The organism is Vibrio sp. R10-SF1-ISO8 (assembly GCF_059833805.1).
On record NZ_JCBDHL010000012.1, the window covers coordinates 1 to 57,671 of the forward strand.

48 protein-coding genes and 2 tRNA genes (1 of these 50 running past the window's edge) are annotated in these 57,671 nt (G+C 43.9%); 19 read left to right on the forward strand and 31 right to left on the reverse strand.

What is annotated here, in order from left to right; all coding sequences use genetic code 11:
* A partial coding sequence (locus tag AC6R00_RS09380; protein WP_500640197.1) for an SMI1/KNR4 family protein occupies window positions 1–263 on the reverse strand: 263 nt, incomplete at its 3' end.
* A 237-nt stretch (window positions 264–500) separates the two neighbouring features.
* Between AC6R00_RS09380 and AC6R00_RS09385 the strand changes: the two genes are divergently transcribed.
* Window positions 501–1,472 (forward strand): integron integrase, encoded by a 972-nt coding sequence (locus AC6R00_RS09385; RefSeq protein ID WP_500640198.1) that lies wholly within the window; start codon window positions 501–503, stop codon window positions 1,470–1,472.
* Window positions 1,473–1,755: 283 nt separating this feature from the next.
* Here the strand turns inward: AC6R00_RS09385 and AC6R00_RS09390 are convergent, their stop codons facing one another.
* Entirely contained in the window at window positions 1,756–2,949 is a 1,194-nt protein-coding gene (locus AC6R00_RS09390; RefSeq protein WP_500640199.1) for an acetate/propionate family kinase, read from the reverse strand.
* Between the two features lie 287 nt (window positions 2,950–3,236).
* Between AC6R00_RS09390 and AC6R00_RS09395 the strand changes: the two genes are divergently transcribed.
* Entirely contained in the window at window positions 3,237–4,844 is a 1,608-nt protein-coding gene (locus AC6R00_RS09395; RefSeq protein WP_500640200.1) for a putative bifunctional diguanylate cyclase/phosphodiesterase, read from the forward strand.
* A 67-nt stretch (window positions 4,845–4,911) separates the two neighbouring features.
* On the opposite strand, the gene AC6R00_RS09400 is transcribed toward AC6R00_RS09395, so the two are convergent.
* Complete coding sequence (locus AC6R00_RS09400) at window positions 4,912–6,915, reverse strand: TonB-dependent siderophore receptor (protein WP_500640201.1); 2,004 nt, start codon at window positions 6,913–6,915, stop codon at window positions 4,912–4,914.
* A gap of 116 nt (window positions 6,916–7,031) precedes the next feature.
* Here AC6R00_RS09400 and AC6R00_RS09405 point away from each other — a divergent pair, with 116 nt between their 5' ends.
* The 3 genes from AC6R00_RS09405 to cueR all read left to right on the forward strand — a co-directional run bounded on the left by AC6R00_RS09405 (window position 7,032) and on the right by cueR (window position 9,893).
* The gene (locus AC6R00_RS09405) at window positions 7,032–8,045 is read left to right on the forward strand and encodes an AraC family transcriptional regulator (RefSeq protein ID WP_500640202.1); all 1,014 of its coding nucleotides are present in this window, start codon (window positions 7,032–7,034) and stop codon (window positions 8,043–8,045) included.
* A gap of 225 nt (window positions 8,046–8,270) precedes the next feature.
* Complete coding sequence (locus AC6R00_RS09410) at window positions 8,271–9,341, forward strand: porin (RefSeq protein WP_500640203.1); 1,071 nt, start codon at window positions 8,271–8,273, stop codon at window positions 9,339–9,341.
* Between the two features lie 159 nt (window positions 9,342–9,500).
* Window positions 9,501–9,893 carry a Cu(I)-responsive transcriptional regulator gene (gene cueR / locus AC6R00_RS09415; RefSeq protein ID WP_500640204.1) on the forward strand — a complete coding sequence of 131 codons (393 nt, stop codon included), beginning with the start codon at window positions 9,501–9,503 and terminating at the stop codon, window positions 9,891–9,893.
* Between the two features lie 62 nt (window positions 9,894–9,955).
* On the opposite strand, the gene vctC is transcribed toward cueR, so the two are convergent.
* The 5 genes from vctC to AC6R00_RS09440 form a co-directional block, all read right to left on the reverse strand.
* A complete protein-coding gene (gene vctC / locus AC6R00_RS09420) occupies window positions 9,956–10,711 on the reverse strand; it encodes an iron chelate ABC transporter ATP-binding protein VctC (RefSeq protein ID WP_500640205.1) in 756 nt (251 codons plus the stop codon).
* Window positions 10,712–10,718: 7 nt separating this feature from the next.
* On the reverse strand, window positions 10,719–11,669 hold the full coding sequence (gene vctG, locus AC6R00_RS09425) for an iron chelate uptake ABC transporter permease subunit VctG (protein WP_500640206.1): 951 nt from the start codon (window positions 11,667–11,669) through the stop codon (window positions 10,719–10,721).
* Window positions 11,662–12,597, reverse strand: coding sequence for an iron chelate uptake ABC transporter permease subunit VctD (gene vctD / locus AC6R00_RS09430; RefSeq protein WP_500640207.1), 936 nt, complete (start codon window positions 12,595–12,597; stop codon window positions 11,662–11,664). The genes vctG and vctD overlap by 8 nt, the downstream gene beginning before the upstream one ends.
* 74 nt (window positions 12,598–12,671) lie before the next feature.
* Window positions 12,672–13,583 (reverse strand): siderophore ABC transporter substrate-binding protein, encoded by a 912-nt coding sequence (locus AC6R00_RS09435; protein ID WP_500640208.1) that lies wholly within the window; start codon window positions 13,581–13,583, stop codon window positions 12,672–12,674.
* A 166-nt stretch (window positions 13,584–13,749) separates the two neighbouring features.
* On the reverse strand, window positions 13,750–14,172 hold the full coding sequence (locus AC6R00_RS09440; protein ID WP_500640209.1) for an RNA-binding S4 domain-containing protein: 423 nt from the start codon (window positions 14,170–14,172) through the stop codon (window positions 13,750–13,752).
* Window positions 14,173–14,327: 155 nt separating this feature from the next.
* On the opposite strand from AC6R00_RS09440, the gene AC6R00_RS09445 reads away from it, so the two are divergent.
* Window positions 14,328–15,080, forward strand: coding sequence for a substrate-binding periplasmic protein (locus AC6R00_RS09445; protein ID WP_500640403.1), 753 nt, complete (start codon window positions 14,328–14,330; stop codon window positions 15,078–15,080).
* Window positions 15,081–15,226: 146 nt separating this feature from the next.
* Entirely contained in the window at window positions 15,227–15,862 is a 636-nt protein-coding gene (locus AC6R00_RS09450) for a response regulator (protein WP_500640404.1), read from the forward strand.
* Here the strand turns inward: AC6R00_RS09450 and AC6R00_RS09455 are convergent.
* On the reverse strand, window positions 15,843–16,733 hold the full coding sequence (locus AC6R00_RS09455; protein ID WP_500640210.1) for a LysR family transcriptional regulator: 891 nt from the start codon (window positions 16,731–16,733) through the stop codon (window positions 15,843–15,845). The genes AC6R00_RS09450 and AC6R00_RS09455 overlap by 20 nt on opposite strands.
* 380 nt (window positions 16,734–17,113) lie before the next feature.
* Between AC6R00_RS09455 and AC6R00_RS09460 the strand changes: the two genes are divergently transcribed.
* Window positions 17,114–18,889: an EAL domain-containing protein gene (locus tag AC6R00_RS09460; protein WP_500640211.1), complete on the forward strand. Its 1,776-nt coding sequence runs from the start codon at window positions 17,114–17,116 to the stop codon at window positions 18,887–18,889.
* A 247-nt stretch (window positions 18,890–19,136) separates the two neighbouring features.
* Window positions 19,137–20,291, forward strand: a complete 1,155-nt coding sequence (locus AC6R00_RS09465; RefSeq protein ID WP_500640212.1) for an insulinase family protein — start codon at window positions 19,137–19,139, stop codon at window positions 20,289–20,291.
* A 125-nt stretch (window positions 20,292–20,416) separates the two neighbouring features.
* Here the strand turns inward: AC6R00_RS09465 and yejF are convergent, their stop codons facing one another.
* From yejF to AC6R00_RS09490, 5 genes are all read right to left on the reverse strand, one after another.
* Window positions 20,417–22,009 (reverse strand): microcin C ABC transporter ATP-binding protein YejF, encoded by a 1,593-nt coding sequence (gene yejF, locus AC6R00_RS09470; protein ID WP_500640213.1) that lies wholly within the window; start codon window positions 22,007–22,009, stop codon window positions 20,417–20,419.
* Between the two features lie 2 nt (window positions 22,010–22,011).
* Entirely contained in the window at window positions 22,012–23,052 is a 1,041-nt protein-coding gene (locus AC6R00_RS09475; protein ID WP_500640214.1) for an ABC transporter permease, read from the reverse strand.
* On the reverse strand, window positions 23,052–24,140 hold the full coding sequence (locus tag AC6R00_RS09480) for a microcin C ABC transporter permease YejB (RefSeq protein ID WP_171383677.1): 1,089 nt from the start codon (window positions 24,138–24,140) through the stop codon (window positions 23,052–23,054). Before AC6R00_RS09480 ends, AC6R00_RS09475 begins: the two co-directional genes overlap by 1 nt.
* Window positions 24,141–24,151: 11 nt before the next feature.
* Window positions 24,152–25,972 (reverse strand): extracellular solute-binding protein, encoded by a 1,821-nt coding sequence (locus AC6R00_RS09485; RefSeq protein ID WP_500640215.1) that lies wholly within the window; start codon window positions 25,970–25,972, stop codon window positions 24,152–24,154.
* A 160-nt stretch (window positions 25,973–26,132) separates the two neighbouring features.
* Window positions 26,133–27,695 (reverse strand): methyl-accepting chemotaxis protein, encoded by a 1,563-nt coding sequence (locus AC6R00_RS09490; protein WP_500640216.1) that lies wholly within the window; start codon window positions 27,693–27,695, stop codon window positions 26,133–26,135.
* Window positions 27,696–28,180: 485 nt separating this feature from the next.
* Here AC6R00_RS09490 and AC6R00_RS09495 point away from each other — a divergent pair, with 485 nt between their 5' ends.
* On the forward strand, window positions 28,181–29,701 hold the full coding sequence (locus AC6R00_RS09495) for a sensor domain-containing diguanylate cyclase (RefSeq protein WP_500640217.1): 1,521 nt from the start codon (window positions 28,181–28,183) through the stop codon (window positions 29,699–29,701).
* Between the two features lie 51 nt (window positions 29,702–29,752).
* Here the strand turns inward: AC6R00_RS09495 and AC6R00_RS09500 are convergent, their stop codons facing one another.
* Window positions 29,753–30,022: a hypothetical protein gene (locus AC6R00_RS09500; protein WP_500640218.1), complete on the reverse strand. Its 270-nt coding sequence runs from the start codon at window positions 30,020–30,022 to the stop codon at window positions 29,753–29,755.
* Window positions 30,023–30,121: 99 nt separating this feature from the next.
* Here AC6R00_RS09500 and ylqF point away from each other — a divergent pair, with 99 nt between their 5' ends.
* The 5 genes from ylqF (at window position 30,122) to cqsA (ending at window position 36,421) form a co-directional block, all read left to right on the forward strand.
* Entirely contained in the window at window positions 30,122–31,057 is a 936-nt protein-coding gene (gene ylqF / locus AC6R00_RS09505) for a ribosome biogenesis GTPase YlqF (RefSeq protein WP_500640219.1), read from the forward strand.
* A gap of 82 nt (window positions 31,058–31,139) precedes the next feature.
* On the forward strand, window positions 31,140–32,120 hold the full coding sequence (locus tag AC6R00_RS09510) for a CobW family GTP-binding protein (protein ID WP_500640220.1): 981 nt from the start codon (window positions 31,140–31,142) through the stop codon (window positions 32,118–32,120).
* A 419-nt stretch (window positions 32,121–32,539) separates the two neighbouring features.
* Window positions 32,540–33,940 (forward strand): H(+)/Cl(-) exchange transporter ClcA, encoded by a 1,401-nt coding sequence (clcA, locus tag AC6R00_RS09515; RefSeq protein WP_500640221.1) that lies wholly within the window; start codon window positions 32,540–32,542, stop codon window positions 33,938–33,940.
* A 117-nt stretch (window positions 33,941–34,057) separates the two neighbouring features.
* Window positions 34,058–35,029, forward strand: coding sequence for a TDT family transporter (locus AC6R00_RS09520; RefSeq protein WP_500640222.1), 972 nt, complete (start codon window positions 34,058–34,060; stop codon window positions 35,027–35,029).
* Window positions 35,030–35,239: 210 nt separating this feature from the next.
* Entirely contained in the window at window positions 35,240–36,421 is a 1,182-nt protein-coding gene (gene cqsA / locus AC6R00_RS09525; protein WP_500640223.1) for an alpha-hydroxyketone-type quorum-sensing autoinducer synthase, read from the forward strand.
* A gap of 56 nt (window positions 36,422–36,477) precedes the next feature.
* Here the strand turns inward: cqsA and AC6R00_RS09530 are convergent, their stop codons facing one another.
* The 4 genes from AC6R00_RS09530 to AC6R00_RS09545 form a co-directional block, all read right to left on the reverse strand.
* Window positions 36,478–38,532: a hybrid sensor histidine kinase/response regulator gene (locus AC6R00_RS09530; RefSeq protein ID WP_500640224.1), complete on the reverse strand. Its 2,055-nt coding sequence runs from the start codon at window positions 38,530–38,532 to the stop codon at window positions 36,478–36,480.
* Between the two features lie 196 nt (window positions 38,533–38,728).
* Window positions 38,729–41,776, reverse strand: a complete 3,048-nt coding sequence (locus tag AC6R00_RS09535) for an AAA family ATPase (RefSeq protein ID WP_500640225.1) — start codon at window positions 41,774–41,776, stop codon at window positions 38,729–38,731.
* A gap of 8 nt (window positions 41,777–41,784) precedes the next feature.
* The gene (locus AC6R00_RS09540) at window positions 41,785–42,915 is read right to left on the reverse strand and encodes an exonuclease SbcCD subunit D (protein ID WP_500640226.1); all 1,131 of its coding nucleotides are present in this window, start codon (window positions 42,913–42,915) and stop codon (window positions 41,785–41,787) included.
* Window positions 42,916–43,307: 392 nt separating this feature from the next.
* Window positions 43,308–44,390: a ketoacyl-ACP synthase III gene (locus AC6R00_RS09545; protein ID WP_500640227.1), complete on the reverse strand. Its 1,083-nt coding sequence runs from the start codon at window positions 44,388–44,390 to the stop codon at window positions 43,308–43,310.
* A gap of 103 nt (window positions 44,391–44,493) precedes the next feature.
* On the opposite strand from AC6R00_RS09545, the gene trxC reads away from it, so the two are divergent.
* Complete coding sequence (gene trxC / locus AC6R00_RS09550) at window positions 44,494–44,928, forward strand: thioredoxin TrxC (protein ID WP_500640228.1); 435 nt, start codon at window positions 44,494–44,496, stop codon at window positions 44,926–44,928.
* A gap of 197 nt (window positions 44,929–45,125) precedes the next feature.
* Window positions 45,126–46,286, forward strand: coding sequence for an MFS transporter (locus AC6R00_RS09555; protein ID WP_500640229.1), 1,161 nt, complete (start codon window positions 45,126–45,128; stop codon window positions 46,284–46,286).
* Between the two features lie 21 nt (window positions 46,287–46,307).
* Here AC6R00_RS09555 and AC6R00_RS09560 read toward each other — a convergent pair whose 3' ends face one another.
* Together AC6R00_RS09560 and AC6R00_RS09565 are read right to left on the reverse strand one after the other, a co-directional pair.
* Window positions 46,308–46,703: a nitrous oxide-stimulated promoter family protein gene (locus AC6R00_RS09560; protein WP_004743129.1), complete on the reverse strand. Its 396-nt coding sequence runs from the start codon at window positions 46,701–46,703 to the stop codon at window positions 46,308–46,310.
* Between the two features lie 2 nt (window positions 46,704–46,705).
* Entirely contained in the window at window positions 46,706–47,224 is a 519-nt protein-coding gene (locus AC6R00_RS09565) for a GNAT family N-acetyltransferase (protein WP_500640230.1), read from the reverse strand.
* 110 nt (window positions 47,225–47,334) lie between these two features.
* On the opposite strand from AC6R00_RS09565, the gene AC6R00_RS09570 reads away from it, so the two are divergent.
* Together AC6R00_RS09570 and AC6R00_RS09575 are read left to right on the forward strand one after the other, a co-directional pair.
* Window positions 47,335–47,772 (forward strand): DUF4174 domain-containing protein, encoded by a 438-nt coding sequence (locus AC6R00_RS09570; RefSeq protein WP_500640231.1) that lies wholly within the window; start codon window positions 47,335–47,337, stop codon window positions 47,770–47,772.
* A 186-nt stretch (window positions 47,773–47,958) separates the two neighbouring features.
* Window positions 47,959–48,621 carry an outer membrane beta-barrel protein gene (locus AC6R00_RS09575; RefSeq protein ID WP_500640232.1) on the forward strand — a complete coding sequence of 221 codons (663 nt, stop codon included), beginning with the start codon at window positions 47,959–47,961 and terminating at the stop codon, window positions 48,619–48,621.
* A 116-nt stretch (window positions 48,622–48,737) separates the two neighbouring features.
* On the opposite strand, the gene AC6R00_RS09580 is transcribed toward AC6R00_RS09575, so the two are convergent.
* The 10 genes from AC6R00_RS09580 to cobA form a co-directional block, all read right to left on the reverse strand.
* Window positions 48,738–48,811, reverse strand: a tRNA-Cys gene (locus AC6R00_RS09580).
* A gap of 45 nt (window positions 48,812–48,856) precedes the next feature.
* Window positions 48,857–48,943: transfer RNA gene (locus AC6R00_RS09585), tRNA-Leu, on the reverse strand.
* Between the two features lie 182 nt (window positions 48,944–49,125).
* Window positions 49,126–49,455 carry a nitrite reductase small subunit NirD gene (gene nirD, locus AC6R00_RS09590; protein ID WP_500640233.1) on the reverse strand — a complete coding sequence of 110 codons (330 nt, stop codon included), beginning with the start codon at window positions 49,453–49,455 and terminating at the stop codon, window positions 49,126–49,128.
* On the reverse strand, window positions 49,455–51,938 hold the full coding sequence (nirB, locus tag AC6R00_RS09595) for a nitrite reductase large subunit NirB (RefSeq protein WP_500640234.1): 2,484 nt from the start codon (window positions 51,936–51,938) through the stop codon (window positions 49,455–49,457). Before nirB ends, nirD begins: the two co-directional genes overlap by 1 nt.
* A gap of 12 nt (window positions 51,939–51,950) precedes the next feature.
* A complete protein-coding gene (locus AC6R00_RS09600; RefSeq protein ID WP_500640235.1) occupies window positions 51,951–52,823 on the reverse strand; it encodes an ABC transporter ATP-binding protein in 873 nt (290 codons plus the stop codon).
* A 12-nt stretch (window positions 52,824–52,835) separates the two neighbouring features.
* Window positions 52,836–53,804, reverse strand: a complete 969-nt coding sequence (locus AC6R00_RS09605; protein WP_500640236.1) for an ABC transporter permease — start codon at window positions 53,802–53,804, stop codon at window positions 52,836–52,838.
* A 63-nt stretch (window positions 53,805–53,867) separates the two neighbouring features.
* Entirely contained in the window at window positions 53,868–55,241 is a 1,374-nt protein-coding gene (locus AC6R00_RS09610; RefSeq protein WP_500640237.1) for a CmpA/NrtA family ABC transporter substrate-binding protein, read from the reverse strand.
* Between the two features lie 267 nt (window positions 55,242–55,508).
* The gene (locus AC6R00_RS09615; protein ID WP_500640238.1) at window positions 55,509–56,090 is read right to left on the reverse strand and encodes an ANTAR domain-containing response regulator; all 582 of its coding nucleotides are present in this window, start codon (window positions 56,088–56,090) and stop codon (window positions 55,509–55,511) included.
* Window positions 56,091–56,321: 231 nt separating this feature from the next.
* Entirely contained in the window at window positions 56,322–57,272 is a 951-nt protein-coding gene (locus AC6R00_RS09620; RefSeq protein WP_500640239.1) for a glycosyl transferase family protein, read from the reverse strand.
* Window positions 57,269–57,671 carry the 3' end of a uroporphyrinogen-III C-methyltransferase gene (gene cobA / locus AC6R00_RS09625; protein ID WP_272787331.1) on the reverse strand. Its footprint extends 482 nt past the window's final position, so only the last 403 of its 885 coding nucleotides appear in the window; its start codon lies off the right edge, out of view; it ends in the stop codon at window positions 57,269–57,271. The genes AC6R00_RS09620 and cobA overlap by 4 nt, the downstream gene beginning before the upstream one ends.

Here is a 57,671-nt window from a genome sequence, read left to right on the forward strand (position 1 = left end):
ATTGAAAGTGATGAAATAACATTTGTACGACTTTCTAGTGGGTCAAGAGTTAATAATTCACCAAACCCAATACCCCAAGATGAACCTTTGACGTCAATAGACAAACTTCCATTCCTAGGTTGCCCGCCATGGTAATACTTAACACACTCAACATAATCTTGAGGCAAGTTGAACTGAACTATTATTGAAACGCTTTCGATTAATTCGTCTCTCAAAGGCTGGTGGTCTTCTTCGAAGATCAACCATTCATTTTCATTACCCAAGTGTTAATCCTCCTTTAGGGGTATAACAGTTCTTAGCCAGAACCATTCTGCTATTAACTACCGAACAATTCTGTATTTCCTGATATTAAACTACAACCATATCTCAAATAACTGAAAACTAACAGTTACTTATCTTCATAGTTGCGCAAGTAAACACGCAAAAGCAAGAATATCTATATACAGCCTGCCTTACTCTGCCAAAATAAAAATATTGTATAAATAAACAGGTATTTAACTATGAAAAGATCGCCGTTCTTGGCGTACATCCGTGACTATATGCTAGGTAGGAACTATGCCCTTCGCACCGTTGAGGCGTATGTTTACTGGATCCACCAATATATAATCTTTCATGGTAAACAACACCCAAAAGAACTGGGCACTCAAGACGTAGAAAACTTCTTGAGCCACTTGGTATCGCAAAAGGGCATCGCGCAAAAAACACAGAGCCTAGCACTCAACGCGTTGGTGTTTCTCCATAAAGAAATCATCCACCAGCCCGTCGAACCCGACATGCAATTTAGACGATCCGATAAATCTCGCAAATTGCCTACTGTGCTCACTCAAGCGGAAGTAAGAAGGCTATTTTCTCAATGCTCGCCCAAATACAAACTCCCTCTCCAGCTTATGTATGGTTCGGGGTTAAGATTAATGGAGTGCGTCCGCCTTAGAGTGCAAGATATCGATTATCAGTATAAATCGATAAGGATTTGGCAAGGCAAAGGAGGGAAAAATCGAGTCGTAACGTTAGCGCCTGAGTTATTTGAAGACCTAAAGCAACAACAGCAAATTTCGTTGCGCTATTATCAGCAAGACATTAACAACAAAGAATTTTCAGGAAGCTACTTATCTGAATCACTCGCTAGAAAGTACCCCAATGCCGAAATGAGTTTTAACTGGCAATACCTTTTCCCATCTGAGCGTTTGTCCCCTGACCCGCGTAACGACAAAAAACGCAGACATCATATTCACCATACATCTCTACAAAAGCACATAAAAGTCGCATCGAAACAAGCCGAAATTGGCAAAGATATCTCTTGCCATACCTTAAGACATTCGTTTGCTACTCACCTACTAGAAAGTGGAGCGGACATTAGAACAGTCCAAGAACAGCTAGGCCACTCAGATGTGAAAACAACGCAAATTTATACTCACATCCTTGATAGAGGTGCGAACGGAGTTAAAAGCCCTCTATCAAGTATTTTCGACTAATTTGAATATAAAAAGTTAATATGGAGTTTGCGTTACACTCCCATTCCAACAACACTATTCTATCCATGATTACACTTTTGGTAACTTAGATTGGTACAGCTAAGCTTACATTGTAAAGTTTGCTTAGGGGTTGCAGCGAGTGATACGAAGGCAAACTTCAGTTCGTTGATGGCCTCAGCTTCTTAAAAAGCGCCAATATTCAGTTTATTAATACATTAAAATGACTTTGATAAAAAACAAAAAGCGAGCACTAGGCTCGCTTTTTAAGTCATGTTTCGTTCGCTTAAAGCAGTTCAACCGACTGCTGTGCGATGACAAACTCTTCGTTAGTTGGGATAACCATCGCGACTGCGCCAAGCAATTCTGATGTCGCGATAACGCCTGCGTTACCAAAACGAGCCTTTTCATTGCCTTTTTCGTTTTCAACAAAACCGAGCAGCTTAAGGTTGTTTAGAATTTCGCGGCGAATGTCTAACGAGTTTTCACCAATACCGCCGGTGAAGATAACCGCATCTAGGCTGCTTAAAGGAATCATGTAAGACCCGATGTATTTCGCAACGCGGTAGGTAAATACTTCGAATGCTAGCTTCGCACCTTCATGGCCTTCAGCCATGGCTTCTAGGATACCGCGAGCATCAGATGTTAGGCCAGAAACACCTAAGAAACCTGATTTCTTGTTTAGAGTTTCAAAGACTTTCTCAGTCGTCCAACCTTTCTTGATTAGGAACTCGATAACACCTGGGTCTAAATCACCCGAACGAGTACCCATCATTAGACCCGCAAGTGGTGTAAAGCCCATTGAAGTATCAACAGATTCGCCGTTTGCAATAGCACAAACAGAAGCACCGTTACCAAGGTGAACAGAGATGAAGTTAGACTCTTCAACAGGTTTGTCTAGCATCTTCGCCGCTTCACGGCTAACGAAGTAATGACTAGTGCCGTGGAAACCGTATCGGCGGATACCATATTCTTTATACAGCTCGTTAGAAATTGCACCAGTGAACGCCTTCTGAGGCATAGTTTGGTGGAACGCAGTGTCGAATACAGCAAATTGAGGAAGGCTTGGGAAAGCTTGCATAGAAGCTTTAATTCCTTTTGCGCCTGCTGGGTTGTGGAGCGGCGCCAGATCAGACAGATTCTCAATTTCTGTAAGTACTTCGTCATTAATACGAACTGTAGAAGTAAACTTCTCCCCGCCATGTACGATACGGTGGCCCACGGCAACTAAATCTTTTGTGAAACCAAGAGTATCCATTAACGCAACGATTCGGTTAATAGCGTGCTGGTGGTGGTTATCAGGCGCATCAATCGCCTCTTCAGTTTTTTCGCCGTTGTACTTCCAGCTAATGACTGCCTCTGGCAAGCCAAAGCATTCGCCTAAGCCACTGACAATTGCGTCACCAGACTTAGAGTCAATTACAGCAAATTTTAATGAAGAGCTACCAGAGTTAATGACCAGCACAAACGAGTTCGACATGGATTTGTTCCTGTTTCAGACTGTGAGATTGAAGCGTTACGCTTCTATATTGTTGTTGTGCACATTATTCAATATTTTTTGAATCTTTCAACTTTTATTGGTCTTTTTAAACAAATCAAACAAACTTTTGTTGATCTATCGCAATAGTGGATTTATTTCACACTAAAAAATTAATGTTAATTTTATTACTAACAAGAACACACTACACTTTAGTTACGCCCGAGCTTATGCAATCTGTGTGAGCGAGGTACACGCATCACTTAGTAACCATTCGACGAGAGGTAGTTTTGTATACGCTAGCAATCAGTTTGGTGCTTATTGGCCTCTGCCTGCTTTTGGCGGGTTTGAAAACTGCAACAAAGATCTGTAAGCAGACAAAACATGCCGGTTGGCGCTGGCTTTACTGCTTGATTGTCAGCTTTGTCATTGGCTATTCCTTTGTGCTGATGTCGTTAGTCGCAGAACAAACAATCAGCCCGATTTTGCTCGGGTTGAGCGCTATACTTTTCTGCGGCAGTATTTTCGTTTACACCGTCGTTTCCTATAGCTTCACCACGATAGTTCAACTTAAAACATTAGTCAGACAAGAAAAGTACAACGCTCTGCATGATCCTCTAACCAATTTGCCTAATCGTAAACACTGTATTGAAACAATAGAGCTTTTAATTGAGAACGATAAACCTTTTGACCTTATGCTTCTGGATGTAGTGAATTTCAAGCAAGTCAACGATGGCATGGGACATTTCTGCGGTGATCAACTTCTGGTACAAATAGGACAACGTATTAGTTCACTACTAGAGAAAGGGGATTTTGTAGCGCGAATAGGTGGTGACGAGTTCATCGTTATCACCCCGCTTCGTCCAGAGTTAGACATAAAACATGCAGCAAAGAGAATTAACCAGGAGCTTCATCTCCCCTTCTCCGTTGATGGTTTTGAACTCACCTCCAGCGCAAGCATAGGAATTAGTCAGTTTCCTATGCATGGTTCTGATGCTGAGCAAATGATCAATGCATCAGACATTGCTATGTACTGGGCAAAAAAAGCAGGAAGACCTTTTGCGATATACGATGACAGCATGAGCCAAGGAGCAAGACGAAAACTCGAAATCTCTAGAAACATCGATAAGGCCCTAGAAGACAACGAATTTCAAATTTACTATCAACCTATCGTATGCAGCGTACATGGCGTTGTTAGTGGATACGAAGCACTTATTCGCTGGATTACTAAAGATGGGACAACCATTAGCCCGATAGATTTCATACCCATCGCCGAACACAGCAATAAAATTACTTCAATTACTTCTTGGGTACTCGATCAAGTTACTCAGGATATCAAAACATTCGAAGCACAGGGCATACGCTACCCTATACACGTCAACCTTTCAGCTAAGGACTTAATGGGCTCCAAACTTGAAGCAAAACTGCTAGATCTGATCGAGGGCAACAACAACGTTACCAGTTCAATCGTTTTAGAAATCACTGAAAGCACTGCCATCAATCGGCTGAGAAGCCCCGAAAAGCTCTTAGAGAACATCCGAAAGCTCGGTTTTAAGATCAGTCTAGATGATTTTGGGACCGGCTATTCATCGCTTTCGCTTTTAAGGGACTTACCGGTTGATCAAATTAAAATTGACCGTTCTTTTTTATACAAACTTGAAAAAAACGAGCGAAACAGTTCGATCGTAGAGAACGCCATTTCACTCGCTCATGGTCTAGGTTACTCCGTAGTAGCAGAAGGCGTTGAAAATGAAACTGTGCTTGGCATTCTCAAGAGTCAAGGATGTGACTACATACAGGGTTTTTATTATAGCCCTCCATTAGAGATCCATAACGCAATCAATTGGACTCTGTCACATAACCCACCAATTATTTCAGAGCTTGCCAAAGTAAACTAAAAAAGCTGCCCCGAAGGACAGCAAATTGTTCAAAGTTCAAATGGATCAAATAAAGCCAAAAGTTAAGTTAGAACTGGTATGCCGCTGACAGCTTGAAGTTACGGCCAGGCTCATAATCATCCGCGATAATGCCACGAGCATCGCCCGTTTTAGAGGCATGCGATACATAAGCTTCATCAAAGATGTTGTCTATTCCGAACGTAACCGATAGGTCTTCGATATTGGAAGGAATCCACTGAGCATAAAGATTATGGACGTCATAACCTTCCTTCACCGCTTTGCCTTCGAGGACATTGTCTTCTTCTAAAACGACAATCGACGTCCAACCAAATAACACGTCAATCGAATCAGCATGATAATCTAGCGTTAGCGCAATGCTGTCACCAATGTCGATACTTCTGTCATTGGCATCAAGTACCGGACCACCGTTAGTTACATCTTTGTTATCTGAGCGAGAGTATGACAGTTTCGAGTTAAAGGCTTGATATCCATACGTTGCGCTTAACTCAAAACCGGTAAACTCGACGTCCCCTTTGTTATAGATTAAATACCCTTTAGTCGAGCTTTGGTAAGCTTCGGCGATGTAATCGTCAATTTGGGCCTTAAATACGGTTAAATTGGCTCCAAAGAAATGGTCGCTCACTTGCTTGTTAAAGCGAACACCTGCCTGCGTGTTTTGACCCGTTTCGGCTTTAATATCACTCGCTAGATGTGTCGTTGGTTGGTATTTGATAAAGGTTTCAAGCAGCTCTGGGCCTTTGAACAAGCTTCTAGTACTCGCAAATAGAGTCCAGTCATTGGTAACATCCCACTCTGTCGCGAGAGACCACGTAACATCATCAAAGTTCGATGTACCCGTTGTCGCTTTTCGCTTGTAATCATCGTAGCGAACACCCGCAGTCACTGACCAAAAGTCAGTAATGTACATTTGGTTTTCAGCGAAGAAAGCACTATTGATTGCAGATTCGTCGGCGAACACAACGCCGCCATAAATACTCTTACTGGTTTTGTCTATATAATCCAAACCGTAAGTGGCCGTATTATCAAAACGACCAATCTGGTAATCACTTTGAAATTTCGCATTCGCACCCAGGTTTTTATTTTCAGCACTGTTTACTGACAAACGGTCGCCCGGCCAACGGCTAGTCACACCCGATTCATCACGAACAATTTCAGTTTGACTAGAATAAAGCGTGACCTTACCTTTATTAACTTCACCCTTTAGTTCGTAAGATAGAGTAATTGTGTCGCGATCGTAATCCGTTGGAATAGTTTCAGTGCCAGAACGCTCATTGTTTGCTGAGCCAGACCAGTCGGGGCGCGGACTGTAATCACCGCTATCACGATACAGATCGTAAGCAAGCTCAAATCGGTGAAGCCCTGAAGGCTCGTAACCTAGTTTGCCAAGAATGTTATAAGTGTCGCCTTTTACGCCAAAGGTCTCATTACCATTACCATCTTTGAAGTTATCTCTTGAAACCCAGTTTCCATACAGCATGGAATCAAACTTCTCACCCAATAGTCCATAAAATGTTGCCGACCCTTGGTGGCTTGCATTACTCGCGTAGCCCCCATAGACACGCGTACCAAACATTTCGTCTCCACGTAACAGATCTTTCGCGTCTTTGGTTTCAAAGTAGACCGAACCACCAAGACCATTTTGCGTCACTGAGTTGTTCCCCACTTGGATGTCGGCCGACTTAAGAATATCGGGGTTTAAAGTCAGATTACCAATGTGATGAAACATGTTGGCGTGTTGAGATGCGCCATCTAAGCGAATATCTAAGTCGGTTTCGCCAAGACCACGAATGTTGATTCGCTGGTTTACAGAGTGAGTCCCGCCCACATCCACGCCCGGCACATCACGAAGAAGATCCGACATGTGGTCAGCTTGTTTAAGCGACATGTCACTGGCACCGAGCGATTCCGAACTGCTCGATACTTTGGTTCCCCAAACGACAACATCTTCTAAATGAGTAACCTCCTGCGTTAAAGCGCTACTGCTCAGTGCCGAACATACAGCGAGAGTGATTAAAGAGAGGTTGTTGGGGCGATTGGTTACCCTATTCATGCGACTATCCCTAAATGTAAATGATAATAATTCGCACGTATGATATGGTTGTTAGCGAATAACTAAAAGATTAATAGCTTATGCAAAACTGCATAACGCTTATGAGGAACTGCCACATGCCAACTGCTGAACTCAATACGAACAGATTACGCAAAGTAGCCATTACTCAAAAAGTAGAAGAGTCAGAAAAACAGCTGATTATCGGTGAGACTAAACATGGTAAAGCGCCGTTGGTTCAAGGACAGTTTCTTTCGTACAACGTTGCTCAACGCGTCAATATGCATGGTTGTAGAAGTTTGGAGTTACAAGATTCTAATGTGGTTTCTATGGCGCCTTCCTCAGTGATCATAACGGTTCTTTTAGAAGGTAAACTTAGATTTAGCTACGACGACTTAGAGTTTAAGTTGGACTCTAGTCAATGTGGAAAAGTCACTTTGGTTAATCTCAATCAGCCGACTAACTTTCGTCGACAAATCACTAAAGATAATTGTGTGACTAAACTAAATATCATGATGAACCATGATTGGATTCATGCACGCACTAACGACCATTGTCAATTAAGCCAATTCACCGCCAATCACAAGAACTTCCTTCAATTTGATGTGACCCCAGAGATAGAAAGCTTGGTAACACGCGCGATTAACCTTTATCAAGCAAGTTCATTTGTTGAAAAAATCGCACTGGAATCAATCGCATTTCAGATTATGGAATCTGTTTTTGGCAGGTTAGACACTGAAGATTTTTGCACAAAAGAAACAAACAGAGCTACAGGTACTCCTTCATCGATTGAAGATATTGTCTGTTATATAGAATCGCATTTAGGCGATCCGCTATCTGTCGATCTCGTCGCCGAGCATTTCGCTATGAGTAGCTCTAATCTACAACGCAAATTTAAACAACAGCTTGGAGTGACTGTCAGCGGTTTTATTCGCAAGCGTCGTCTTGATGTGGCGAAACAGCATTTGGAACGTGGCTTAGTGACGATTACGGAAGCAGCCTACGAAGCAGGGTACAATCACCCCGCAAATTTCACCAACGCCTTCAAAAAAGAGTACGGCATCCCCCCCATTCTCATTGCGACCCAAAATGGCAATATCGCCCATATTCAATCAGCAAAACAAAGACATTAAACCTCAAACATTTACACAAGCTATAAGTAACAAGATGTACATATAAAAACTCCTAATGTAACAACTTATTACACTCACAAGTTATTGTTTTAAAATAACAAAAATATCATTTTAACATTTTATTTTGTTTTGTGACCATTTTGTGAACTTTCGATTTAAAGTCTGCTCATCGTATAAACACGAGCAATGAAAGCCTGATTAAGGCTTAATAATATGGACTTTATCATGAAAAAAACGATTCTAGCGGTTGCTATCGCATCTGTTTCTGCATCTTCTTTTGCTGTTGAGCTATACAACAATGACGGCACTACCTTTTCTATCGGCGGTCACGTTTCTGTAAACGTAAACGATTCTGAAAAAGGCGATGCTGACGTAGGTACTAACTCGCCACGTATCAATTTTAACGCGACTCAAGAGCTAGGCAACGGCTTTACCGCTGACGCTAAAGGCGAATGGGCACTGAACTACCTAAACGGTGGTGAAAATGCGTTTACAACTCGTCTGGGTTACGTTGGTCTTACACACGATTCTTACGGCCGCGCTGTAGTAGGTACTCAGTGGGCACCATACTATGACGTAGCAGGCGTTGCAGATATGCCAGTAGCGTTCGCGAACGACTTTATCTACGACAACCACGGTGCGCTAGGTACAGGTCGTGCGGATAAAATGGTGAGCTACCGCAACGGTTTCGATTTTGACCAAGCTGGCACGCTGTCTTTCGGTCTAGGTTGGCAAGGGACTAACGATGACTTGACTCGTAATGATAGTAACACTGTAACTGGTGGCTTCAAGTATGATGATCGTGTACAAGCAGCTCTAACTTATGCTATCGCGGGTGCTCAATTAGGTTACACCTACAACACGGGCGACTTTGTTGAAGGTACTTCTACGAATAAAGAGAAAGCAAAATCTCATCTAGTATCTGCTAAGTACGGTACTTACGGAAAAGGTATTTACGTAGCGGGTGTTTACGCATCAAATGAAAACATGAATAACAGCGGTACTACTCTACTTGAAGAGAGCACAGCTTATGAAGGTCTAGTATCTTACGCATTTGAAAACAGCCTAAACCTAATCATGAACTATGAGAAGGTTGAAGGTAAAGAATCGAAGTCTTCAGAAGAAGGCACTGCACGCGAAGAGCTAGCGCTTCAAGCTGAGTACAACTTCACGCCTAAGTTTATCGCATACACCGCTTACCAGTTCGATCTAAACGATTCGAACAATGCACTTGTTACTAATGCTAAAGACGCAGCAGATAACAAGTGGCTAATCGGTGCTCGTTACTACCTATAGGCTCTAGATAGCTGTCCAAACTGCTGACCAATTTCAGCACTGCCCGCCTCTAGTAGGTGGGCTTTTTTATGTGTAGCGCTTTAAACTTGATAACAAAAGTAGTAAAAAGATCGCATCTATTTGAGGTATTGCATTTCGACTCTGTTTTGAGGAATGGCTATGAACATTGGTGTTGTCTCCAAGCTGACTGGATTATCAAGTAAATCTATCCGTCTTTATGAAGATAAGGGATTGATTACTGCCCCACTGCGCAGTGAATCCGGTTATCGTGAATATTCGCAGCAACATGTCAATCAACTGAACCTCATCTCTCGAGCTAAAAATGCTGGTTTTTCTCTGGTCGAGTGTAAAGAGTTTGTCCATTTGGCATCTAATCCAAACCGTAAGAGCAGCGAAGTCAAAGCGAAGGCTAAAGAAAAACTCAAAGAGGTAGAGCTAAAGATTCGAGAGCTGAAAGAGATTGAAAAGCAGCTCAAAAGTTGGGTTTCAGCCTGCCCTGGTGATTCTGGCAGTGACTGCCCAATCATTGAAGACTTAACGAAGGAAGAGTAAACCCTCTCCCCCGTCTAGTAAAAGACCTCCGATTTGGAGGTCTTTCAGTTATGGATTGAGCCTTAATAATAAGTGCACATACGTTTACCATCCACTTCAATAATATTGAAAGGGGTCTCGTAAATGCTTTCTAAAATATCAGATTGAATCACTTCTTCAACGCTCCCCTGAGCCACTACCTTACCCTTCTTAAGAGCAATGATTTTGTCTGAATAACAGGCTGCGAAGTTAATATCGTGAATTACAACTACAACGGCTTTCTTCATCTCATGTGCCAGTCTTCCTACATTGCGCATGATCTGTAAAGAGTGTTTGATATCTAGGTTATTCAGTGGCTCGTCTAAAAACACGTAGTCTGTGTCTTGCGCCATGACCATGGCAATAAAAGACAGTTGTCTTTGACCACCACTGAGTTCATCGAGATACTTGTGTTGAATTGCCTCTAAATCAAGGTACTCAATCGCTTTATTGATCACAGTCTGATCTTCATCTGTTAGCTTGCCTTGCGAGTATGGAAAGCGGCCAAAAGCGATCATCTCTCTTACGGTAAAGCGCATGGTGATGTTGTTGGCTTGGCGCAAGACCGCTAGTCTTTTTGCTAACTCCTTGGTATCCCATTGACTAAGCTCTTTACAGTCAATCAGGACTTCCCCTTCATCCTTACTGACTAAGCGACTCGCCATAGAAAGTAAGGTACTTTTTCCTGCCCCATTAGGTCCAATAATCGAAGTGACCTTACCTTTATCGAACTCTGCGCTCGCGCTATCAACCACTTTGGTTTGACCAAACACCTTGGTCAGGCTTTTCATTGAAATCATAATAGACCTACACGATTTTGTTGCGCAGCAACATGGTTAAGAAGTAAATACCGCCAATAAAGTTGATCACGACACTGATCGTGGTCGAAAAGCCAAATAAATTTTCGACTATCCATTGTCCGCTCAATAGAGAGGCGACAGAAAGTAATGAAACACCCACCAGCAGAACTTGGTGCTGAAAAGACTTAAACAGCTCACGTGCTAGGTTGGTTACCAGTAGGCCAAAGAACATGATTGGACCAATCAAGGCAGTCGAAATCGCGATCAGTGCAGCGCTCAACACGAGGACTTGCAACGTCACCTTTTTAACATCAACACCAAGGCTTGTTGCGTTATCTTTATCTAACCAAAACACATCAAGAACTCGGTGTAATCGGTATAAGGCAACACTAATCGCCAGCAACAATGGCGCACAGTAGTAAACCAACTCAACCTTTACATTGTTAAAGCTGGCAAACATATTTGCTTGAACAGAAGCAAAATCATTTGGGTCCATCAGCATAACAAAAAATGACGAGATACTACCAAACAGCTGCCCGAGGATGACCCCAAGCAATAGCAATACCATTAAGTTCTGGCGCTCGCCTCTAAAGTAGAAGCTAAACAGCAATAGCGAGAAGCCTAGCATTACCACAACAGACAAACTGAAGTTGAAGTATGCGTTCAAGGCAAAGCTACTCATGCCACCAAAAATCACCACAACCAAAACTTGAGTAAACATATACAGGGAATCAAAACCCATAATGCTCGGTGTTAAGATACGGTTGTGAGTGATTGTCTGGAACACCAGTGCCGATTGACCAATCGCAATACCAGCGATAATCATAGCCAGCACTTTGGGGACTCGACGAGACAGAAAATATTGATAGTTGTCGGCATTCAAGCCAATACCAATAAACAGAAAGCAAAATACCAGTGCAATGATCGCTAGCCCGATAAGTTTGGTTCTATCAAGCATGCTTTTGCCCCTTAAGAATAAAGAAGATAAACACCGCTCCGCCAAGAATACTGATAATGGTAGAGATAGGGATTTCGTAAGGGAAAATAATCAATCGACCAGCTAAGTCACAACAAAGAACAATCAGTGCACCGAGAATGGCGGTTAAAGGAATGTTTTTACGCAAGTTGTCACCAAAGAAACGACTCACGAGGTTAGGAACAATCAAGCCTAAAAATGGCAGCATGCCCACGATCATCACGACCGTCGCAGACATCACAGACACCAGTAAAACGCCAATGACTAATACTTGCTGATAGTTCAAACCAAGGTTGGTCGCAAAGTCTTTACCTAGCCCTACTGCCGAGATCCTTGCAGCATACAAGTAACTGAAGATAGCCACAGGAATCGCGATGTAGAGCAACTCGTAGTCACCCTGTAACAAATTGGCGAAGTTTGCCACTGTCCAGCTAGAGAGGTTTTGCAACGCATCGTATTTGTAGGCGATGAATGTCGCTAATGAGTCGACGACGTTACCAAAAATAATTCCTACTAAAGGAACAAAGATAGCGTTTTTAAACTGGATGCGGTTAATGAACTGAACAAACAGCAGTGTACCTGCCATAGATACACCGAAAATTAGCCACAGTTGAGAACCATTGCCGAACAAAACTAAACTCAATACGTAACCTAACATGGCACATTCGATGGTGCCTGAAGTCGACGGAGACGCGAATCGGTTTTGGCTAATTTGCTGCATAATAAGACCAGCGATACTCAATCCTGCACCCGCCAGTAACACCGCAACGAGACGAGGGATTCTACTCGTCCAAAACAGATGCCAACTATTAGGATCGCCAGCCAACAAAGAAGCGAGATTTAGCTGCCCCACTCCCACAAACAGTGACGCGATACTCAAGATTATCAGCGCCAACAATAACTTTTTCACTTGCTTTTCTCTTTAGCACAAAAGCCTCAAGCACAAAAATGCTTGAGGCCGTTGTTTATAATTCTTCTGTTCTGTTAGTTGACCGCTGATGCTGACTTAACGTCTTCTATCATCTGTTCTGTCGCGCGCATACCTGCGATAGATAGATACCAAGCGTTGATGTCTAAGTAAGCCAGCTTCTTGTTTTGGTAAGCATCTGTTGCTTTAACCAGATCATTTTCGAAGTCGCGCTTAACCGTGCTACCTTTACCTTTATTGATCAGGATATCTTTGTCGATGACGAGTAAGGTTGATGGGTTCTTCTCACGAATGAACTCATAAGAGACAAGGTCACCATGACGGCTTTCTTTGATACCCTTAACGGTCTCTTTAAAACCAAAGTCTTTATAGATAGCAGAAAAACGCGATTGAGCACCAAAGGCAGTGATGTTACCACCAGCACTCATTACCGTTAGTGCGTCAACATCGTTTTTATCGTTGGACGCGCTGATTGCTTTGAATTCTTTGTCCAGTTGTTCAATCTTAGACTCAACAAATTCTTGTTTCTCAAACACTTCACCAAGATTACGCCATTGTTCTTGGGTACTCTGCCAATAACCTTTCTTTGAATCCGCAGCGAAAACGATCGTCGGAGCGATCTCTGTTAGCTCTTTGTATTTCGCAGCACCGCGCGAACCAACAATGATCAAGTCTGGTTTCTGGGTATAGATTGTTTCGAAGTCTGGTTCATGAAGGCTGCCCGCGGAAACGAATTTATAATCACGGTACTCAGCCAAATAATCAGGGAACATGCTGACCGTTGACACCGCTACAGGCTCAATACCGAACGCTTTTACTGTATCTAGCGCGCCTAGTCCGATCACGACAACGCGTTCTGGGCTAGATTCTAGTTTGGTTGTCCCTTGAGCGTGTTCAATTTCAACCATTTTTGCGTTAGCACCGAATGCTAATAATCCTGTGGCTAATGCCAGTGCAGACAACTTCATTGTTAGACTCCATAATTACAAATGCAATGCATTATCATTTAGATTCATAATTCTGTCATCAGCAATTTACGTTTTTTACACTTATCAAATTGATGTAAAGAATATTGGTGGCAAACTGAAAAGAAAAGGAGCGAGTTGGCTCCTTTCAACAATGGAAGAATAACTGCTAGAAGAAATCTATTGATGAGCGGCCATTGCCAGTTTTCTTTGCTGGCTTAGAGTCTTTGTTAGTCGATTGCGACGACTTATCTTTTGACGGCTTGCGACTTCTTGAACTCGCCTGCTTAGTAGGCTTTTCTTCCTTCTTAGGCTTAACTTCAGGCTCAGTCACGGGCGCATCACATACTACAACATAGTATTCTTGGTTGAACTCAAAAAAATCGCCATCATACAGCTTACGACGTTTACGAGTTTCCAGTTCGCCGTTAACGGCAACATAGCCTTCAGCAATCAGGTGCTTTGCTTCACCACCACCTCCAACAAGGTTGGCTATTTTGAATACCTTATACAACTCTATTGGCTGCGATGAGACTTCGATACCAATCGCTTCGATTTCGATCTCTTCACCTTGTTCGTAATCTTGGTCCATACGATGCCTTTTGGTCTTTCTAAAGAAAAAACAGAGTCTAATCTCAATATCTCTATAAATAAACTAAAGTTAGTAATAAGTATAAGATACAAATAAGGTTCAACGTCGTGAAATGGTCTTTGCTACCGTTACTGTTTCTACTAAGTAGTGCCTGTATGGCTTATCACCCTCCCACTAACGTCGTTATCTACGGTGATGACGCTTACCCCCCATACAGCTACATAGAAAATGGGGAAGCAAAAGGCATTTACACTGAAATACTGCAGGCGGTGTTTGAAGAAATGCCCAAGTACCGTATCAAAATTACCTTGGTACCATGGAAGCGGGGCCTTAAACTACTTGAGGTCGGAGAGGGGTTTGCACTTTACCCTCCCTACTTCTACACAGATAAACGCCCTTACATATTCCCCTACTCGATCCCCATCTTAAACGAAGAAGTCGTGGTTTACTGCCAACCAGACAGCGTAGCAAATCGAAAGCTAAAGAGTTGGCCCGCTGATTACCTTGGGCTAACCATCGGTATCAATGAAGCGTTTGCGCTTGGAGGAACAGAATTTTGGGAAGCCGTTAAGCAAGGAAAAATCCTATTAAAAGAAGCCAAGGGCAATCGAGCCAACATACTAAACTTGTATAAAAACCGAATTGACTGCTACATCAATGATCGGCTCTCTATTCTATGGGAAATCAAGCTGCTTACTGAGGAGGGAGTTGTTAAACCTAACTGGGAGTTGACGTTGGGCACTTCGATTAGCGGTGAGCAAGGCTACTTAGGGTTTACCAAGACATCCCCTGACAAGTACCCCTACAAGTCACACTTTGTTGAGCGGTTTAACCAGACTTTAAAGCAACTTCAGAAAGACGGTACGGTTGACAAAATCATGTCCAAGTATCTACAAAATAACAATTAACTGACTTCTCTTACACTCACCTGACACACTTTCCACGTTGGAAAATTTGCTTTTCCGCCTTTTCCGTCGGGAATCCCTTACATTGCACACCTCACGCAAAGCATAGGGCTCATTAGTCCCAAATAAACCAATAAGAGAAAGTAGTGATGACCAAAAGCACCAATGTTCTAGTACTTGATAGCCAGCCAATCATGCGCGAAGCAATTTCTCAATTTGTCTATGACGGATTAGTAGATTCGCAAGTCTACCAAGCGTCAACAGCTGTATTTGGTATACAAGCATTAAAGACATACGACATCGACCTAGTACTGTTAGACGTCGAGCTAGAAGGCTCAGATGGATTCGAGTTTTTAAGGCGTGCTCGTGCCCATGGCTATACAGGCCAAGTGCTATTTATTTCCCATAACGACCACCCTATGTACTCAGACACAGCAAGAAAACTGGGCGCAAACGGGTATATTACCAAGCGTGAAGAGACCCCAGTGATTCGCGAGGCTATTATTCGTGTCGCTGGTGGTTACTCGGTGTTTAAACGAAAAGGTTTAGGAAAGAGCGAACGGTGTACTACGCTTTCAAACCGAGAAACGGTTGTATTCAATTACCTAGTAAAAGGCTACAGCAATAAGAAAATCTCAGAGATACTGTCATTAAGCTCAAAGACTATCAGCACCTATAAATCTCGAATTCTGGATAAATACAAGGTGGATTCAATCGTCGAATTGATGAACCTACAACAACACGTTTATGTTGATGTCTCTGAAACTAGAACAAGTGCTGCTTAAGTTTTTTTACTAGCAACCTATGTAAAGGATTATCATGGTTAGCAAGCTTATAATTAGCGACAATAGATAAAGGCTGTTCGAGTTGTAAACTCTCTGGTAACACAGTGACATTGTAGTCGGTACGTGCTTGCAAATGGCTCGTGGCTGGCAACAGTGTCGCACATTCAAAGTCACAAAGCATTTCGAACAGACAGGTCATATCATCAACAGTCGCCACCTTATTGACCTTTACACCATTAGACTCAAGTGAACGTTTAATGACTGCCTTTTTGTCCTGCCAACCTTTCATTTCCATTAATACATAAGGCATAGCCAGTTTTTCTTCCAAGGAGCGCTGTTGATACTTGTGCGAACAAACAATAGCCCCTTTGTACTTGCCTAAACGATGCTGGTATATGGTTTTAACTTGTTCATCGTTAAAGTATTGAACGCCAATATCAATGCTCTCATCGTGAATCTTTTCCACTGAAGAGTCTGACCAAGTCGTAAGTTGAACTTGCGCCTTAGGAAACGTGTCTAGCAAGTCTAAAAGCAACGTTTTGCCAATTAAGTATTGTGCCAAGCTGGGTAAAGCAATCACTATCGGCTTTTCATAAGTCATTGGGTCAAAATTGACGGGCTGCACTGCATCATCGATCAAATTGAGACCTTCCGTGATTTTAGGCAATAAGTTGAGAGTATATTCAGTGGGCTCAAATTCGAACGCACCTCGGACAAAGAGCTGATCACCAAGTTGCTCACGTAATTTAGCCAGATGCTTACTTACCGCACTTTCTGTCTTGCCTAACTCCTTAGCAACCGGTTTAAGTTGTCGATACTTCTTTAACAAAGGAAGCACCTTGAGCAAATTGAGATCCAACTGTGACTTCATAACAATCCCGAGAGTTTACTTTTCTGTTGCTGAATGCGCTTTACCTAAGCTAAGCAATTGTCCAACTAGGTGAATAAAGCATTATAATCATATGTTTACTAAAAAACATCTCACGTGGTTGTCAGAATACGCCGTTGTTTTCGTTCTCTGCTCACTAAAAAACCATACTGGAATTGTCAGTTTATCAAGCTAAATATCAACAACATTGGTTACTCTGTGAGCTACAGTTAATATTTTTTATGCAACTAATAAATAATGCGATTGATATGCTAGAGATCAAATCTTAATTGCTGTATTACTAACAGAATAAGTGATTAAACAAATAATAAATATCACATAACAAAGATAAACCACAGTGTTATCAGGTATATAGATTTTTAATGAATCATTCAATTGACAACGTCATGTCTCCACCAAAACTGTCCTTAGTATCAGGGGCAGAAGATGAACTTGTAGATAAAATTGAATCCGCAGTACTTGGTCTCACCGGTGCTGAACTTGATGATCTTATGGATAACCATTTCCGCCATATGATTGATGTCCTCAACGATGGCATCTTCTATATGTCGGGAAATGAATATGTTTGCTTCTACAACCCCTCTTTTTATTCTCGTTTTGGTATCGAACCTGGCCATACCGATCTAAAGAGCTGGACTGACCTTATTCACCCGCAAGACCAAATCGCATTCGAAGAGAAAGTTGATGAGCATATTCAACAAGATGGCGCTCGCGTTGTTACCCAATATCGGATTCGTTGTACCACTGGTCGATACATTTGGCTAGAAGGGACAGCAGTAACAAAGACGGTCAACGGTAAGAGATTCATGATTGGCTGCCACCGCGATATCTCTGATAGAAAATTGATGGAATCTTATGTTCAGCAAACATCGTTAACTGATGGTTCTTCTGGATTGGCTAACGAACAAAAGTTGGCGATGGATCTTGATAACCTTAAGGTGGTGAACGAAGAAACACATCACCTAATGTACATTCAACCTGGGGTCACACGTTCGTATCAATCACTTTATGGTGGTCAAATGATGCGTGATCTGCTTTCGCGCTTAACTAAAGTACTCGGTGACTTTCCCGAACAGTTCGTTGACATGTACCGTATCCAATCACACGATTTTGCCATCATTGTACGTGGTCAGTTGGACGAGTCGGCCCTCAACAAATTGGCTCGCCGTATAACCAAAGTCTACAAAGAAGCGATTAGAACGCTCGATTTCCTGTTTGCAAACGAAATCAGTATCGGTATCTACCCAAACATCACTGAAAATTGTGACACAGACGAAATTGTCCGTGTTGCTGCTCAAACTTGTCAGTTCGCCGCAGCTAATTCCGAGCACTCAGTTCGAATCTATGCTGGGAGTACTAAAACTCAAATAGATCGCCATTTCTATATTGATCAAGAGCTTGGCAATGCAATACGTGACGGTAATCTGTCGGTTAAGTTTCAGCCTATCGTTTGCTGCAAATCAGACAGAGTAGCAAGTTTTGAAAGCCTAGTTCGTTGGCGCAGCGATACAATTGGAGAGATATACCCTGACGAATTCATTTCTGTGGCGGAAAAGAAAGGCTTGATAAGCGAATTAGGCTACTTTGTTTTTGAGAAAGCGTGTCGCTTTATCAACAAGTATCAGCAAACCCACACCGAAGAGATCAAGGTTAATGTGAATGTTTCAGTCCTACAGTTACTTAGCCAGCAGTTTCCTGACAACGTTAAGAAAATTACCCAAGAGTTTGGTGTCAATGCCAATTCTATCGTTTTAGAGCTGACTGAAACCATTATATTAGATGACAACAAAGACGCTATCTCACAACTATTGCGTCTCAAACAGTTTGGCTTTCAGTTGTCTCTAGATGACTTCGGAGCAGGCTACAGCTCATTAAATAGCTTTTTCGATTTACCTCTTTCTCAAATTAAGATCGATAAATCGATCGCTTGGCGCTCATTAGAAAACCCAGTCACGTTTGAGTACCTCTCATTCATCACCAATTTGTGTAACGCCTACAATATCGATATTGTCATCGAAGGTATCGAGGATGCGGCAATGCAACGTGTCTTTACTGATATGGGGGCCGCCTACCTACAGGGTTATTGGTTCTCCAAGCCTCTATCTCTTGCCAGCGCTAGCCACTATACCAAGATATAGTCCCGTCTCACATTCGAGACTTATTCATCGAATTCATCATTCCATTTGACTAATTAACTTTAGTTGTAGAGAATTCACACAAATTTATAAACCAGTTCATATACCTCGCTAGAATTGCGGCTTAAGGTAACGGTGTTTTGTGAAGCTCAGCTTCTCAATCAAGGATAGATAAAGCGCTGATAACGAAAGTAAATTCGTTATTACTGGACAGGGAACTCATTGTTGTTTCTGCCTCTGGAGTAAAAAAGTGTCTTATTCAGTACGTAGCTTGATTGGTGCAGCACTCTCTGCAACGCTCATTTTTTCACCTGTAGTTTCAGCTTCATCTAACTCGGCCTTATGGTTCGAGCATACCGATATTCAAATGCCAACCAACACCATGGTTGCCGAATTGAACAACGGCTTGCGTTTTGTGGTTTTACCAACAACTCGCAGCTCGGATGAAGTCTCTCTGCGCGTAATGATTAGTTCAGGCTCAGCGCAACAGTCTAATGACGAAGATTCAACAGCAAAACTCGCGGCGCTTTCCTCTGTAGAGCAAAGTGATTGGCAAGCCACAACTAGCTTAGAGCAAACCGTATTTAGCTTAGATCTTGCCCATGCCGATGCTAAAACACTTGAAGCAAGCTTCGCGAACATCCAAAAAGGTTTGGTGACCAATACAAAGGGCAATGAGTTCAAGCAGGAATTCTATATTCCGCAAAATGTAACGGTCATTGTTACTGGTGGCATTAACACTAGACAGACAACCAAGCTAATCCAGCGCCAGTTCTCGGGATGGGCAAAAGGTAAGCAAGCTTTCACCTCTTCAGGCAATGGTATTGCATTAGACGCTTATCTTGAGCCAACCGAATTGAATGATAATGGCTTGTCATTAAGCACGCTTAAAACACTCCAAGATGAACAAGACAGTAAGCTGCAGCGTAAAGAGATCTTGTTAACAACGATAGCAAACAAGATGCTAGAACACCGCATTCAAAATGCTCTTGAGCAGCATCAATCTCAAGCGAAAGTATCTATCGATAACGAAGTTCTTTTCGATCACCGTCTGCTATCGCAAATTCGTATTACTGATATGTCAGCGGACGAGAAGTCTACAACAGAAAATGTAGTGAAATCTGAAATCGAGCGCGCTATTGCTGCTGGATTCACACAAGTTGAATATGAAATGGTCGTCAGTGAACTACGTAATCAACTTCAAAGTAAAACTCGCTTTGGTAATGACCACTATGCCGCGGACCAAGCCGACCGTTTGGTTGAAGCGATTAGCTTAGGGAACGTTTATACTGAGCCATCGTACGATCTAGATTTGCTAAACTTCCACGTTGCACACTTAAACGAGTACGATGTCAGTAAAGAGTTTGAGAAAACTTGGTCTGCTGACAACAGCATTACGCTATAAGCGCGTTTACACCAAGCAAAATAATACAAATAAAAACCAGTAGTGCCCCACTACTGGTTTTTTTATTGGGTGTAATTGTACCAATCAGAACAAGCAGCTGATCACCGATTTATCCCGGTTAGTATTTATAGGGAGGAAAGATTAACCAGATGTCGCGTGTAATGTTGCTTCGGATTACCAAACAGGGTTTGGGTCTCGCCTTGTTCGATGATCTCACCTTGCTTCATAACAATAGTGTAATGGCACAGCGAGCGAACTACGTTTAAATCATGACTGATAAACAAATAAGTGAGTTGGTACTTTTCTTGTAACGACTTTAGTAGCTCAAGTACTTGTGCCTGAACCGTCCTGTCTAAAGAAGAGGTTGGCTCGTCCAACAAGATAAATTCTGGTTTAAGGATTAGCGCCCGTGCTATAGCAATACGCTGCCTTTGACCGCCAGAAAACTCATTTGGGTAGCGATATCGCGTTTCTGGGTCTAAATCCACTTCAGCCATTACGTCACAAATTCGCTGGTCTATTTCATCTTCATTTAGCGTCTGATGTACCCTCAATCCTTCACCAATCACTTGTGCCACCGACATACGAGGATTCAACGCTGAGAATGGGTCTTGGAACACCACCTGCATCTTACTTCGATAAGGCAACATGCCCTTTCTATCTAAACCTTGAAGCTCGTTGTCTTGATAAGCAATAGAGCCTTCAGACTTAACCAACCGCAGTATTGCCATTCCCGTGGTCGATTTACCTGAACCACTCTCACCAACTAACCCTATCGAGTGGCCTTTCTTTAACTCAAAGTTCATGTTGGTAACGGCTTTAATATGCGACACCACTCGCTTAAAGATCCCACCAGTAATGGGGAACCAAACACGCAAGTTGCTGACATCTAGCAAAGGCGTAGCTTGCTCACTGATTTGAACTGGCAAGCCTCTGGGATCCGAGTTAATCAACTTTTGTGTGTATTCATGGACGGGGGAATTGAAAATCTGCTCGCAATTACCAGTTTCAACCAAACTACCGTTTTGCATAACAGACACACGATCAGCAATCCGTTTTACAATGCTCAGATCATGGGTGATAAACAACATTGCCATACCCATTTCTTGTTGCAACTGTTTGAGCAGGTCGAGTATCTGAGCCTGAACAGATACATCCAACGCTGTCGTCGGCTCGTCAGCAATCAACAATTCAGGCTCGTTAATCAACGCCATGGCGATCATTACTCGTTGCCTTTCTCCCCCTGACAGTTCATGCGGGTAAGCCATAACCTTATGTTCAGGGTTACGAATGCCCACCTTTCCTAACCACTCAACAGCAAGCTGTTCTGCCGCTTGTTGGCGCATCCCTCTATGGATTGCCAGTGTCTCAACCAATTGTTTACCGACCTTGTGCAGCGGGTTGAGCGAGACCATTGGCTCTTGAAAAATCATGCCGATTCTTCCCCCACGAATCCCTCTTAACTGCCGCTCTGAGCACTCAAGAATATTGATGCCATCAAAGGTAATATTGCCAGAAAGGTAGTGAGAAGAACCTTGGGGCAGTAACTTGAGAATAGAATTGGCCGTCACTGACTTGCCGGAGCCACTTTCACCAACCAAAGCGAGGGTCTCACCTTTTTTGATCGAGAGCGACACCTGGTTAGTCACTTGTTCGACTTGCTTCTTACGACCAAACCCAACAGATAATCCATTAATAGTAAGTACAGTTTCAGACATCGCTATCTTCCTTGATGGTGAGGGTCAAAGGCATCACGGACTGCTTCGCCGATAAACACCAGCAAAGTTAGCATCACGGAGAGAACAAGGAATGCTGAAAAACCAAGCCATGGCGCTTGTAAGTTGGCTTTACCTTGCGCGAGTAACTCACCCAATGAAGGCGAGCCCGCGGGTAAACCAAAACCTAAGAAGTCTAGGGAGGTTAGCGTTGTTACCGAACCTGAAAGGATAAAAGGCATCATAGTCAGAGACGCAACCATAGCATTGGGCAACATGTGACGCAGCATAATTCGCTTATCGGCCACACCCATCGCCTGCGCGGCACGAACATAATCAAAGTTACGACAGCGTAAGAACTCAGCGCGCACTATCCCGACTAAACTCATCCAGCTAAATGCCACCATAATCCCGAGTAGCCACCAGAAATTGGGCTCGACAAAACTGGATAATATGATGAGCAAGAACAGTGTCGGCATACCCGACCACACTTCGATAAAACGCTGACCAAATAAATCTAACCAGCCACCGTAATAACCTTGTGTTGCGCCGACTGCCACACCAATGGCACTCGAAACTATGGTTAAAACAAAGCCAAACAAGACCGAAATACGAAAGCCGTAAATGACCCGAGCCAATACGTCTCGGCCTTTGTCATCAGTCCCTAACCAATTGATATTGTCCGGAGGCGAAGGTACAGCGCCGCCAATATTAAAGTTGATAGTATCGTAACTAAATCGAATTAATGGCCAAACGATGTAACCCTTTTCTTCGATTAATTCGATCACATAAGGATCCGTATAGTCAGCCTCGGTTTCAAACTCACCGCCAAACTCAGTTTCAGCGTACTGGGTCGCAATCGGGAAATACCACTGGCTATCAAACTCCACCAGCAACGGCTTGTCATTGGCAATCAACTCAGCGAACAAGCTAACGATGAACAACAACCCAAAAATCCACATTGACCAAAAGCCACGCTTGTTGGCTTTAAACCTGAGCCAGCGCGCTTCATTAAGAGGATTAGTTCGCTTCTTTTTCAACAACATTAACGCGCCTCAAAATCAATTCGTGGATCCACCCAGGTATAGGTGAGGTCTGAAATTATGCTCAAGATCAGGCCGAGAAGCGTCATGATATAAAGTGAGCTGAACACGACAGGATAGTCGCGCTGTATGGTTGACTCAAAGCCGAGCAGGCCGATCCCCTCAAGGGAGAACATGACTTCAATTAGCATTGAGCCAGTGAAAAAGATGCTGATAAACGCCGCTGGAAAGCCTGCAATAATAATCAACATGGCATTGCGGAAAACGTGTTTATAGAGAATGTCTCGTTCATCAAGTCCTTTTGCTCGCGCGGTAACAACGTACTGCTTGTTGATCTCATCAAGGAAGGAGTTTTTCGTCAGCATACTTAATGTCGCAAAGCCGCCAATCACCATGGCAAGGATCGGCAAGGTTAAATGCCAGAAGTAGTCGATAATTTGTTGATACCAATTGAGCTGTTCAAAATTACTTGAAACCAAGCCACGCAGCGGGAACCAACTAAAGTAGTTACCACTGGCAAACACAATAATCAGGATGATGGCAAACAAGAAACCTGGAATCGCATAACCCACGATGACGACCGCACTAGACCAAATATCAAATCGACTGCCATGGTGAATCGCTTTCAAAATCCCAAGGGGTATTGAAATCAGATAGATGATTAATGTGCTCCATAAACCTAGGGAGATGGAGACAGGTAACCTTTCAACAATAAGATCGATGACGCTACCACCCTTGAATAAGCTATCACCGAAATTGAAAGTCACATAGTTTTTCAACATGTCGAAATAGCGTTCATGGATAGGTTTATCAAAGCCAAACTGCTTTTTAATTTCTTCGACAACTTCTGGGTCTAAGCCTCGTGAGCCCTTATAACCTGTTGAAGACGCTTCCTCTACCACAGCGGTGTCCGCTGAGTTGCCTCCCCCAGTGAAACGGCTCATCAAGCCAGACTCTAACCCCTCCATTTGCGCAATGGCTTGTTCAACTGGACCGCCCGGGGCCACCTGAATAATGAAGAAGTTAATAGTGATAATCGCCCACAATGTGGGTATGACTAACAGCAGTCGTCGAAAAATATATGCAGCCATCAATGCCTCGATTAACGTCGTTTTTCTGGAAGCTTGGCAGCTTTCTCTTTAGACACCCACCAAGTATCGACACCTAAGTCATACTCTGGTCGAATATCTGGTCGCTCAAACTTATCCCATGTCGCGACGCGGTAGTTACTGTAATGCCATTGAGGAACCATATAGAAGTTCCACTGAAGCACCCTGTCGAATGCACGCCCTAACGCGAGTAACTTCTCAGGGTTCTGCTGATTATCGGCAATCTCTTGAGTTAGGTAATCGACTGCAGGGTCAATGACGCCCGCAGTGTTGTAGGTCGAGTCAATGAACTTAGAGTTCCAGACAATCATTAGGCTAGAGCTAGGATAAGCGTTAGCAAAGTATCGAGAAGAGACCATATCAAAATCGCGATCACGTAGGCGCTTGATGTATTGGGTACGATCCACAGTGCGAAGCTTCATATCAATCCCCATTAACTTGAGGTTCTTCTGAAACGGGATCGCGTAAGTTTCTACGTTCGGATTGAAGATAAGTAACTCAAAGCTCATCGCTTCACCGGTTTTGGTGTTGGTCATGACTTTGTTTTTCAATTCCCATCCCGCCTCTTTAAACAGCTTAAACGCTGTGCGCATTTGGCTACGAATACGACCTGAGCCATCGGTTTTAGGCGGTTGGTACTCTTCGGTGTAAACACGCGGAGGAATTTTATCCTTAATAGGCTCAAGGACTGCTTTTTCAGCGTCTGAAGGCAAACCCACTGACGCATAGTCTGTGTTCTGGAAGTAACTGCGTGTACGGCTATTTTCATTGTAGAAAAGATTTTTATTCATCCATTCAAAATCGAGTGCGTAGGTAATGGCTTCTCGTACCTTAGGATCTTTAAATACCTCGGTTTGAATATTGAACACAAAACCATTAGCTTGCTGAGGCTGCGAATGAGGGATCACTTCTTTTTTGATGTAACCCTTATCAAAGTTCGAGCCTGTGTATGAGTTTTCCCAGAATTTCGGTTCACTCTCAATACGGATATCAAACTCGCCCGCTTTAAAGGCCTCTAGCATGACAGTGTCATCGCGATAATAATCGTACTGAACCTGTTCAAAGTTATTACGACCCACGTTCACCGGAAGATCTTTGGCCCAATAGTCTTTGTCTAATGTATAAGTCACGCTCTGCCCCGGTTTGTAGTCGGTAACCTTATACGCACTGCTGCCAACTGGTGGTTCATTGAGGGGTTCAGAAAACTTCTTGTCTTGCCAGAAGTGCTTAGGAAGTACACGAGTAGACTGAGCGAAGCTAAACAGTTTCTCTCTGTCTGGTTCAGACATCTCTATACGAACGACGAGGTCAGACTTGGCAGTGACAGACTTAATGGCTTTGTAATATGAACGATATTGAGGCACACCTTCAGTCATAAACTTCTGGAAGGTAAAAGCAACATCATGGGCGGTAATTGGCTTCCCATCTTGGAAACGTGCCTTCGGGTTAATGTCGAGCTCTAACCACATAAAATCATCAGAATAGCGCGCCTTACTTGCAATCAGCGGATAGTAGGCGTCAATCTCATCACTTGGAGAATACATAAGCGTATCGTACAGCTGACCGCTTCCTGCTGCTGCTACTCCGCGCGAAGCATATCGGTTAAAGTTATCGTAAGTCCCCATCTGACCATATGTCACTTTGCCGTACTTAGGCGCTTCCGGATTGACGTAATCGAAGTGAGCAAAATTTTCTGGGTATTTTGCTTTGCCAAATCCAACCAGAGTCGTCGTTTCAATCACATCGGCATAAGCCCCAAAGCTTGTACTTGTGGCAATCAATCCACTAAGCACTAAGCGAGACAGCATCTTCATATGCTCTTCCTTCCATGGTCATACAAGTTAATCTAATAACTATAGTATTAATTAGTATTAATAATTCAACTACTTGGATAAGTATAGGTAGGGAAAGTTCTTTCTGTGAAGCAAAAAAATAGCCCTCGCTAAGTTCGAGGGCTATTACAATCAGAGCGAATTATGATTTCTCTTCAAAACGTTTAGCCAGCTGATGGAACTCATCCACTTGCTCTTTCAGCTCATTAGAGTGTTCTTTTACAGCACGAGTTGCCGCGAGATTTTGCTCTGAAGTTGAGGCGATTGATTGAATATGTAAATTCACTTCGCTCGACAGTTCACGCTGTTTAATCGCAGAGCTTTCAACCGACTGCATTAAGTTATTCATCGATGTCATGAGCTCTTCGACCTCAGACAACCTCTCAGCACTCACACTCGCCACATCGCTACAAGCGTTGGTCTGCTCTTGGTTGGCAAGTATATCGCCCTGCCAACTTTCAATAGTGCCTAACATGGCTTCAATGCTGTCTTTAATTTGAACAGTCGCATTGGATGTGCGCCCCGAAAGTGCGCGAACCTCGTCAGCAACCACCGCAAAGCCACGTCCTTGCTCTCCTGCTCGCGCCGCTTCAATGGCAGCATTGAGGGCCAAAAGATTGGTTTGCTCGGCAATTCCACCGATTTCTTCCATCATTTTACTGACGTTTTGAGCTTGCTCGCTCAGTTGGTACGTCGTCTGTGTCGCCTTCTCCGCCTGTACACTTAAATTAGTGAGGTTCTGGTGCGTTTGATTGATACTCTCTTTTGCACCAGCACAGGTTTTCAAAGTGACATCAACAATCTGGTGAGCATCTTGTGTGCTCGATGAAACTTCATTCGCAGTCAGTTCTACTTCTTCAGTCGCTTCTCGAACTTGCAGAATGTCCTTGGTCTGTTGGTCAAGAGCTTCAGTCACTTGATAGGAAGTCGCGCTTAAATTGTCTGCGAGATCTTGCAATGGTTTTGCCGAGTCACTCATTCGCCCAAGTACTGTGCGGATTCGCGCAGACGACAGCTTGAGGTGGAAATCAGCGACAGAAAACTTTTTGCTGCCCGAAAAAATTAAACGGCTGACACTGTCGTATTCAGATTGAAGCTTGCCAAGTTGTTTCGGCGTATCAATGAGTTCTTGTCTAAATAGCGCCAAAATCACCGCAACTGGTGCCAAACTCAATAGAATACTCGGCACTCCCTGCAAGCCAATCACGCTTGAGGCTAGTGGTGCACCCAGAGCACCAAGAAGCACCGCATAACGAACGGTGTCACTGATCTTAAGTGACCATGATCTGCCAGATTTTTCAGCATTCAAAAGCCCCTTGTAGGCTTTGTCCGCAATATCAACCCACTCTCGCTTAGGCTTGACGCGAACCGACTGATAACCCACCATTTGGTTATCTTGATAAATCGGCGTTACGTATGCATCGACCCAGTAATAACCATTAGACTTGGTTCTATTTTTAACAATCCCACGCCACGCTTTACCCTGCTTCAGATTTCGCCACATGTCTGCAAAAGCTGCTTTCGGCATATCATCGTGTCTAACGATATTATGGTGTTGACCTAGCAATTCTTGTTGAGAGTATTCAGCAACACGAGCAAACGCCTCATTACTGTAGGTAATCACGCCTTTGAGGTCGGTCGTGGAGACAAGTTGTTCTTGGCTTTCTAATAGCGTTTCACGTGCGGAAGATGATTGGGCTGACATTTCCTAGTACTTTTGTAGTATTTATGTTGCTCGCGAATATAAACAATTAATCAAATTATGACAAAATATTAATTTAACTCAATTTTAAAATTTTGAAGTAATTCACTAGATTAACCGGACATTTTGGCGCACGTAAAAGTACAGAAACCTACATTTAGATTTGTATCAATATAAAAGACCTACCCAGTAAAAAAACTAATTCAGCTCGTACCTAGCATTGCAACAATTGGTGTTATTCAGCCCTCATATAGGATTAAAACCACTATTGATAAGTAACTCACTTTAAAAGAGAATAGCGCTAATTTGTAGATTTAGTCCCCCCCCCATTGGACACGCGCTTGATGGTTAGTGGTATTTTGCTAAGAAGCACCGATTAATAGATCTTTCTCAGCGATTTACTCTCTGCTTTCCAGTAACCCCTCTACACTTAACTTACGCATTAGAGCAAATAAGAAAACATCATCAGCAATACAGGTGAGCCATCATTGTTATATAACTTTAAACATTTAAGCATTCGTCAGATCACCATCTTTGTGTCAATGATCGCGGCTGTTCTATTTCTGTTTTTCTACCTGTCTTTTAAATTGTTTTGGAGCCACGGCCAAGCGCTAGAGCAATCTAAAAACCGGCAGCAGTTTGAATTAGAACGTGTAAACACCGTGCTTAGAATGGAAGAGTTAGAGATTCGTGCTTCGGTAGAGGACTACGCGGCGTGGACTTCAATGGCCCGATATGTAGACAACCCAGAGCCCATATTTATAGCAGATAGTATCGGTGCTCACGCTTTCGCCTCAAAACATATCGATGCCATCGTAATATTTGACCCTCAAGGAAACACGGTTTGGAGTGGTGCATACGATGGTGAAAGTGTTGTGGCTATGGAATTTATTGCGCTCGAGGATCACGCGGTAGTGAATAAAGTTTTATCACGTGCATTTGACGCGTCACAAAACACCATCGAGTCATTCCTAGATTATGCAACTTTTGATGGCTCAGTATTTATGGTTGCCTCTTCTCGAATCTGTCTAAGTGACGGCCAAGAATGCCAACATGGCTATTTGCTATTTATTCGAAAAATTAGAGACCAATTCATTAAAGATATTGAAGCCTCAACGGGAGTAGGTATTCGTATATACCCAGCTCTCAGTTCAGTGACAGATGTCGGCCTAAACAATACAGTGCTGTACCGAGATGCTCTGATCGACGATGAAGTGAAAATTGCGATTCACGTCTCGCACAATGAAACCCTGCCAGAATTCCTTCCTTCAGCGGAAATAGCTGCGTTGTCTCTATTTGCTTTGATCACCTTTATAGTGAACTTGTACGTTGTTACTAATTTAATCAAACCGTTAAAAGCCGCGCAGCAGTATCTAAAGCAGTTCCAAAAATCAGGAGATCGCCTGCCAAGTGAGGATACTTTTATTTCGAAAGAGATGCGTAGCTTCGCCCGCCAAATCAATGATTTAATTACAGAGCTCGAAGATAAGCGCGCTATCTTAAAAGAGCAGTCAACAATTGACGCACTCACTCAAATAGCCAATAGAAGGTCCTTGTATGAAACCGCTCATAACTTGATTGAAAACCTCAAGTATAAATACATTGCTGTTGTGTTAATTGACGTTGACCATTTTAAGCTATTCAATGACAACTATGGGCATCTTGAAGGTGACGCAGCTTTGCGCAAGGTAGCCAAAGCCCTCCAATCCGTTGATACATCGTATGAGAAGCTCGTTTCACGATACGGCGGCGAAGAGTTTTGTATCCTGCTAGCAGGAGATCACCCACTTGAAATCAACGACTATTTGGACCAACTTGTCGTTCAAGTCAGGGAGTTAAAACTAAAACACGAACACTCTTCTACAAGTAACGTTCTTACAATTAGCGTGGGAGCCACATCCGGGCAATTAACCTCATATAACCAACTAACACACTGGTTCCAGCAAGCGGATCAAGCGCTATACGAGGCGAAAAACAATGGCCGCAATGGTTTTCACGTCTACGTGTAAAACTATGTCACGGGGCTAGACACCCGACATAACGAGTGTGAGTCCAAATTACTACGCTTTCTTCAAAGGAAGGGAGACATCAAGATAAGTGCCCGAGTAAGCCTTGGCAACGCGTTTCGCTTCATCCGCATATTCAGCCGTAATGTCACCGTGTTTCATCTGCGATACGGTAAACACCGTGTCGACAAGCTCAACCCAAATAAAGAACACTTCATCGCGCATTGCAAAGTCTGGTACTTCAAAATAGTAATTGAACATTTCCACTAATGATTTTGCAATTAAGCTATCATTGGAACGGTCTTTCTGTTTGATGATTGGCATTGATTTTTCAATAATCTGCTCATCCAGACCATATGAACACTTTACTCTCCCTCAATTCCCCTTACAATTGTGCCAAGTTTGAATTTCAAGGTTAGTTCTATGTCTATCCAATGGTTTCCGGGCCATATGCACAAGGCTCAAAAAGAGATTGCTGAAGCGATCCCTCAAATCGATGTGATTATTGAGGTGCTTGACGCTCGCATCCCTTTTAGTAGTGAAAACCCTATGATTGCCGAGTTAAAGGGTGATAAGCCGGTTGTAAAAGTGCTTAATAAACGCGATCTTGCCGATCCTGAATTGACTCAACTTTGGATTGACCATTTTGAGAAAGAGCACAACGTAAAAGCGATTGCGATTACCACATCTCAGCCACAAGAAGTGCAGAAGATCATGGAGTTGGTTCGTAAACTTGCGCCGCATCGCGAAGAGATTGGCAAAAACATTCGCACCATGATTATGGGTATCCCGAATGTAGGGAAATCGACCATTATCAACTCACTGGCTGGTCGTACTATTGCTGTCACTGGTAACCAACCTGCGGTAACGCGTCGTCAGCAACGCATCAACCTCCAAAATGGTATCGTGCTTTCTGACACACCGGGAATTCTGTGGCCAAAAGTTGAAAACCCGCACAGTGGATTCCGCCTTGCTGCCACTGGCGCAGTAAAAGATACCGCAATGGAATACGATGAAGTCGCTTTCTATACGGTTGAGTACCTAGCAAAAGCTTACCCACAGCGCTTACAAGAACGTTATGAGATTGAAGAGCTGCCGGAAAGTGATATCGAACTAATGGAAGAGATTGGTCGAAGACGCGGTGCATTGCGTTCAGGTGGCCGAGTAGATTTACACAAATGTTCGGAAATTCTGCTCCACGAGTTACGTAACGGAACACTTGGACAAATAACGCTTGAGCTGCCTGAGATGATTACTCAAGAGCTTATCGAAGTCGAGTTAGAAGCAGCGCGTAAAGCAGAAGAAAAAGCGAAGAAGAAAGAAGAACGTCGTAAACGTTATCTTAAAAACAAACGCTAATTTTGCGAAGGGCAGTGATTACACTGCCCTTTTTTGTGCCCTATTGTTATAGTGTAACAAAAAGAACAAGAGAGTATTTCTGATGAGCATACCAACTAATATCATCACTGGATTCCTAGGTACAGGTAAAACGACCGCTATTCTTAACCTTCTAAAAGAGAAGCCTGAAGGTGAGCGTTGGGCAGTGCTAGTGAACGAGTTTGGCGAAATTGGCATAGACGGTGCCATGCTGACCGATCAGGGCGCTCTAATTAAAGAAGTGCCTGGCGGTTGTATGTGCTGCGCAGCGGGTGTCCCTATGTCTGTTGCGATTACGGCGCTTTTAAGAACCAAGCCAGACAGACTGATTGTTGAACCAACAGGCTTAGGGCATGCGCATAAAGTATTGGCTACGCTAACCTCTAGTCAGTTCTCAGATTACATAGATTTAAGAGCGACGATTGGTCTGGTAGACCCAAGAAACCTAAGTAAAGAGAAGTACTTACAAAATCAAAACTTCACTGACCAACTAGAGATATCTGATATTGTCATCGGCAACAAAGTCGATCAGTGTCATGTCAGTGATATTGATGCGTTCAATGACTGGGTAACCGATCAAACGCCACCAAAGGTGTTCAGCCAGTTAGTCAAACAGGGCAACTTTCCTATCGAGCTATTAGATTCTCCCCGCCGTGACCATTCAGTATCTACAGAAGTCGCTGCACATCACCATGAGCACGCCGAGTTAGAACCTCAGTTCGCCTTAGCGCCCGATCAAACCTACGTACGTAAAGAAAACAAAGGCCAAGGTTACTTTAGCTGTGGTTGGATCTTTGGTGCAGAAGTGGTTTTCAACTTTGACGAACTATTTTCCGTTCTATCAGATCTCACCGCGGAACGGGTTAAAGGGGTGTTAAACACCACAAATGGTTGCTTCGCTTTCAATGTTAGCAATGGCGTTGTGTCGGTCAATGAAATGTCTCTAGAAGGGTTTGAGAGCCGTTTAGAAGTGATCGACAACCAACTACTGCCTTGGGACCAACTGGAAGATGTTTTAAAACAAATCTCCAACCTCGAAGAATAACTCCCCCACTAAACGACAAGAGGCGCACCATTAAGTGCGCCCTATCCCTCGTTACTCAATCGTGAGTTTGCGAATCAGGAGGTCATTATGTTGCGACCTGATAAAAAACGAGGCTTTCAATTTTACGGTTGAATCCATCCAAATTGTAGGTAAGGCGACATTTCCTCCATGCGGGTCGATTCAAATTGCCTTACCTCTTAACTATGGTTCAAATCAGTGATTATGCAAGGTCATCACCCCATAGCTTGTGCTGATATTGTGATTTTCATCCAGTAATTACCCTCACGAAATCTCATCCCAGCCCACCATCTCAAATTTGAAAATCAATATTCCATTCTTATTGCTATAGTTAGCATTTCTCAGAGGTATAATTCTCGCGACACCTATCGATATTCCGACTCAACAGGAGCCCCACTTTCATGACCAAGAGAGAAAAATTTAAGCAGTCCTTACTCGCCAAAGTACCCAAGGATGCGGTAAATCAGTTTCTCTCAAAGGATAAAACGCCTATTTCGGTCTTAGCGCTTTCTTTGGTGGTTGGCATTCTAGCCGGACTCGTCGGAACCTATTTTGAAATCGCAGTTCATTTTGTTTCTGAAACTCGCACGGATTGGCTAAAAAACGAAATTGGCGGAGTGTTACCTCTTTGGTTAGCGGCATTTCTGATTAGTGCAGCGCTCGCTTTCATTGGCTACTACCTCGTTCATCGCTTTGCTCCAGAAGCCGCTGGTTCTGGCATACCAGAGATAGAAGGAGCAATGGATGGAATCCGCCCTGTGCGTTGGTGGCGCGTTATTCCTGTTAAGTTCTTTGGCGGTATGGGTGCGCTTGGTTCGGGTATGGTACTGGGCCGCGAGGGGCCAACAGTACAAATGGGTGGCGCAATCGGGCGAATGGTCACAGATATCTTCAAGGTCAAAGACGATGATACTCGCCATTCACTGCTAGCTTCAGGTGCGGCAGGTGGCTTAGCTGCGGCATTTAATGCCCCACTTGCCGGGATCATGTTTGTTGTCGAAGAGATGCGCCCTCAATTTCGATACTCTTTGATCTCTATACGTGCAGTGATCATTTCAGCCATATCCGCCAATATTGTTTTTAGATACATAAATGGTCAGCATGCGGTGATTACCATGCCGCAGTATGAAGCTCCGGAACTGCCTACCTTATGGCTGTTCTTATTGCTAGGTGCGTTATTTGGAATATTCGGTGTAGTATTCAACCAGCTCGTCACTCTATCTCAAGACCTGTTTGTAAAGCTGCATCGCAACGACAGAAAACGTTACTTGGTTACCGGATCTTTAATCGGCGGTTGCTTTGGAATCATGTTGCTCTATTTCCCTTCGGTAACAGGTGGCGGGATTGGTCTTATTCCAACCATCACCAATGGGGGCTATAGCGCGCAAATACTCCTGCTATTGTTTGTAGCACGTATTGCTACCACGCTTATCTGTTTTGGATCTGGCGCTCCGGGTGGCATCTTTGCCCCTATGCTGGCTTTAGGCACTTTGTTTGGTTATGCATTCGGCTTAATTGCACAGGGCCTTTTACCGGATCTTAATATTACTCCGGGCATGTTTGCTATTGCTGGTATGGGCGCACTGTTTGCCGCAACCGTTCGTGCACCGATCACCGGAATCTTATTGGTTATAGAAATGACCAATAACTACTATCTAATCTTGCCACTCATTATCACGAGTTTAGGTGCGGTTATTTTCGCTCAACTGCTCGGCGGGCAGCCAATTTATAGCCAACTGCTTCATCGAACCCTAAAAAATGAGAAGTTGAGACAGAAAGATCTCCCATCAGACACTGAATGAGATTTGCGTCGCAACCGTTTGGCTTGCTATGATCGCGGCAATTAACCCCGCATCATTAAAAGATATCGGCATATTCCCAGCTAAAGGGTTGCCGTAAGCCGTATAAGGAAAACGTCGTTGAACTGGAGACGCTTTACTCAATTCCAGAGTGTCCCGCCTTCACAGGCCTCATTAGCATTAGGTGTCATTGGGCTTGGTCATGCATGGGCACTCTATGTCCCAGAAGTCGGAGAAGTCATTAGACCTTACCTGGCTGGTTTAGGTGCAATTCTGCTTTTCCCCGTGTTAGTTAAATATCTAACAAGCTACAGCACGTTTATAAATGACATCCGACACCCCCTCAGCGGAAGCCTAATGGCACCAATGAGCATGGCGCTTCTGATTTTATGCGATTACCTTGCCATTATATCGCCTATCATCGCCTATCCATTGTGGTTCGCTGCCTTACTTTTACATCTTACCATGATGAGTTTGTTCTTCTCATTTCAGTTGAAGAACTTCAAGATGTGTAACATTGTACCAAGTTGGTTTCTTTATCCAGTTGGAGTAATTAGTAGCTCTCTTGCAGGTACGCAATTTGGTCACACAGTGTTCTCAGAAACCTTAGTAAGCATATGCATAACTATTTACTTCTTTATGCTACCACTGGTGCTATATAGACTAGTATTTGAGGGAATGTTGCCTAAAAGGGCGAAGCCAACACTCGCGATCATGGCAGCCCCTATTAACCTCACGTTAGCGACCTATTTGGTTAACTTTGAACAGCCCGATCCTATCTTAACTGGTGCCCTTGCAGGTATCGCAATCACCATGACACTGCTCATTTACCTTTGTTATATAAGGCTCATGAGGCTGAAGTTTCAACCATCAATCGCCGCGGTAACTTTTCCATCAGTCATCAGTGCCATTGCGATGCATCGACTTACGTCTTTTTTTGCAGACAATCACCCACATTGGCACTGGTTACATAACTTTGGGTTGATTGAGTTGTCGGTCGCAACAGGTCTCGTCGCTTGGGTCGCTGCAGGATATTTAAAAATGTATTGGCCGGAGGTCTTTACCTCGGAGATAAAAGTGAATTCGCAATAATTAAATCGTGGAAAAAACAAATTAACTATTTATTATATTTAGACACTTCCCCTTCAGGGTAATTATTCTTAGTTAATATACCATTGATTATAATTATATCTGTTGGTATGTGCAAGAAAATCACATTTTATATTAGATTTATTATTCAACTGAATTTATACATAGCTAAGTCAGCTGGCGCTTACAACAAATAACTTAAGGCTATGTATTATGAATATGTTAACTACACGATCTCGTCTGCCCGATTTTATCGACAGACGAATCAACTACTATGTTTCTGACCTAATAAATAAAAAAGATAATGGAAGAAACCTAGTTTTAGGTAAGAAGCCACTCCTAGGTGATATCATTTTGCAAAGTAATGACTACCTTGCACTTACCCATCACCCTAAAATCATAGACGCTCAAGTTAATTCATTGCTTTCCAAGAAAGACACAGCATTTATGTCTAATGTGTTTTTGCACAGCGATGGACTAGATAAAACGGTTGAGCACCACCTTGCAAATTACACAGGATTTCAAACTTGCACCATTGCCCCGTCGGGCTGGATTGCCAACATCGGCTTACTGCAAACCATCTGTGATTCAGAAACAAATGTGTATATAGACTTTTTTGCGCACATGTCGCTGTGGGAAGGCGCTCGAATCGCAGGAGCCAATATCCATCCCTTTATGCACAATAACACTAATCATCTCAAACGTTTAATTAAACGTAATGGACCAGGGGTGGTTTTGATTGACTCTATTTACAGTACCATTGGCACTATAGCGCCACTTCAGGAAATGGTGGCCTTGGCAAAAGAGATGGATTGTGCGATTGTCGTTGATGAATCCCATTCTGTCGGTGTTCACGGCCCTAAAGGTTCCGGATTACTTCAAGAGCTCGGTCTCACTAATCAGGTAGACTTCATGACAGCCAGCCTAGCGAAAACCTTCGCTTATCGAGCTGGTGCAGTTTGGTGTAACAACTTAACAGGTCAAGTGGTGCCGTACGTCTCATTTCCATCTATTTTTAGTTCAGCGATGATGTCATTTGAGCTAGATAGAATTGATGCGACGCTAAGTGTTATCAAGGAAAGTGACCAATCCCGCAAGCGATTAATGGAATGCTCAGAGCAAGTACGGGAGGGACTAAAAGATATAGGCTACGACATACGTAGCGAATCGCAGATAATCAGTTTAGAAACAGCAGAGAAGACTAATACGCGTAAAGTTAGAGATTTCTTCGAAGAACACGGAGTATTTGGCTCCGTTTTTTGTACTCCTGCCACACCTGATAATAAAAATATCCTACGCTTATCGTTAAATAGCGCCTTAACTAATAATGATATTGATAAGATTTTATCGGTTGCAAAGCAAGCTAAAGAAAATAAGGAATTGTATTTCGTATAATAAAATAACGCCTCTTACTACAGGGGCGTTACTATTTAAACGAAAAAATCATTGGACTAAATGTAGTCTGCAACCTTATCAAGCAACTTAACTTTATCTACAGGTTTAATTAAGTATCCATTCATACCCGCTTGGTCAATTTTAGAGAGAGTTTCTTTTCGATTATCACCGGTGTGCCCAAGAATAGGCACGTTAGCGTAGACTTCTTCTGACTCGCGAATAAGAGTCGTAGTTTCTAAGCCATCCAACATTGGCATTTCGAGATCCATCAGAATGAGGTCAACTTGCTCATTGCTCAATACACTTAGCACCTCGTTGCCATCGCCTGCCTGAGAAACTTGATAGCCCTGTTTATTCAATAAGATCGTCGTTAATTGTCTCATCGACTCATTGTCATCAGCAATCAAGATACGTTTACCAACGACGGCAGGTGCCTTTTTCGGAATCAGATTACGGTTAGGCTCAACATTGCCAAACATAAGTGCATCGACCGACTGTGAGACGTCAAGTAGGAACTGCTTTTTCTCTTTTGGATAGAAGGTAAGGAATCGACTAAATCGGTTGTGATACTCACCATCTTGAGCAAAAAGCATCACGATTTTCGCTTCAGTAAAGTGGAGTTTAGACTCCAGCATTAAATACTCTTGCTCACTACATACTTCTAGATCGAGTAGTATTAAATCGTATTCAAATTCAAACTCTTCTTTACCCTGTGCTTGCTCAAAATCGACTACGTCACATAGTGCACCTGTGTAGAACGTAAATTCGTTCAGTTTGCGCTTTACCGTTACATCATTACCCACGTAAAGCATTGATTTATTTCTTAGAATATCTTGTTTAATTGTGGACACTTTTAGGGACTCATATCGAGGAAACTTGAGGGTAAAACGTGTCCACTCTCCGAGCACGGATTCACATTTTATCTTGCCGCCAAATGCTTGCATGACACGTTTACAAAAAGGTAACCCAAGCCCATAGCTTGAGGATTTTCCAGAGGTATAAAAATCTTGAAAGACAAACTCTAACTTTTCTTTTTCAATCCCAATGCCGTTATCTTCGAAGTATAAATAGTTGAACTCATGATCACTTCTAAGCGTGATTTCAATCTTAAACTCTTCACCATTCTGATAATAAAGTGAATTTTTGAGTAGATTGTATAGCGCATATTTCAGTAACGTATCACTTCCAAAGTAGTCAAAATCACCTTCGACATGCAAATTCACGACGTCTTTGGCATGATCGCTAGGATAAGAGAAACTGGTGAGTGACTCTCTTACCACTTGCTCCACGGAATAAGAACGAAACGTTGAGTGCGACACTCGGCTCTGATCAATAGAGGTAAGCAAGAGGTCTATAGCTTCATTACCATTGCGAATAACCTCGTCGGCTCCAGAAAGCACTTCCTTCATACGCTCGATATCAAACTTATCGATCTCAGCTTTATCTCCTTTAATTGTTTTAACTGACGGTAAAGACGAGTCAAGTACGTCAACGGATGCTTTAAGAGCACTTAAAGGGTTACGCATTTCATGAGCGATCCCAGCACCAAATGACTTAGCAATCGAGACTTTCGCCTCATGTTCAACTTGATTACGAAAATAGAACAAATTACCAAAGACATAGGTGAACAAAAAAATCGGGATGTAAGGCCAAATGACGACGACTTCAGTCTCAACTTTGCTAGGCGCATGCTCCAGTCCATAACTTAGCAAGTATGCCGCAGCAATTGCGACCATAGCTTGCAGCAACATAACTCGAGTCTCATGGACTAATAACACATGCAAGAAGATTGAAGACATGAACGACATTGCCCACACCGTCGACCACTCGTTCATAAACAGCATGAATGAGAAGAAGAACGGCAAGCAGATAGTGATCGTCGCAATATAATAGTATGGGAGGTAACGCGTAATGGGTGGCGGTACATACTTTCTGAGCGCTAACCCCAATAGGAGTAAAGCGCAAAAAAACCTTAGCGGACCATTCTCATACGACTGAGGATAAACGTAAGACCAAATGTAGAAGTATGCAGGGAAACCGAAGAAGCCCATCCACCCGACTAACTCAAGGTTGGGATCTGCGTATTGATAAATCTTCTTTACTACATTCATGCATTAAAACCGCTACGCGCAACTTCTTTATCGCCTAGAGCACTGTTAAAGCACCTTAAGCCCCCGTTAAGTGAATATATCTGCTAGGTACAAAAGAGTGACCTGCCAACTGTCATCAATTCGATGCTCTTAATATAAATCATTGTTATAGATTGAGCATACGCAACATAGTGAACTATGTAAATTTTAGTCTGCTCTAAGCATGCATACCAACTAATTGAATACGGCTTCCTAAACGTGAGGCTTCGACATCTACTCTTAAAGGCATTTGCTCTTTAAGTTCAGTAACATGGGATATCAAGCCAATCATACGCCCCGCTTGCTGCAAATCAATAAGCGTTTGAATCGCTAAATCCAGAGACTCGGGGTCCAGGCTGCCAAACCCTTCATCAATAAACAACGTATCAAGCTTAATGCCGCCACTGTACGACTGAACCACATCAGACAACCCAAGCGCCAACGCAAGTGCCGCCATAAAAGACTCTCCACCTGAAAGGGTTGCAACATCACGTGTTTTTCCGGTGTAACCATCTTCTACGCTCAAATCGAGCCCGCGTCCTGCGGCACCTTTGAAGCCTTCTGTCTTACGTACTAGTTGATAGCGCCCCTTGCTCATCATAGATAAACGTTGAGAGGCTTGGATCAATACATCATCGAGCAACACACCGAGAACGAATCGATGTAGACTGATTCTGCTCCCCGTTTTACCACTCGCCACGTCATAGAGCGTTCCGTAGACCTTGTATTCGGCTTCTAATCGCTGATTTTTTTCATGCAGTGTATTGATATCTTTTTGTACTTTTTCAAGGCGTTCTGTCACTGAATGTACGGTGTCTAGCAAACCTCGGCATTCGCGGTATTTTATCTCCGCTGCATCTAGCTCGGTTTGTTTTTTATCAAGATCTGGCTTTTCAATGTCCCTTAACTGCTCATCAAGGTCCTTTACAGACTGTTCTAACTGGGTTGCGGTCTGTACATACTCATTGATTTGAGCTTGCCATTGTTCATAAAGCTGAGGCTCTATGCGAGCTTGCAGAAATTGCTCTTGTGAATCTAATGCTGAAAGTTCTAGTAGAGACTGCCACTCTTTGTTCGCTTCTTGATTGTTTACTCTGCCATCTTTGAGTAACTGAGTCGTCGAGTTTCTTTCAGTTTCAATAGCAACAAGCGCTAGTTTCGCCTGTTTCGCAGATTGTTGAGCCTTTTCTAACGTCTGATTAAGCTGTGTAATGTTAGCTTTTTGAGCAAGGTATTGGCGCTCAACAACGTCAGCTGATGAGTATTGCGGATCAATGCCAGAGGAGACTTTCTCCAATTGCTGGCTTTGGACGTTTATCGCTGAGTCATTTGCAGAAACTAGTGATTTTAGCTCATTGATTTTAGCTTCACCATTAACGCAGCGCTGTGTTAACTCTTGAACGGTCTTTTCCATCTTATCAAGATCGATTGCCGCCAACACGTCTAACCTAGCCTTCTGTCGGACTATCTCTTGATGTAGCTGCTCAGAACCCATAGCTGCGCCTTCACCTAACTCGCGCCGTAACTCTTCAATGTGTTTCTCTTGAGCCACTATTGTCGCTTGCTGTTGTTCCAGTACATTAGTTTGTCGGTTTAACTCTTCAACCGCACTGCGCTCTTGCTGCCGAGCGGCTTGAACCGACTCCTTAGAGATTGGTTCACCTTCAAACGTGGCAGGTGCTGGATGTTCTTGGCTACCACACACAGGACAGGGCGAGCCTTTTTCCAGCTTTTGTGCTAGAAACGCAGCTTGAGAATTGTGCCAACTCAGTTCTTGTTCATCGGCGTATTTTTGCTTCTCTGCAACAGCGTTTTTTGCCTTCTCGACTTGTTCTGTTATCGGGACAAGCTTCTGCTGTAGGCGAGCAAGCTCGGCGGTTTGGGCTGTAAGCTTATTGAGATCGTCAAGCAGACGCTGATTGTTTATTAAACCGGTTTCTAAGTTCGATTTCTCGGTCAGATCTTTGCGCGCTTGTTCGAGTGACTTGGCACCTAAGTCAGCCTCTTGTTGCAGTTTCTGTTTGAGCTCGCTGTATTGAATGAGCTTTTTATCGTAATCAACTCGAGTGACATTTAACGCGTTAATGCTTTTCTCTAGTTCCGATTTCTCAACAAGTTTTGCTTTGACTTGCTCTAATTTGAACAGCTCTTCAGTCAGTATTGGGATTTGTTTAGCATTTTCCTCAGCCGTATTAACTCGTTGTTCTTCTTCATGAGATGTTTTTTCTGCCACTAAGTGTTGAGCCGTTAGTGCGTCTAGTTTGGTTTCTAGACCAACCACCTGTTTCGCACTTGACTGCATGCTAGCGTAAGCCACTTCAAGGTGGCTCGCACTCTTAGCCAGCTTTAACTTTGACTCCAGCTCGGTAATCTGCGCTTTGTTTTCCAGATGTGATTGTTGAGCCGCAACTGTCGAAACACGCTTAGTAAATAACTCATTGAGCGATTTTGCTTTGTTCAACTCACTTTTTAAGCTATTGAGAATCTCTAACTCCTTCGCCTCAACGCTTTTCGCTTGTTCGAGTTCGCTGCGAGAATGAATCCGTCGTTCTTGCAACTCCTGCTCGGTAGACACTTCTGCCACTTGCAGAGCGCCGCGAATTTGATTGTCGAATTCATCTTTAGCCTTGCTAATTGCACTGGCTTTATCTTTCAATGCAAATTCAATTTTCTTATACACATCAGTCTGGAATAGCTGACCAAAAATCGCTTCACGTTCCTTAGATGAAGCGAGTAACAGCTCTCGAAACTTCCCCTGAGGCAACACCATAACCTGACGGAACTGGGTTTCATTTAACCCAAGCAAGTTAGCAACCTCATTTTTAACCTGAGCCGTTTTGCTTGTGATCAGAACTTCTTCTTGTGTGATTTCATACAAGGAAGCAGTATGTTTGCGTGTTGTCAGACCTTCACCACGCGCTTTTGGCGCTTCTTGCTCAGGCGCGCGGGTAACTCGATACTGTTTACCGTTTAAAGAAAACTCTAGAGTCACTTCCGTGAGTAAATTCGCCGCTGCTTGGTCGCAGCGCATTTGGTTGCCCTGACGTTCATTGCCCGTAGTTTCGCCATATAAGGCGAAGCAGATAGCATCGAGTATTGACGTTTTCCCTGAACCTGTAGGTCCGTTAATGAGAAAAAGAGGATTTAAGCCTAATTGAGTGAAATCGATTTGCTCTGTCTTAGCAAAAGGGCCGAAAGCCTGCATTATTAATTTAACTGGTTTCATGATCTGGCCTATTGCTCACTGAGTTGCTTGATGATGTCTGTGATAGCTTTGTCTTGCTCTTCACTAAGCTGACTATCTTGTGCTTCGACGAAGAAATCGCGAAACATATCGGCTTCACTGCGAGCCAACTTGGCCGCTGCCATCTGCTGTTCAACGCCCACCAGCATCCCTGGTTTTTCAAGGTGCAATACGTTGGGGTAGACAGCTCTTAGTTTCTCCATAGGGTTTAAGATTGCGTGTCGGTCCATTAACCGAACCAGTACATAGTCATGGCTGCTGGGGTCGGTTTTTCCTTGGGCAATGATTTCATCCAACTCCCCTTCGATTATGCGCATTTCGTGGGGGGCACTGAGGTCAATATGGGTTGCTGACTTAAAACCCGATTCATCAAGCTCAACTAACGTCATGCCTTTCTTTTGATACTGCTCTGAAAAGCTGTATTTCATTAACGAGCCTGAATAGCGGATGTACTCTTCACCTTTTTTCTGTGGCTGATGAAGATGCCCAAGAGCAACATAATCAAACGGTGTAAAATGCTCATGACTCACGCGATCCGAGCCACCAATAGACAGTGGACGTTCCGACTCAGACTCAATCGCGCCATCAACAAAGCAGTGAGAAATCAGTACATTATTCGCATTGGTTTCAAAGGTGGCAGTAATTTCACCACAAAGTAGCTTATGCGCATCATCGTGGGTAGATACTGGCTGCTTAAAATAATGGCGCACTAGCTCCGGGTCATTGTAAGGCATGCCATAAAACCGGACTTTGCCCATATCTGTTTCCAGCTCAACCGGTGTCAGCATATCTTTGAAATTGGCAATAATGTGGAGCCCTGATTCTGCCATTTGCTGCGAGGCAAACCCTAAGCGCTCTGCGCCGTCATGATTACCTGGGATTAGAATAATTGGCAGCTTTAGTTCGCCGCATACTCGACTTACAAACTGATTCATCAATTCAATGGCTGCTGTCGGAGGCACAGAGCGATCGTAGACATCTCCCGCGATAACCAACGCATCAACTGGGTTGGATTGAATGTATTCAATGATCTGTTCAAGAACGACTTTTTGATCATCTAAAAGAGAAACATTGTGAAATTGACGACCGAGGTGCCAGTCAGAAGTGTGGAGGAATTTCATGTAAGCCCAGCGTGTTCCTAGGGTCTGTTGACCTTTTGCGGTTAAATTTTGTTCGAGATAAAAGCGCTTTAATCGCGGCGAGAGGTTTGTCGCCTAGTCATTCTAAGCAAAACACCTCTCAACAAAGAGTAAAACGGTTTTAGCGGGGGCGCCCAGCTCGAACCCTTCGGGCAGCGTTTGTGGCTCCTTTCTGCTGCGTTAGCGGCTTATCAGGTAGAGTAACTACAGTTCAAAGCCTCTGCCTTGCATAAAGAACCCACAAACTGCTGCAAAAATCAGCTCAAAAGGTCAACAGACCCTATTACTTAGGCCATTATAATAATATCAATGCGAGGCTCATTGATATAAAAAGTCGCACCGAGTGTGCGACTTTTTGTATTTAATTTGAAGAGTTACGGGCGATTTTTGCAGTGCTCGACGGCTTCTTTTATAAGCTCTAATGCAGATTTTTCACATTCTGGTAGGCATGCATCGCTCTCACCCAGTGGAGTGACTCGCTCGCCCCATTTTAAGTGGCTTGCTCCCCACGTTAATCCCGCACCGAATGCGGCAAGAAGCAGGTTATCACCCGGTTTAACAAAGCCCTGCTCTAAAGACTCACATAAGGCGATAGGCACAGTGGCTGCCGATGTGTTGCCGTATTTTTGAATGTTTACAAACGCTTTATCTTGGCTAATGCCTGATAGATCGCACAAGGTTTGAATAATACGAATGTTCGCTTGATGTGGAATCACAACATCAACGTCATCAGTAGACAGCTCACTACGTGCCAACACGTTTTGAGCCGCAGCACCCATGCCTTTTACTGCGCGCTTGAAGATCTCTTTACCAACAAAGTTGAAATCCCAATGGCCATTATCAGCAGCAAACCTATCCATACAGGTACCAAACTTAGGTACAGCCAAAATATCGCGCCCCGCAGAATCACAGCCAAGCTGCGCGTTTTGTAGGCCAACCTGCTCTTCTGTTCTGGTTAAGACAACCGCACCAGCGCCGTCACCAAACAAGACCGCGGTATCACGCATCGTCCAATCGATAAAGAAAGATAACCGCTCTGCACCGATTACGATTGCGTTTCTGTAATTGCCTGCTTGTATTAGGCGAGTCGCCGTTTCTAAGCCATAGACAAAGCCTGTACAGGCTGCGTTCAAATCAAATGCAGCCGCCGCCGTGATACCTAGGTTTTGCGCAACTTTTGAAGCTGCATTTGGAATCAGTGAGTCTGGTGAGCAAGTGGCAAGAATAATTAAATCAATATCCTCTGCACTTTTTCCAGCGCAAGCGAGTGCATGTTGCGCCGCAACAGTAGCCATATCAGAGGTGTTCACATGGCTAATACGTCGATTTTCAATCCCGGTACGAGTGCGGATCCACTCATCAGAAGTGTCTAGAAAAGTACTTAGATCTTGATTGGAAAGCGTTGCTGGAGGTAGGCATTTTCCCCAACCAGTAATTTCTGCATAGAAATTTTTCATTTAGAGCCTTTAATTTAGTTATTTGTATCTCTTGGTATAAACAGAGTATAACTAGCAGCGACAGTCACTGTCATCTACTAGAAATAATAACGAGAGAGATATCATGTCCACCTTCAATACACGTTGCCCATCTTGCTCTGGCGTTAACCGTGTGCCGTCAGAACGCATTTCAGAAGCCCCAACTTGTGGAAAATGTAAAACACTACTTTTAGATGGAGCGCCCGTTGAGGGCACTGAAAGCAATTTCGAGGCAATCTTAAATAGCGATACACCAGTTGTCGTCGATTTCTGGGCCCCGTGGTGCAATCCTTGTGTAGGGTTTGCTCCAGTTTTTTCTGATGTTGCCGCGGAACGAACAAAAGATGTTCGATTTGTAAAAATTGACACTGAAAGCCAGCAAAATCTCGCTGCCAAATATCAAATTAGAAGCATTCCTACCGTTATGGTCTTCAAAAACGGCAAAAGAGTTGATGTGATAAACGGTGCACTTCCTAAAGGTCAGTTTGATCAATGGCTTAATCAAGCACTAGCCAAATAACAGCCTTCTTATTAGTCTAGTTTAAAGCGAGAAAATATTCACATTTTCTCGCTTTTTTCATGAGTTTATTTAGCTAACGCAACGATAAATATCCTTTACCGTCATGGTCAAAAGTTTTCGTTTTACCTTTCACCTCTTTAACCCCATAGTCGCGCCGAAATTTGTTCAGTTTTACTACAATTAAAGAGGCCACGACATTGGAAATTACCCTTCAACCTGCTCCAAAAGCTCGCATTTCTGTACCGGTTATTGCGCTTGCTCTTTATGCGGTCGCGTCGGGATATTTGATGAGCTTAATTCCTTTGATGCTTTCTGAGTATAACTTGGATTCATCGCTGGCTAGTTGGCTCGCCAGTGTTTTCTATGCGGGGCTATTGATTGGCGCGGCTGGCGTCGAGCCTTTGGTTAAAACAGTGGGCCACCGGAACGCCTTTGTCTGGTGCTTAGTGACGTTTATTGCCACCATTATGGTTTTACCATTGGCCGCCAATGTCACGGTTTGGCTTGTTGCTCGTTTTATTGCGGGTGTTGCTGTCGCAGGCGTGTTTGTCATCGTTGAGTCTTGGTTACTACACGGTGACGAAAGCGCTCGAGCGAGAAGACTTGGGCTGTATATGGGCTCTCTTTACGGTGGTAGCGCAATCGGCCAGTTGGGTATTGGCATTATTGGGATCTCTGGTGGTGTACCATTTATTGCAATCGTCACCTTATTGTTACTTGCTGTAGTCGTACTTGTTTTCGGTGACAGCGACCAACCGGAAAGTGAACATAGCACGCCACTGTCACTAAAGCAGATCAGTAAGCTAAATCATGCGGCGATTATCGGTTGCGTGGTTTCTGGTCTTACTCTAGGCGCCATTTACGGGCTGATGCCAGTTGAGCTGCAAAATCGAGGTATTGAACATAGTGATATTGGTGGACTAATGGCGGTCGTCATTCTTGGTGGTATGGCCGTTCAACCAATCGTGCCTTGGCTATCCAAATTCCTTGGGCGTACGTTACTTATGGCTTTGTTCTGTCTACTAGGCGTAGCAGCCATTACGTTCACTTCAATGGTCACCGGACTGCAAGCTTTAGGAATAGGGCTATTTCTATTAGGTATGGCGACTTTCGCTTTGTATCCAGTCGCGATCAACCTTGGTTGCGACAAACTTGATGCCAACTACATCGTATCTGCGACTCAGGTGATGCTGTTTAGCTACAGCATTGGATCAGTGACAGGTCCTGTTGCGGCGGACGGGTTTATGGCAGGTTCTCAAGGCTTGATGGGCTACCTGTTCGCAGCACTTCTCGCGACTTGTATCTACATGCTAATCGCCAGCATCAAGACCAAACATCAGGCGGTCGCTGGGGAGTAGCCGGCTCGTAATTGGGGACGCTTATTGCGTCCCCTTTTCTTCGAGCTTTCTCTGGTGTCTGTTTGACGCGCCAGCTTCGGGCTTTTTGGGAACAGGTTTGCGTTCATGTAGTAGATGGCGAATAGCCAAAATCGGATGCGGCAGCAACATTCTTGGTCCAGAATACCTCATGACTTGGCGCATTTGCTCTTTCTGATCTGCTTTATAACAATGAATCGGGCATTGATTACAGGTGGGCTTACTCTGTCCGTAGGGACAACGATCCAATTTAGTTTCAGCATATTCAAGCAAGCTTTGACACTCAACGCACAGCCTATCCTTGCTGCCGTGGTGCGCACGGCAATAAATAAACATCATTGCGCGAACCGTTTTGAATTCGGTCAACAACTCACCACGAAGAATATTTGAAACAGCCATAGTTACTCTCGGCAAAGACTCAGTTGGTACAACAGTAAGTCTACTGTATCACTCAACGTATCTTGTACTTTGACATAAGTAAAACCAAGTTTAGATAGTAGGGCTCGACTTCCCTGATTATCAGAAGTAGTAATCGCGACCAAATCTTCAATTTTATTGGTTTCACACGCGTAGTTGATGACCGCTTTTCCTGCTTCATACCCATAGCCTTTGCCGTAAGAGCTTGGCATAAATCCATAACCGATGTCGTAAGCTTCAAGTTCTGGTCTTTTGATTAAGCCGCATACGCCGATCTTTTCACCACTCTCTGTGACTTCCACCAGCAATAGACAAACGCCAAACTCTCTATACATGCCCAGTATCTTTTCTTCAATGTACGCTCTGGCGTCACTTTCACTGCGGATGTTCTTATCACCAACAAACTGCAAGAAGTCTTCGCTGTTGTAGAGTTCATGAATGAATGGAGCATCTTTAAGCTCAACCATTCTCAGCGTCAAGCGCTCAGATTGCAGTGTTCGCATGGCAAAATTTCCGTCTATTTTTGTCCGAGGTTTGAGCTTACCACCTACAATTAACGTAGAACATGTGTAACAAACACATTTTTATAGGCCATCATCGGAGGAATGTCGTTATGCGTGCTGCACTGCTATTCACCATTGCGCTACTCAACTCAACCATGAGCTGGGCCTACCCTTCTTATTCCGCTGAATGGTCACATCGCAGCGTGATTTACTTTGCCCCTACCAATGACGAGCACGTCAAACAGTTTCTGTTGGAAACACTGATTAATGAATGTGAGCTTCAAGACAGAGACCTTATCACTCTAGTGGTCACTGAAGACGGCTTTAGTATGCCTAAATGGGTTAAGCATGAGTTTAACCTCAAAGCGCTGTTTAATATGTATGATGTTGAGCCTGGCTCTCACACTGCTGTATTAATTGGTAAAGATGGCGGAGAAAAGCTTCGTTGGGGGAAACATACTGACTGGGAGCACGTGAAACAAACCATAGACGTAATGCCGATGCGACGCTATGAAAAGGCGAAAAAAGTTAGCCCTTGCTCTGCGTAAAAAGCGAACATCCCCAAAGTCTCCCACGCAAACTCTAAGTGTTCTAACTTTCTATTTATGAAAGTTAATTAACAGAATATAAAATTTGACATAATTTGTTACACCACATAAGATTCACGCCCTCAATAGGTGCCTATATAAAATTACAACCGCACCGATCACATAATCATAACTAAGATGTAAATAATGAATTTTAAACTATCTATTGCTGCTCTCGCACTTCTAAGCGGCTCTTTCGCCGTGTCTGCACAAAACAACTGGTATGTTGGTCTTGATGTTCATTCAAGTAAACTAGACCTAGACTCTGAAGTTTCATCATTCCCGACAATTAGCTCGGGTGCGAAGAATGCTGATGATAGCGGTGCGGGTCTTTCAATCATGCTTGGACGCAAGGTGAACGAATGGCTAGCCATCGAAGCAAACTTAAGCCACGATTACATTGACCTTCTAGACTATTCAAATTATTACGATATTGGGTTGGGTGCTCAAGGTTATGAATACCAGCTCCATGACGCTAGAATCTATTCGTTCGATCTTGGAGCTAAGATGAGCTACGCCACAGGCTTCGATCTAAACCTATACGCTAAACCAGGAATTGGGTACACGCGCACAGAATTGGAACTCAATGGTGGCTCATCACATCCAGACATCAAAGTCGACAAAGACGTGACCAACAATAAAGTTCATTTCAACCTAGAGCTTGGTGCTGAATACTTTTTCACAGACTCTTTTTCAGCCAACCTTGCATACGAGCGTAAGTTCAATGCCGTCGATTTTTCAATCGAGGGATACAAGTTTGGAGATATGGACCAAGACCGTATCAAAGGTGGCGTTCGCTACTACTTCTAACGCTTAAAGTTGCTGATTGCACGGATAGACCTCTAAAGTATTGAGGTCTATCTAGACGAGCTCAAATTTCAGATACAAAAAAACCAGCCTAAGCTGGTTACTTTCTCATAAGAGAATGGAGGCGCGTCCCGGAGTCGAACCGAGGTCCACGGATTTGCAATCCGCTGCATAGCCACTCTGCCAACGCGCCTCAAATTATGCTTTTTACCTAACCAGCTTTAGCCAGAAAAGTAGATGGTGCCCCGGGCCGGACTTGAACCGGCACAGCGCGAACGCCGAGGGATTTTAAATCCCTTGTGTCTACCAATTCCACCACCAGGGCAACGCTAAAAGCGATGGTACACCACCATTCCCACAAGCAATGTCGTGAGAACGAGGTGTACTTTAACGGAATAAATTTTCCGGTCAATCAATTAATTTCTATTTTTGTTCAAATGGTTAAAAAGAACACCGCATCGACCAACATACCGTCAATGCGGTGGTTTTATCAGCGCGATGGTTTTATTAAAGTGATAATGTTACAACGCCCTGCTCTACAGCTACCGGGTAAACCATTAACTTTATTGTCGGCTCTTCCACACACACGCCACTAATGAGATTGAAGTGCTGCTTGTAGAGTGGAGAAGCAACACATAACTCGCCATTAATATCCCCGACTATCCCTCGACAAAGCACATAGGCCTTGCCAATCGGGTCCCAATTCTGGATAGCGAAAACACCTTGGTTCGGAATATAGAACAGTGCGACCTGCTCACCGTCTATCAGAGCGCCTCTACCTTGGTAGGGTGAAAGATCCGATAGTCTGCATATTTTTAGTTTCTCAGCGACTTCCATTACACTTCCTCCTTCACTGGAATGCGTTGCCCGCGTACTCTTTGATATGGAAGTACTTGGCTGGCTTCTTCAGCATTAATAAACGGTTTGAACTTAACCAGTTTGTCACTGTTTTCGAGCGTACTCTTCCATTCACATTGATAGGTATCAACGACATGTTGCATCTGAGCTTCAAGCGAATCAGCAATACTCAATGAGTCTTCAATCACCACTTGTTTTAGGTAGTCTAAACCACCTTCTAGATTTTCCATCCATACCGAGGTTCTTTGTAAACGATCCGCCGTTCGAACGTAGAACATCAAGACACGGTCGATTAACGCGACCAATTCTGCTTTAGAAAGGTCAGAGGCAATTAAGTCAGCATGTCTTGGCCTCATCCCTCCGTTACCACACACATACAGATTCCAGCCGTTCTCAGTAGCGATGACGCCAATATCTTTACTTTGGGCTTCAGCACATTCACGGGTACACCCAGATACTGCGAACTTGATTTTGTGCGGTGCGCGCAGCCCTTTGTAACGATTTTCCAATTCGATTGCTAAGCCAACCGAGTCATCGACGCCATAGCGACACCAAGTCGAACCAACGCAGGATTTAACCGTTCTGAGAGACTTACCATACGCGTGGCCGGTTTCAAATCCCGCATCAATTAGCGCTTGCCAGATATCCGGTAGCTGTTCGACTTGCGCACCAAACAAATCAACACGCTGACCACCCGTTATCTTGGTGTATAGGTCATACTTCTTCGCCACTTCACCTAATGCGATCAACTTGTCGGGCGTAATTTCTCCCCCTGCTACTCTAGGGACAACCGAGTAAGATCCATCTTTTTGCAGGTTTGCCATAAAGGCATCGTTAGAGTCTTGCAGCGAGCTGTGCTGGGGCTCCATGATGTGCTCATTCCATAACGAAGCAAACACTGATGCAGCGGTGGGTTTACAAAGATCGCAGCCGTGACCTTTACCGTGCTTCTCTATCAATGTATCAAAGTCTTTAATCTCTTCGACTTGGCAAATATGGAATAGCTCTTGGCGCGACAACTCAAAATGCTCACAGATATGATTGTTCACTTCGACACCCATCGCAGTCAGCTGAGTATCTAAGACACTTTTCACCATGTTGCTACAACCGCCACAACCTGTGCCTGCCTTGGTTTCGGCCTTGAGGGTGTCAAGATCATGAGCGCCAGCTTGTATTGCATTAACTAGATCACCTTTACTCACGTTGTGACACGAACAAATAATAGCGGTATCTGCCATTTCGCCATTAAGCATTCCCGTATCAAAAAGTAGGTTTGCCGCATGGTCAGGAAGGGTCGTTTCATTTAAATAGCATTGCAGTAAAGCATCATAGTCTGAGTTATCCCCCACAAGAATGGCGCCTAGCAGCTTGGTTCCGCTCTGATCAACGACGAGTTTTTTATAGACGCCAGCAACCGCATCTTGCAGTACCATCTCCTGCGCGCCATCCGTCGCTTTATGCGCATCACCAATCGAAGCAACATCGACACCGAGTAGCTTCAACTTGGTGCTCATATCTGCACCGGTAAAGCCTGCGTTTTCACGACCAACGAGCTTATCTGCAATAACACGAGCCATGGTATAACCGGGGGCCACCAAGCCAAATATTTTCTCTTGCCAAAGCGCACATTCTCCAATAGCAAAAATGCTCTCATCACTGGTTCGGCATTGATCATCAATGACAATGCCGCCGCGCTCACCAATATTGATACCCGCCTGCCTAGCCAGTGCGTCTTGCGGTCGAATACCAGCGGAGAAAACAATGACGTCTACTTCAAGAGGATCAGCATCTTTAAACACCATCCGATGTGTTGCGCCTTCACCATCACAGATTTTTTCGGTTGCCGTTGAGGTATGAACCGTTAGACCTAGCTCTTCTATCTTCTCTTTCAGAACTAAGCCCGCACCATCATTAAGTTGAACAGGCATCAAACGCGGCGCGAATTCCACGACGTGGGTTTCCACCCCCAGCAGTTTCAAGGCGTTTGCAGCTTCTAAGCCGAGTAATCCACCACCAATGACAGCACCAGTCTTCGCGCCCTGACACGCTGTTTTTATTTCAGAAAGATCATCTAACGTTCGATAAACAAAGATATTGTCTCTATCGTGACCTTCAATAGGCGGTACGAATGGATAAGAACCTGTTGCGAGCACGAGCTGATCGTACCCTATGACACTGTCCTCATCTAAAACCAAGCGTTTGTTGTCCCGTTCGATTTTGGTTACTTGGCTGCCTAGCATCAACTCTATGCCATGTTTGCTGTACCACTCTTCACTGCTCAACATCAGATCCTGATGGCTGTTGCCAGAAAATAGCGATGAGAGTTGAACTCGGTCATAGGCGATGAAACGCTCTTCACCAATCACCGTAATGCGCTTTTCAAGGTGAGCACCTCGTTCAACAAGCTGAGCAACAAGGTGATGCCCAACCATACCGTTACCGACGATTACTACATGTTCCATTGTCTGACTCCTTTATGCCGTCTTAGCGGGTACTTCGAGCTCTTTCTGCTCGGTACTTTTAGGTTGAGTACTTGGTTTAGACTGCTTTTCATACAAGAAACGCAGCACTGACTGACGGTATTTCTGATACTGCGGGTCATCGGCTAGCGCAACACGGTTACGTGGGCGGGGCAATTCAATCTCCAACACCTCACCAATGGTTGCCGCTGGGCCATTAGTCATCATCACGATCTTGTCTGAAAGCAGTACCGCTTCATCCACATCATGGGTAATCATAATCACGGTATTGTTCAGCTCGGCTTGGATTTTCATCAGTGAGTCTTGCAGATGAGCACGAGTCAGTGCATCAAGCGCGCCAAAGGGTTCATCCATCAAAAGGACTTTTGGCTGAAGGGCAAGCGCGCGGGCAATGCCGACTCGCTGCTTCATACCGCCAGAGATTTCATCAGGCTTTTTATCCGCAGCGTGAGACATTTGAATCAAGTCAAGATAGTGTTCGACCTGCTCTTTGATCCACTGTTTAGAGCTTTGTTCAGAAGTGGTGGTTTGAGAAAGCTGGCTTTGTGCAATCTGTTTAACTGCCAACTCTACATTTTGAAAAACCGTTAACCAAGGCAACAACGAATGATTTTGAAACACGACAGCGCGCTCTGGTCCTGGCCCACTTACCTCACGACCATCAACAATCACTCCGCCATCCGTAGGCAGGTGAAGACCCGCCACTAGATTAAGTACTGTCGATTTACCGCAGCCTGAGTGTCCAATCAGCGAAATAAATTCGCCTTTATTAATCTGAAGATTGACGTTTTTTAGGGCGATAAATTCGCCATTCGGGGTTGGGAATCTCATCCCCAACTGAGTTAAATCGAGTAGTGCTTTAGACATAGGAAACTCCTTTTATCGCAATGCCTGTTGCTTATTCCAAGACAACCATTTCTGTAGTTGCAACATGCCTCGGTCTAGCAGTAAACCAATGAAACCAATCGTGATGACAGCGACCATAATGCGCCCCAGTGAAGCCGAACTGCCATTCTGGAATTCGTCCCAAACAAACTTTCCTAATCCCGGGTTTTGCGCCAGCATCTCTGCGGCAATGAGTACCATCCATGCGATACCGAGCGATAAACGCAATCCGGTAAAGATCATCGGAATTGCAGACGGAAGCACGATGACTCTGATATGTTGCCACCAAGATAACTGCAGCACTTTGCTGACATTGATAAGATCTTTGTCCACGCTAGTGACGCCAACGGCCGTATTAATCAGCGTTGGCCACAAACTACACAGCGCAACCGTCAGCAAAGAGTTAACAAAAGATTTAGCGAATATAGGATCGTCACTAACGTATGTTGCACTCACCACCATGGTGACTATCGGCAGCCACGCCAGTGGAGAGACAGGTTTAAGCAATTGAATAATGGGGTTAAATGCCTGATAAGCACCTTGGTTTAAGCCAAGGACAATACCTAGCGGTATAGCAATCAAAGTGGCCAATAAAAATCCACTGGCGACCGTTATTAGGCTAGTCACGATTTGATCAAAGAATGTGGGCTTCCCCGTGTAAGGTCTAATCTTGACCTTAGCATCAGGATTTTTTGCTAGCTTTGCAGCATTACGTTTTTCTTGTCGCTCGATAAAGGCGACTTCTTTTTTTCTTTCATCCCAGTGCTCTACTACTAAATTACTGAATTGCTGGTAGGTTTGAGCCGGACCAGGAAGTGTTCCTAGTGAAGTTTCTACCTGACGTGCACTGAAATGCCACATCATCAAGAACATCAAGATTCCAATCACAGGTAACAAAAAAGCTTTGCTCTTGTTCGCCACCAACTGCTTACTCGGAATAAGTGAGATTACATTGCTCGACATAACAACTCCTATACATCCTTGTTATTGTTTTGTTGGAGGGGACTCGCCCCTCCTCAATTTGTTTTAAACTTTGTCTTTGCCTTTCAGGCCGATTGAGAACTTCTCTAGATACGCGTTAGGCGAACGGCCGTCGTAGACGATGTTGTCGATAAAATGTGTTTGTGGAGCGCGGAAACCATCTTCAGTGGCAAAATCTGGGAAGTCTTTGCTGTTGAGCACCCCATCTTCAATTAGCGCTTGTGCGGCTTGTTGGTAGATATCTGGGCGATAAACCTCTTTCGCGACATCCATATACCAATCATCAGATTTCTCTTCAGGAATTTGTCCCCAGCGGCGCATTTGGGTCAGATACCAAATCGCATCGCTGTAATAAGGGTAAGTGGCGTTGTGACGGAAGAATACGTTGAAGTCTGGCACCTCTCGGACATTGCCTTTTTCGTACTCAAAAGTACCTGTCATTGAGTTCGCTATCACTTCGAAGTCTGCACCAACATATTCGCTTTTTGCTAACAGTTTGACCGCTTCAACTCGGTTGGCGTTGTTGTTTTCATCCAACCAATGAGCCGCTCGGATAAGAGCCTTCACGACACGAATGTGCGTGTTGGGGTATTTTTCGGCCCACGATTTGGAGACACCAAATACTTTTTCAGGGTTGTTTTTCCAGATCTCATAATCGGTGACAACTGGCGCGCCAATACCTTTAAACACTGCCTGCTGATTCCAAGGTTCACCAACGCAGTAACCTTCTATCGTTCCCGCTTCCATCGTCGCAGGCATTTGTGGTGGTGGAGTTACACTAAGCAAGACGTCTGCGTTGAGCTGCCCACTGTTATCACCTGACTTGGGCGCATAGTAACCTGGGTGTATACCACCCGCAGCAAGCCAATAACGCAGTTCATAGTTGTGAGTAGAGACAGGAAACACCATTCCCATGTTGAACGGCTTACCTTCATCAAGATAACTCTCGACAACAGGTTTAAGTGCGTCGGCCTTAATTGGGTGAACTAACTTTCCATCTGCCTCGGTCGGAATATTGGGTTTCATCTGCTGCCATGTTTTGTTTGAAACCGTAATCGCATTACCGTTGAGGTCCATACTGAATGCGGTAATCACTTCCGCTTGGGTACCAATGCCAATTGTTGCGCCTAACGGTTGCCCTGACAGCATGTGTGCTCCATCAAGCTCACCATCAATCACTCTATCGAGTAACACTTTCCAGTTCGCTTGCGCTTCTAACGTGACGTACAAGCCTTCGTCTTCAAAATAACCTTTCTCATAGGCAACAGCGAGTGGCGCCATATCGGTAAGTTTGATAAAGCCAAATTTAAGGTCTTCGAGTTCCGGCTCACCCAGCTCGGCTAAGGTGCTAGGTACATAAAAGGTGGTGGTTAGCGCTGCACCCACCAGAGTACGCTTGATTGCTGACTTCCATTTCATAACTTTTCTCCAATAAAAAAGGCGCTACGCCTCCGAAGAGTCGTAGCGCCATTGCATCCTTGTCGATTACCGCCGTTGATAATGTAAGGTTACGATTGAACAGATTGTTTCTAACCTAAGTGTTCCAAGTTGCGTGCCAACTTATTTAACACCTTATTTTCAATGACTTACCCTTTCCCACTTTCAATATCACCTTAACCTTGCTTAGTAATAGTGCACTTCGCACCAATGCGGAATTTTTCTTATAACCCCAAAGTGGTAGTTAGACTATTTCAGCACCTCTAAAGTTTGCAGTAGATTTTTCGCTACTTGCGCCAACGTTTGACTCGATTGCATCGCTGATTTTCTCATCGCTTTGTAAGCCGCATCTTCATCGACTTGGTGCATTTTCATCAGTAGCCCTTTTGCTCGCTCGATGATCTTTCTTTCTTCTAATCGCAGCTCAAGCTGTTCGATTTCATCTTCAAGAGCAACCACTGAACGGCGAATCTGGCACGCATTGGCTATCCACGGAGTCAAACAAAATTCGGTATCTGCCGGAACGAGGACATAATCCATTCTTTCCGGTAAACGACTGATATCATTAGAATCGAGTTGCTTCAATACCACCAAGAGTGGATGCTTTCTAACGTGGCATTCTTCAATAACCACGCGCAGTTCAGCACTCGGTTGCAACCAGCCCACTACGACATAAGCGTTGGGTTCACGGTCCAACATTTGTTCAAACTGATTAAGTTGGCAACTAATGATATTGTCAAATTCTTGAGCGAGCAGCGTCGATAATCGTGCCAATTCTTCAACACGATCACTGCAAATGATGAGCGGATTTTTGGAGAGATTTTTGTGCATGGACATTCCTTGTTTTGCTCTCTATCTAAAACAGACATAACAAGGAATGTGCCAATTGTTCTATTTATACCAATCGGGATGAATAGATGGTCAGATAATTGCGCTGGAAAAATCGCTTAGAGCAAGGCATAGATTGCAGCTAGCTAGTTGACCTACCTACAAAATCTATAACGATGCTATCAGCGATTTTAACTAGCAAGAATGAACAGATATTTATTCTGGTTGGTATTACTAATTACCGCAGTAATCAGACCAGAGTAGATATGCCTTTTCAAACGACTTTTCTAGATCGTTTGACTCAGCAAACAGTGTCGCTGCCATTGTCGAAACCACTGTATTAGCCATCATATTAAGGTCATTTTCTGTCGTACCAAACAGGCACTTTTTAGGCAAAGGAATATCAGTCAGCATGCGTTCAGTCCAATAATGCGATTCAACGCCTGTTGGTGTGCTCACCCAAACGGTTTGGCTGACTTTAGGGTTATATTCAGATTCGCCAGATTGTCCTTTAAAAGAGACGACGGCGTGTCGGGTTAATCCTATCTCGCTTTCGACTTCAGCATGCAGCTGTTGGAAGCCTGGATGGAAGCTACCGCGTAACCCCAGTTTTGCGCCTCCCGGGTTTAAAGCTCTGACGACCGTGTTGATCGGTGTACGCAATCCATAGCGATTCTTCCAGCCAATCATGGTTTCAGCTTGTGGAGCAAAATGCTTAAGAGGTAGATAAGCGATACGCTTAGTCTCTAGTAGTTGTTTCGCCTCTTGCGGTGAGTGGGCAACCTCAATACCAAAGGCTTCAAGGTAATCTTCAGCATGTAATCGTCCAGCGGGCCTATCATGATAACCATGTAACAGCACTTTGTAGCCACTGTCTGCAAGTATCTTAGCTGCTAACAGGTGCCAAGGTTGCCCTGCACTTTTGCGTTTACCCGCATAACACGGCCAGTCAATATCAGCGCCCAAGCTAGGGACACGAGACTGAAACGCTTTTACGAAACCTGCAATTTCCTGTTTGGTTTCATTTTGTACTCGAATCAACATCAGTAGCATCGCCATCTGGTCGTCACCGCATTGACCATCAAGATACTCGTCCATGATTTGGTATGCTTGATCAAAGGTAAGCGGCTTGCGTCCTCGCTCTCCTCGTCCAACCGTTCGGATACATTCTAAAATTGAGCTCATACTTCCTCTTGTGAGATCACTGACTCTATGGTCATGTTTAGTTCTTCTCGCAGTTTGACGACTTCGCCTAAGATAATCAATGCTGGGCTGACCCCTTTTAACTCTTTCGCTTTAGCAGTTAACGAGTCTAGAGACGACACATGTACCTTTTGCTGACGGCTACAGCCGTGAGTAATGATGGCAAGCGGAAAGTCTGCATTGAGACCTTGCGCGATCAGTCCTTGCTGAATCTCTTGCGCTTTCTCCAGCCCCATATAAAAAACCAGAGTCTGTCCTGCCCTAACAAGCTCAGACCAAGCAGGTAACGCTCCTGTCACCACCTGCCCTGTCACAAAGGTAACACTTCTAGCGATTTCTCTATGAGTTAAAGGGATATAAGACGACGCCGCGCAACCTATC

Coding starts and splice junctions, on each gene's coding strand:
- AC6R00_RS09405 (WP_500640202.1), top strand. CDS start 7,032: ATGCCAACTGCTGAACTCAATACGAACAGATTACGCAAAGTAGCCATT.
- AC6R00_RS09490 (WP_500640216.1), bottom strand. CDS start 27,695: ATGTCAGCCCAATCATCTTCCGCACGTGAAACGCTATTAGAAAGCCAA.
- ylqF (WP_500640219.1), top strand. CDS start 30,122: ATGTCTATCCAATGGTTTCCGGGCCATATGCACAAGGCTCAAAAAGAG.
- nirD (WP_500640233.1), bottom strand. CDS start 49,455: ATGGAAGTCGCTGAGAAACTAAAAATATGCAGACTATCGGATCTTTCA.
- AC6R00_RS09480 (WP_171383677.1), bottom strand. CDS start 24,140: ATGGCTGCATATATTTTTCGACGACTGCTGTTAGTCATACCCACATTG.
- AC6R00_RS09435 (WP_500640208.1), bottom strand. CDS start 13,583: ATGAAGTTGTCTGCACTGGCATTAGCCACAGGATTATTAGCATTCGGT.
- AC6R00_RS09535 (WP_500640225.1), bottom strand. CDS start 41,776: ATGAAACCAGTTAAATTAATAATGCAGGCTTTCGGCCCTTTTGCTAAG.
- AC6R00_RS09400 (WP_500640201.1), bottom strand. CDS start 6,915: ATGAATAGGGTAACCAATCGCCCCAACAACCTCTCTTTAATCACTCTC.
- clcA (WP_500640221.1), top strand. CDS start 32,540: ATGACCAAGAGAGAAAAATTTAAGCAGTCCTTACTCGCCAAAGTACCC.
- AC6R00_RS09510 (WP_500640220.1), top strand. CDS start 31,140: ATGAGCATACCAACTAATATCATCACTGGATTCCTAGGTACAGGTAAA.
- AC6R00_RS09530 (WP_500640224.1), bottom strand. CDS start 38,532: ATGAATGTAGTAAAGAAGATTTATCAATACGCAGATCCCAACCTTGAG.
- AC6R00_RS09600 (WP_500640235.1), bottom strand. CDS start 52,823: ATGTCTAAAGCACTACTCGATTTAACTCAGTTGGGGATGAGATTCCCA.
- AC6R00_RS09440 (WP_500640209.1), bottom strand. CDS start 14,172: ATGGACCAAGATTACGAACAAGGTGAAGAGATCGAAATCGAAGCGATT.
- cqsA (WP_500640223.1), top strand. CDS start 35,240: ATGAATATGTTAACTACACGATCTCGTCTGCCCGATTTTATCGACAGA.
- AC6R00_RS09540 (WP_500640226.1), bottom strand. CDS start 42,915: ATGAAATTCCTCCACACTTCTGACTGGCACCTCGGTCGTCAATTTCAC.
- AC6R00_RS09460 (WP_500640211.1), top strand. CDS start 17,114: ATGAATCATTCAATTGACAACGTCATGTCTCCACCAAAACTGTCCTTA.
- AC6R00_RS09570 (WP_500640231.1), top strand. CDS start 47,335: ATGCGTGCTGCACTGCTATTCACCATTGCGCTACTCAACTCAACCATG.
- AC6R00_RS09450 (WP_500640404.1), top strand. CDS start 15,227: ATGACCAAAAGCACCAATGTTCTAGTACTTGATAGCCAGCCAATCATG.
- AC6R00_RS09410 (WP_500640203.1), top strand. CDS start 8,271: ATGAAAAAAACGATTCTAGCGGTTGCTATCGCATCTGTTTCTGCATCT.
- trxC (WP_500640228.1), top strand. CDS start 44,494: ATGTCCACCTTCAATACACGTTGCCCATCTTGCTCTGGCGTTAACCGT.
- vctG (WP_500640206.1), bottom strand. CDS start 11,669: ATGCTTGATAGAACCAAACTTATCGGGCTAGCGATCATTGCACTGGTA.
- AC6R00_RS09575 (WP_500640232.1), top strand. CDS start 47,959: ATGAATTTTAAACTATCTATTGCTGCTCTCGCACTTCTAAGCGGCTCT.
- AC6R00_RS09605 (WP_500640236.1), bottom strand. CDS start 53,804: ATGTCGAGCAATGTAATCTCACTTATTCCGAGTAAGCAGTTGGTGGCG.
- AC6R00_RS09485 (WP_500640215.1), bottom strand. CDS start 25,972: ATGAAGATGCTGTCTCGCTTAGTGCTTAGTGGATTGATTGCCACAAGT.
- AC6R00_RS09475 (WP_500640214.1), bottom strand. CDS start 23,052: ATGTTGTTGAAAAAGAAGCGAACTAATCCTCTTAATGAAGCGCGCTGG.
- AC6R00_RS09390 (WP_500640199.1), bottom strand. CDS start 2,949: ATGTCGAACTCGTTTGTGCTGGTCATTAACTCTGGTAGCTCTTCATTA.
- AC6R00_RS09620 (WP_500640239.1), bottom strand. CDS start 57,272: ATGAGCTCAATTTTAGAATGTATCCGAACGGTTGGACGAGGAGAGCGA.
- AC6R00_RS09455 (WP_500640210.1), bottom strand. CDS start 16,733: ATGAAGTCACAGTTGGATCTCAATTTGCTCAAGGTGCTTCCTTTGTTA.
- AC6R00_RS09545 (WP_500640227.1), bottom strand. CDS start 44,390: ATGAAAAATTTCTATGCAGAAATTACTGGTTGGGGAAAATGCCTACCT.
- cueR (WP_500640204.1), top strand. CDS start 9,501: ATGAACATTGGTGTTGTCTCCAAGCTGACTGGATTATCAAGTAAATCT.
- AC6R00_RS09500 (WP_500640218.1), bottom strand. CDS start 30,022: ATGCCAATCATCAAACAGAAAGACCGTTCCAATGATAGCTTAATTGCA.
- nirB (WP_500640234.1), bottom strand. CDS start 51,938: ATGGAACATGTAGTAATCGTCGGTAACGGTATGGTTGGGCATCACCTT.
- AC6R00_RS09560 (WP_004743129.1), bottom strand. CDS start 46,703: ATGGCTGTTTCAAATATTCTTCGTGGTGAGTTGTTGACCGAATTCAAA.
- vctC (WP_500640205.1), bottom strand. CDS start 10,711: ATGATTTCAATGAAAAGCCTGACCAAGGTGTTTGGTCAAACCAAAGTG.
- AC6R00_RS09385 (WP_500640198.1), top strand. CDS start 501: ATGAAAAGATCGCCGTTCTTGGCGTACATCCGTGACTATATGCTAGGT.
- yejF (WP_500640213.1), bottom strand. CDS start 22,009: ATGTCTGAAACTGTACTTACTATTAATGGATTATCTGTTGGGTTTGGT.
- AC6R00_RS09615 (WP_500640238.1), bottom strand. CDS start 56,090: ATGCACAAAAATCTCTCCAAAAATCCGCTCATCATTTGCAGTGATCGT.
- AC6R00_RS09445 (WP_500640403.1), top strand. CDS start 14,328: ATGGCTTATCACCCTCCCACTAACGTCGTTATCTACGGTGATGACGCT.
- AC6R00_RS09565 (WP_500640230.1), bottom strand. CDS start 47,224: ATGCGAACACTGCAATCTGAGCGCTTGACGCTGAGAATGGTTGAGCTT.
- AC6R00_RS09610 (WP_500640237.1), bottom strand. CDS start 55,241: ATGAAATGGAAGTCAGCAATCAAGCGTACTCTGGTGGGTGCAGCGCTA.